This window comes from uncultured Bradyrhizobium sp., assembly GCF_936928535.1.
Lineage (GTDB): Bacteria > Pseudomonadota > Alphaproteobacteria > Rhizobiales > Xanthobacteraceae > Bradyrhizobium.
On record NZ_CAKZHY010000077.1, the window covers coordinates 1 to 50,290 of the forward strand.

47 protein-coding genes, 2 tRNA genes and 1 pseudogene are annotated in these 50,290 nt (G+C 62.3%); 24 read left to right on the plus strand and 26 right to left on the minus strand.

The features are described 5' to 3' along the window. Nucleotides 1-72: 72 nt before the first annotated feature. Nucleotides 73-1,245: a 4-hydroxybenzoate 3-monooxygenase gene (gene pobA, locus Q0687_RS11765; protein ID WP_298876403.1), complete on the minus strand. Its 1,173-nt coding sequence runs from the start codon at nucleotides 1,243-1,245 to the stop codon at nucleotides 73-75. Nucleotides 1,246-1,295: 50 nt separating this feature from the next. Between pobA and Q0687_RS11770 the strand changes: the two genes are divergently transcribed. Then, nucleotides 1,296-2,198 (plus strand): helix-turn-helix domain-containing protein, encoded by a 903-nt coding sequence (locus tag Q0687_RS11770; protein ID WP_298876406.1) that lies wholly within the window; start codon nucleotides 1,296-1,298, stop codon nucleotides 2,196-2,198. 39 nt (nucleotides 2,199-2,237) lie between these two features. Here the strand turns inward: Q0687_RS11770 and Q0687_RS11775 are convergent, their stop codons facing one another. Both Q0687_RS11775 and Q0687_RS11780 read right to left on the minus strand, forming a co-directional pair. Further along, complete coding sequence (locus tag Q0687_RS11775) at nucleotides 2,238-2,627, minus strand: SPW repeat protein (protein WP_298876409.1); 390 nt, start codon at nucleotides 2,625-2,627, stop codon at nucleotides 2,238-2,240. A gap of 94 nt (nucleotides 2,628-2,721) precedes the next feature. Further along, on the minus strand, nucleotides 2,722-3,702 hold the full coding sequence (locus Q0687_RS11780) for a GlxA family transcriptional regulator (RefSeq protein WP_298876411.1): 981 nt from the start codon (nucleotides 3,700-3,702) through the stop codon (nucleotides 2,722-2,724). A 119-nt stretch (nucleotides 3,703-3,821) separates the two neighbouring features. Here Q0687_RS11780 and Q0687_RS11785 point away from each other — a divergent pair, with 119 nt between their 5' ends. Continuing rightward, nucleotides 3,822-4,211 carry a nuclear transport factor 2 family protein gene (locus Q0687_RS11785; protein WP_298876413.1) on the plus strand — a complete coding sequence of 130 codons (390 nt, stop codon included), beginning with the start codon at nucleotides 3,822-3,824 and terminating at the stop codon, nucleotides 4,209-4,211. 64 nt (nucleotides 4,212-4,275) lie between these two features. Here the strand turns inward: Q0687_RS11785 and pcaG are convergent, their stop codons facing one another. Together pcaG and pcaH are read right to left on the minus strand one after the other, a co-directional pair. Next, nucleotides 4,276-4,902, minus strand: a complete 627-nt coding sequence (gene pcaG, locus Q0687_RS11790) for a protocatechuate 3,4-dioxygenase subunit alpha (protein WP_298876415.1) — start codon at nucleotides 4,900-4,902, stop codon at nucleotides 4,276-4,278. Nucleotides 4,903-4,906: 4 nt separating this feature from the next. Beyond that, nucleotides 4,907-5,689, minus strand: a complete 783-nt coding sequence (pcaH, locus tag Q0687_RS11795; RefSeq protein WP_298876421.1) for a protocatechuate 3,4-dioxygenase subunit beta — start codon at nucleotides 5,687-5,689, stop codon at nucleotides 4,907-4,909. Nucleotides 5,690-5,787: 98 nt separating this feature from the next. Here pcaH and Q0687_RS11800 point away from each other — a divergent pair, with 98 nt between their 5' ends. From Q0687_RS11800 to Q0687_RS11810, 3 genes are all read left to right on the plus strand, one after another. Then, nucleotides 5,788-6,720 (plus strand): LysR family transcriptional regulator, encoded by a 933-nt coding sequence (locus Q0687_RS11800; protein WP_298876534.1) that lies wholly within the window; start codon nucleotides 5,788-5,790, stop codon nucleotides 6,718-6,720. An 81-nt stretch (nucleotides 6,721-6,801) separates the two neighbouring features. Then, nucleotides 6,802-8,106 (plus strand): nicotinate phosphoribosyltransferase, encoded by a 1,305-nt coding sequence (gene pncB, locus Q0687_RS11805; RefSeq protein ID WP_298876424.1) that lies wholly within the window; start codon nucleotides 6,802-6,804, stop codon nucleotides 8,104-8,106. A 235-nt stretch (nucleotides 8,107-8,341) separates the two neighbouring features. Continuing rightward, nucleotides 8,342-9,649 (plus strand): GGDEF domain-containing protein, encoded by a 1,308-nt coding sequence (locus tag Q0687_RS11810; RefSeq protein ID WP_298876429.1) that lies wholly within the window; start codon nucleotides 8,342-8,344, stop codon nucleotides 9,647-9,649. A gap of 8 nt (nucleotides 9,650-9,657) precedes the next feature. Here the strand turns inward: Q0687_RS11810 and Q0687_RS11815 are convergent, their stop codons facing one another. Continuing rightward, entirely contained in the window at nucleotides 9,658-10,278 is a 621-nt protein-coding gene (locus Q0687_RS11815; protein WP_298876432.1) for a TetR/AcrR family transcriptional regulator, read from the minus strand. 51 nt (nucleotides 10,279-10,329) lie between these two features. On the opposite strand from Q0687_RS11815, the gene Q0687_RS11820 reads away from it, so the two are divergent. From Q0687_RS11820 to Q0687_RS11830, 3 genes are all read left to right on the plus strand, one after another. Next, nucleotides 10,330-10,587: a hypothetical protein gene (locus Q0687_RS11820; RefSeq protein WP_298876435.1), complete on the plus strand. Its 258-nt coding sequence runs from the start codon at nucleotides 10,330-10,332 to the stop codon at nucleotides 10,585-10,587. A 360-nt stretch (nucleotides 10,588-10,947) separates the two neighbouring features. Then, nucleotides 10,948-14,352, plus strand: a complete 3,405-nt coding sequence (locus Q0687_RS11825) for an acyl-[ACP]--phospholipid O-acyltransferase (RefSeq protein ID WP_298876438.1) — start codon at nucleotides 10,948-10,950, stop codon at nucleotides 14,350-14,352. 5 nt (nucleotides 14,353-14,357) lie between these two features. Beyond that, entirely contained in the window at nucleotides 14,358-15,026 is a 669-nt protein-coding gene (locus Q0687_RS11830; protein ID WP_298876441.1) for an alpha/beta fold hydrolase, read from the plus strand. A 4-nt stretch (nucleotides 15,027-15,030) separates the two neighbouring features. On the opposite strand, the gene tcuB is transcribed toward Q0687_RS11830, so the two are convergent. Continuing rightward, nucleotides 15,031-16,131, minus strand: a complete 1,101-nt coding sequence (gene tcuB, locus Q0687_RS11835) for a tricarballylate utilization 4Fe-4S protein TcuB (RefSeq protein WP_298876444.1) — start codon at nucleotides 16,129-16,131, stop codon at nucleotides 15,031-15,033. Beyond that, nucleotides 16,118-17,509: an FAD-dependent tricarballylate dehydrogenase TcuA gene (tcuA, locus tag Q0687_RS11840; protein WP_298876447.1), complete on the minus strand. Its 1,392-nt coding sequence runs from the start codon at nucleotides 17,507-17,509 to the stop codon at nucleotides 16,118-16,120. Before tcuA ends, tcuB begins: the two co-directional genes overlap by 14 nt. 150 nt (nucleotides 17,510-17,659) lie before the next feature. On the opposite strand from tcuA, the gene Q0687_RS11845 reads away from it, so the two are divergent. Further along, the gene (locus Q0687_RS11845; protein ID WP_298876450.1) at nucleotides 17,660-18,355 is read left to right on the plus strand and encodes a GntR family transcriptional regulator; all 696 of its coding nucleotides are present in this window, start codon (nucleotides 17,660-17,662) and stop codon (nucleotides 18,353-18,355) included. A 7-nt stretch (nucleotides 18,356-18,362) separates the two neighbouring features. Here Q0687_RS11845 and ybaK read toward each other — a convergent pair whose 3' ends face one another. The 8 genes from ybaK to mobB form a co-directional block, all read right to left on the minus strand. Then, nucleotides 18,363-18,836 carry a Cys-tRNA(Pro) deacylase gene (ybaK, locus tag Q0687_RS11850; protein ID WP_298876453.1) on the minus strand — a complete coding sequence of 158 codons (474 nt, stop codon included), beginning with the start codon at nucleotides 18,834-18,836 and terminating at the stop codon, nucleotides 18,363-18,365. Between the two features lie 195 nt (nucleotides 18,837-19,031). Then, nucleotides 19,032-21,800, minus strand: a complete 2,769-nt coding sequence (gene fdhF / locus Q0687_RS11855; RefSeq protein ID WP_298876456.1) for a formate dehydrogenase subunit alpha — start codon at nucleotides 21,798-21,800, stop codon at nucleotides 19,032-19,034. After that, a complete protein-coding gene (locus Q0687_RS11860; RefSeq protein ID WP_298876459.1) occupies nucleotides 21,797-23,506 on the minus strand; it encodes an NADH-ubiquinone oxidoreductase-F iron-sulfur binding region domain-containing protein in 1,710 nt (569 codons plus the stop codon). The genes fdhF and Q0687_RS11860 overlap by 4 nt, the downstream gene beginning before the upstream one ends. Before the next feature lie 249 nt (nucleotides 23,507-23,755). Beyond that, nucleotides 23,756-24,034 (minus strand): hypothetical protein, encoded by a 279-nt coding sequence (locus Q0687_RS11865; RefSeq protein ID WP_298876461.1) that lies wholly within the window; start codon nucleotides 24,032-24,034, stop codon nucleotides 23,756-23,758. Nucleotides 24,035-24,120: 86 nt separating this feature from the next. Continuing rightward, complete coding sequence (locus Q0687_RS11870; protein WP_298876463.1) at nucleotides 24,121-25,773, minus strand: OFA family MFS transporter; 1,653 nt, start codon at nucleotides 25,771-25,773, stop codon at nucleotides 24,121-24,123. A gap of 317 nt (nucleotides 25,774-26,090) precedes the next feature. Further along, nucleotides 26,091-26,354: a sulfurtransferase TusA family protein gene (locus Q0687_RS11875; RefSeq protein WP_298876466.1), complete on the minus strand. Its 264-nt coding sequence runs from the start codon at nucleotides 26,352-26,354 to the stop codon at nucleotides 26,091-26,093. Nucleotides 26,355-26,399: 45 nt separating this feature from the next. Beyond that, a complete protein-coding gene (gene glp / locus Q0687_RS11880; RefSeq protein WP_298876469.1) occupies nucleotides 26,400-27,656 on the minus strand; it encodes a gephyrin-like molybdotransferase Glp in 1,257 nt (418 codons plus the stop codon). 9 nt (nucleotides 27,657-27,665) lie between these two features. Next, entirely contained in the window at nucleotides 27,666-28,193 is a 528-nt protein-coding gene (gene mobB, locus Q0687_RS11885; RefSeq protein WP_298876472.1) for a molybdopterin-guanine dinucleotide biosynthesis protein B, read from the minus strand. 200 nt (nucleotides 28,194-28,393) lie between these two features. Here mobB and fdhD point away from each other — a divergent pair, with 200 nt between their 5' ends. The 3 genes from fdhD (at nucleotide 28,394) to Q0687_RS11900 (ending at nucleotide 30,223) form a co-directional block, all read left to right on the plus strand. Beyond that, nucleotides 28,394-29,284, plus strand: a complete 891-nt coding sequence (gene fdhD, locus Q0687_RS11890; protein WP_298876474.1) for a formate dehydrogenase accessory sulfurtransferase FdhD — start codon at nucleotides 28,394-28,396, stop codon at nucleotides 29,282-29,284. Next, on the plus strand, nucleotides 29,265-29,906 hold the full coding sequence (mobA, locus tag Q0687_RS11895) for a molybdenum cofactor guanylyltransferase MobA (protein WP_298876476.1): 642 nt from the start codon (nucleotides 29,265-29,267) through the stop codon (nucleotides 29,904-29,906). The genes fdhD and mobA overlap by 20 nt, the downstream gene beginning before the upstream one ends. A 71-nt stretch (nucleotides 29,907-29,977) precedes the next feature. Continuing rightward, the gene (locus tag Q0687_RS11900) at nucleotides 29,978-30,223 is read left to right on the plus strand and encodes a hypothetical protein (RefSeq protein WP_298876479.1); all 246 of its coding nucleotides are present in this window, start codon (nucleotides 29,978-29,980) and stop codon (nucleotides 30,221-30,223) included. Here the strand turns inward: Q0687_RS11900 and Q0687_RS11905 are convergent. Genes Q0687_RS11905 through Q0687_RS11920 form a run of 4 tightly spaced genes read right to left on the minus strand, consistent with a single transcriptional unit; the run spans nucleotide 30,190 to nucleotide 35,322 of the window. Continuing rightward, a complete protein-coding gene (locus Q0687_RS11905; protein WP_298876482.1) occupies nucleotides 30,190-31,317 on the minus strand; it encodes an FAD-dependent monooxygenase in 1,128 nt (375 codons plus the stop codon). The two genes, Q0687_RS11900 and Q0687_RS11905, sit on opposite strands and share 34 nt — an antisense overlap. Before the next feature lie 44 nt (nucleotides 31,318-31,361). Next, nucleotides 31,362-33,311, minus strand: a complete 1,950-nt coding sequence (locus Q0687_RS11910; protein ID WP_298876484.1) for a molybdopterin biosynthesis protein — start codon at nucleotides 33,309-33,311, stop codon at nucleotides 31,362-31,364. A gap of 13 nt (nucleotides 33,312-33,324) precedes the next feature. Next, entirely contained in the window at nucleotides 33,325-34,431 is a 1,107-nt protein-coding gene (locus Q0687_RS11915; RefSeq protein ID WP_298876487.1) for a molybdopterin-binding protein, read from the minus strand. 54 nt (nucleotides 34,432-34,485) lie between these two features. Beyond that, complete coding sequence (locus Q0687_RS11920) at nucleotides 34,486-35,322, minus strand: substrate-binding domain-containing protein (protein ID WP_298876490.1); 837 nt, start codon at nucleotides 35,320-35,322, stop codon at nucleotides 34,486-34,488. A gap of 151 nt (nucleotides 35,323-35,473) precedes the next feature. Between Q0687_RS11920 and Q0687_RS11925 the strand changes: the two genes are divergently transcribed. The 3 genes from Q0687_RS11925 to Q0687_RS11935 all read left to right on the plus strand — a co-directional run bounded on the left by Q0687_RS11925 (nucleotide 35,474) and on the right by Q0687_RS11935 (nucleotide 37,932). Next, nucleotides 35,474-35,710 (plus strand): hypothetical protein, encoded by a 237-nt coding sequence (locus Q0687_RS11925; protein WP_298876493.1) that lies wholly within the window; start codon nucleotides 35,474-35,476, stop codon nucleotides 35,708-35,710. A gap of 9 nt (nucleotides 35,711-35,719) precedes the next feature. Continuing rightward, on the plus strand, nucleotides 35,720-36,613 hold the full coding sequence (locus Q0687_RS11930) for a helix-turn-helix transcriptional regulator (RefSeq protein ID WP_298876496.1): 894 nt from the start codon (nucleotides 35,720-35,722) through the stop codon (nucleotides 36,611-36,613). Between the two features lie 104 nt (nucleotides 36,614-36,717). Next, nucleotides 36,718-37,932: an ABC transporter substrate-binding protein gene (locus Q0687_RS11935; RefSeq protein WP_298876499.1), complete on the plus strand. Its 1,215-nt coding sequence runs from the start codon at nucleotides 36,718-36,720 to the stop codon at nucleotides 37,930-37,932. A gap of 114 nt (nucleotides 37,933-38,046) precedes the next feature. On the opposite strand, the gene Q0687_RS11940 is transcribed toward Q0687_RS11935, so the two are convergent. Further along, nucleotides 38,047-39,012: a TAXI family TRAP transporter solute-binding subunit gene (locus Q0687_RS11940; protein ID WP_298876502.1), complete on the minus strand. Its 966-nt coding sequence runs from the start codon at nucleotides 39,010-39,012 to the stop codon at nucleotides 38,047-38,049. Nucleotides 39,013-39,118: 106 nt separating this feature from the next. Between Q0687_RS11940 and Q0687_RS11945 the strand changes: the two genes are divergently transcribed. Both Q0687_RS11945 and Q0687_RS11950 read left to right on the plus strand, forming a co-directional pair. Next, nucleotides 39,119-40,093 (plus strand): tripartite tricarboxylate transporter substrate binding protein, encoded by a 975-nt coding sequence (locus Q0687_RS11945; protein WP_298876506.1) that lies wholly within the window; start codon nucleotides 39,119-39,121, stop codon nucleotides 40,091-40,093. A gap of 333 nt (nucleotides 40,094-40,426) precedes the next feature. Then, nucleotides 40,427-40,502: transfer RNA gene (locus Q0687_RS11950), tRNA-Ile, on the plus strand. A gap of 143 nt (nucleotides 40,503-40,645) precedes the next feature. Here the strand turns inward: Q0687_RS11950 and Q0687_RS11955 are convergent. Continuing rightward, nucleotides 40,646-41,728: pseudogene (locus tag Q0687_RS11955) on the minus strand (site-specific integrase); the annotation flags it as partial. A 267-nt stretch (nucleotides 41,729-41,995) separates the two neighbouring features. On the opposite strand from Q0687_RS11955, the gene Q0687_RS11960 reads away from it, so the two are divergent. Beyond that, entirely contained in the window at nucleotides 41,996-42,292 is a 297-nt protein-coding gene (locus Q0687_RS11960) for a helix-turn-helix transcriptional regulator (RefSeq protein ID WP_298876508.1), read from the plus strand. Nucleotides 42,293-42,854: 562 nt separating this feature from the next. Here Q0687_RS11960 and Q0687_RS11965 read toward each other — a convergent pair. After that, nucleotides 42,855-43,097, minus strand: coding sequence for a hypothetical protein (locus Q0687_RS11965; protein WP_298876511.1), 243 nt, complete (start codon nucleotides 43,095-43,097; stop codon nucleotides 42,855-42,857). A gap of 384 nt (nucleotides 43,098-43,481) precedes the next feature. On the opposite strand from Q0687_RS11965, the gene Q0687_RS11970 reads away from it, so the two are divergent. Together Q0687_RS11970 and Q0687_RS11975 are read left to right on the plus strand one after the other, a co-directional pair. Continuing rightward, nucleotides 43,482-43,556 (plus strand) — tRNA-Asn (locus Q0687_RS11970). A gap of 79 nt (nucleotides 43,557-43,635) precedes the next feature. Then, nucleotides 43,636-43,923 carry a PilZ domain-containing protein gene (locus Q0687_RS11975; RefSeq protein WP_298876515.1) on the plus strand — a complete coding sequence of 96 codons (288 nt, stop codon included), beginning with the start codon at nucleotides 43,636-43,638 and terminating at the stop codon, nucleotides 43,921-43,923. Nucleotides 43,924-44,373: 450 nt separating this feature from the next. Here Q0687_RS11975 and Q0687_RS11980 read toward each other — a convergent pair whose 3' ends face one another. Continuing rightward, nucleotides 44,374-44,532: a hypothetical protein gene (locus tag Q0687_RS11980; protein WP_298876518.1), complete on the minus strand. Its 159-nt coding sequence runs from the start codon at nucleotides 44,530-44,532 to the stop codon at nucleotides 44,374-44,376. 991 nt (nucleotides 44,533-45,523) lie between these two features. Between Q0687_RS11980 and Q0687_RS11985 the strand changes: the two genes are divergently transcribed. The 3 genes from Q0687_RS11985 to Q0687_RS11995 all read left to right on the plus strand — a co-directional run bounded on the left by Q0687_RS11985 (nucleotide 45,524) and on the right by Q0687_RS11995 (nucleotide 47,484). Beyond that, nucleotides 45,524-45,697, plus strand: coding sequence for a hypothetical protein (locus Q0687_RS11985; RefSeq protein WP_298876537.1), 174 nt, complete (start codon nucleotides 45,524-45,526; stop codon nucleotides 45,695-45,697). A 466-nt stretch (nucleotides 45,698-46,163) separates the two neighbouring features. Next, nucleotides 46,164-46,946 carry an FkbM family methyltransferase gene (locus Q0687_RS11990; protein WP_298876521.1) on the plus strand — a complete coding sequence of 261 codons (783 nt, stop codon included), beginning with the start codon at nucleotides 46,164-46,166 and terminating at the stop codon, nucleotides 46,944-46,946. Nucleotides 46,947-47,301: 355 nt separating this feature from the next. Next, nucleotides 47,302-47,484, plus strand: coding sequence for a hypothetical protein (locus Q0687_RS11995; protein ID WP_298876524.1), 183 nt, complete (start codon nucleotides 47,302-47,304; stop codon nucleotides 47,482-47,484). Between the two features lie 285 nt (nucleotides 47,485-47,769). On the opposite strand, the gene Q0687_RS12000 is transcribed toward Q0687_RS11995, so the two are convergent. Both Q0687_RS12000 and Q0687_RS12005 read right to left on the minus strand, forming a co-directional pair. Continuing rightward, nucleotides 47,770-48,105: a P27 family phage terminase small subunit gene (locus Q0687_RS12000; protein WP_298876527.1), complete on the minus strand. Its 336-nt coding sequence runs from the start codon at nucleotides 48,103-48,105 to the stop codon at nucleotides 47,770-47,772. Between the two features lie 183 nt (nucleotides 48,106-48,288). After that, a complete protein-coding gene (locus Q0687_RS12005; RefSeq protein WP_298876529.1) occupies nucleotides 48,289-49,299 on the minus strand; it encodes a hypothetical protein in 1,011 nt (336 codons plus the stop codon). A gap of 271 nt (nucleotides 49,300-49,570) precedes the next feature. Here Q0687_RS12005 and Q0687_RS12010 point away from each other — a divergent pair, with 271 nt between their 5' ends. Next, the gene (locus tag Q0687_RS12010) at nucleotides 49,571-50,248 is read left to right on the plus strand and encodes a hypothetical protein (RefSeq protein WP_298876532.1); all 678 of its coding nucleotides are present in this window, start codon (nucleotides 49,571-49,573) and stop codon (nucleotides 50,246-50,248) included. The last annotated feature ends 42 nt before the right edge of the window (nucleotides 50,249-50,290 follow it).

Here is a 50,290-nt window from a genome sequence, read left to right on the forward strand (position 1 = left end):
GAACCCCTCATCCGGCGCTTCGCGCCACCTTCTCCCACAAGGGGAGAAGGAAAGAGATCGACGTTTTCCGATCTAGAACGGCAGCCCTACATAATTCTCCGCGAGCAACCGCTGTGCTGTCTCGGACGAGAGCAGATAGTCCAGCTCGGTCTGCTGGAGCCGGTCTTCATACTCGGAGCGATCGGGGAAACGGTGCAGCATCATCGTCATCCACCACGAGAAGCGTTGCGCCTTCCATATCCGCGCGAGCGCCTTGGCGGAATAGCCCTTCAGTCCGGAATCGTCACCATGCTGATAATGCGAGAGCATCGCGTGGTAGAGATAATAGATATCCGAGGCGGCGCTGTTCAGCCCACGCGCGCCGGTCGGCGGCACGATATGGGCGGCATCGCCGGCGAGGAACAGGCGACCATAACTCATCGGCTCGGCGACGAAGCTGCGCAGCGGCGCAATGCTCTTCTCGATCGATTGGCCGGTGATCAGTCGCGCGGCGACGTCATCAGGGAGGCGACGCTTCAGCTCGGCCCAGAACGCATCGTCGCTCCAATCCTCCACCTTGTCGGTTAGCGGCACCTGGACGTAATAACGGCTCAGCACCTGTGAGCGGAGCGAGCAGAGCGCGAAACCGCGTTCGTGCTTCACATAGATCAGCTCCGGCGACACCGGCTTGGTGCGCGACAGCACGCCCAGCCAGCCGAACGGATAGATCTTCTCATATTCGCGCAACACGTCCCTCGGGATCGATTTGCGGCTGACGCCGTGAAAACCGTCGGCGCCGACGATGTAGTCGCAATCGACCCGCACGGCTTGGCCGTTGACGCGATACGTCACGTAGGGCCGGTCCGAGGTCAGATCATGCGGCATCACGTCCTCGGCATTGTGCACCACCTTGCCACCGTGCCGATCGCGCGCCTCGTAGAGATCGCGGGTCAGCTCGGTCTGGCCGTAGACCAGCACCGAATTGCCGCCGGAATGCTTGTGCAGATCGATGTGGGAGAGCACGCCGTCATGAGCGATCTCGAAGCCGTTGTGGATCTCACCCTCGCGGTCCATCCGCTCGCCGCATTGCGCCTCGCGCATCAGCCTAGCGAAACCGTGCTCGAGCACGCCGGCGCGGATGCGGGCCAGCACGTGCTCGCGGCTGTATTTCTCCAGCACGATGGTGTCGATGCCCTTCAGGTGCAGGAGCTGGGACAGCAATAATCCGGACGGCCCACCGCCGATGATGCAGACCTGAACTTTCATTTTTCCGTCCTCCCGTCGGTACTTTTTTGCAGATTCCGAGGCCCGGACCGATGGAGGGTTTTGCCAATGTCTTGTACTATTCGAACATGAGGACCACAGCCCCCGCCCCGGCGATCCGGGTCTACAATCTGTTCGGCGAAGCCGGAGATTTGCCGGACGTCGTCCATTGCGAGACGATTGCGTCCCGCTCGGTGCTGCATGACTGGACCCTCGCCGTGCACCGGCACGCAAGGCTGCACCAGGTGCTGCTGATCGAGCGCGGCGGCGGCGAAGCGACGCTCGACGGACGCGTGGTGCCATTGAAACCGACGCAGATCGTCAACGTGCCGGTCGGGCACGTCCATGGCTTCCGCTTCATTCCGGGAACACAGGGGTGGGTGCTGACCATCGCCGCGGAGATCATGGACGAGGCGCTGCTCGCCACCGAGGGTCTGCGCGGCGTGCTGTCGCGATCCGCCGTGGTTCGCGGCACACCCCAGATCCGCGCGACCATGAAGCAGATCTTTGCCGAACATGCTGCACGCGATTTCGGCCGCGCTCATGTGCTGCGCGCATTATCGGCGGCCATGGTCGGCCTCGTGGCCCGTGCGCTCACCGGCGAGAGCGGCGCCGGCGGCAATGCAGAGACAGATCTGTTCCGTCGTTTCGAGGCCTTGCTCGAACAGCATCATCTGGAGCGCTGGACGGTGGCGGACTATGCGAAGGCGCTGGCGATCACACCGACCCACCTCAATCGGGTCACGCGCGCGGCGACCGGCGACACCGCCTCGCACCTGATCCTGAACCGGCTGATCCGCGAAGCCCGCCGCAACCTCGTCTACACCAACCTGCCGGTCTCGACGATCGCCTACGCGCTCGGCTTCGAGGACCCTGCCTATTTCAGCCGGGTCTATGCCGCGGCCACCGGCCTGTCCCCGCGCACCTTTCGCGCACAGCTCCATGGCGGCGAATAGCGCGCCCTCTTGCAAACCATTCAACCAAGAAGCACCCCGTTACTGATGCGCCGTCTCCCGCCCGGGCTCCGCGGGCATATCCTCCGGGTGCCTCCTTTCGTAGTGAAGGAAGAGATCCAGCAGTGCCAGAAGCACGATGGCGATCCCGAAGCCGATGCTCAGATGCATCGCCCGCGTGTGCGGGAATCCGAGCAGCCAGGGCGAGGCGATGAGCCAGACGCCCATCAGGACGTTGATCCATTCCTCCCAATCCCTGTAAGCGATGATGGCTGCCAGCGAAAGCACGACAATGATCGCGCTGGTGATCCACAGGTCGATCTTGCCCTGGCTGTTGGTCAGCTTGAACAGCCACGGTGATAAGAAGAGGACGGCGGCGAGAAACAGATTATAGACGTCAGGGGCAGTTTCGCGTTCTTGCAGCTTGCTCATGGCAAACCCTCCGCGAGGGACCTGCCGAAGAAAACATCGTCAGACGATATAGTTCCTATTCAGAAGAGTTCGTTCGGCTAGACTTTAGTCCTGATCACGAACCGAAGCGACGACGATAGTCCTGCGGCGCGGTGGCCAGCACGCGCAAAAAGCTGCGGCGCATGGTCTCCTCGGAGCCGAAGCCGCAACGCTTGGATATCCGCTTCACGGGCAAGCGTGTCTCCGAGAGCATTCGCCGCGCAGCCTCCACCCGCAGCCGCTCGATCGCGCGAAGCGGCGTCAGTCCGGTGGCCTTGGCATAATGTCGGCTGAAGCTGCGCTCGCTCATGCCGGCCTCGCGCGCCAGGCTGGACAGCGAAAGGTCGCCGGTGAGATGCTTGCAGATCCATTGATGCAGCGCGCCGAACTCGTCCTCGGCCGATTGCAGCGACAGCGCCTCGCTGAACTGCGCCTGCCCGCCCGGCCGCTTGAGAAAGACAACGAGATAACGTGCCACCGCGAGCGCAATGGTGCGACCGAGATCCTCCTCCACCAGGGCCAGTGCCAGATCGATTCCGGCGGTCACGCCTGCCGAGGTCCAGATCGCGCCATCGCGCACGAAGATCGGATCGGGCTCGACACGCACGGCGGGAAAGCGCTTCGCGAGTTCGGCGCAATATGACCAATGGGTGACCGCGCGCCGTCCGTCGAGTGCGCCCGACGCACCCAGCAGAAATGCGCCGGTGCAGACCGATGCCACGCGCCGCGCCTTCTTCACGCGTTGCCGCAGCCAGTCCAGCAGCGCCGGATCGGAGGCGGCGGCATCGACGCCCGGACCACCTGCGACAACCAATGTATCCGGCCCGCTGCTCCGCGACAGCGGCCCCGTCGCGATCTCGAGTCCTGACGATGCCGTCACGCGCGCGCGATCTTTCGCGACCACGCGGAGGATATAGGGCGGCGCTCCGCCCGCCTCCACGATCTGCTCATTGGCAGTCGCGAACACCTGGAGAGGCCCTGTCACGTCGAGGAGCTGTACCGCTGGATAGGCCAGCACCTCGATTACGCGTGCAGAACCCCGCCCAGCACGTGACATCGAACTTGGCGAGATCAGAGGGGTCTTTGGCATTTGCGCCAAAGCGTGCCCGGTTATGTTGCCGCTGTCCAGCCTCGAATGGCGAGGTTCTCCATTCGACGGCACTGCAAGGAGAGACCATGACCACCAAAACCTTCACCAAGACTGCGCCGCCGGCATGGCTGCTCGCCATGTGGAAGGAAATCGACGACAAGACCTTTGGCAAGGGTTTTGACTGTTTCGCCGAAGATGCCGTCTGCAATCTCGGCGTCGCGGACTGGCACGGCCGCGAGGCGATCCGCAACAACCTTCGGCAGTTCATCGATCGCGGTTTTACGGCGCTCCACGACGTCGTCGAGTTCTGGGATAGTCCCGAGTTGAAGGTCTTCCACGGCAAGGTCGCGATGCGCTTCGACGATCCCGGTATCGCGCCGGTGCGGCCCACGATGGTCCATTTCTTTTATATGGACGAAAACGATCGCACCAAGGTCAAGCACTGGATCGGCGCGGTGGGACCGACCGGCTTCTAGGGATCGCAACAACAGAAACGGCCCCACCTTCGGATGGGGCCGCTCCACCTTTGAACAGGATCAATCAGACGTCGAAGAACACCGTCTCGTCCGGGCCCTGCAAATTGATCGTGAAGGAATAGACGGTCTTGCCGGCGCGCTCGCTGCGCGTGGCGATCAGGGTCTTGCGACGCACCGGCGGCTCGACCAGGGTGAGCACGGGATCGGCGGTGTTGGCGGCTTCCTCGTCGGAGAAATAGAGCCGCGTGTTGAGGCCGATATTGATGCCGCGCGCGACGATCCAGACATTGACATGCGGCGCGCATTTGCGCCCTGCCCCGTCGACGATCGCGCCCGGCTTGATGGTCTCGAAGGTCACCAGCCCACTCTCGAAATCGGAGCCGCCGCGGCCCCAGCCGCGGAAATCCTGGTCCCGCGCGCCGGCGGAGCGATCGGCCGGGTGATTATAGCAGCCGGCCGCGTTGGCCTGCCAGATCTCGAGCAGCACGTCGCGCAGCGGCGAGCCGCTGCCGTCGAGCACCTTGCCTTCCAGCACGATGCGGTCGCCCTTGGTGTTCGGCGTCACCAGCACGTTGGAAAAGTTCTTCTCGAAGATATCGAAGCCCGCCATGGCCGGGATCAGGCCGATATGGACGTAGGGCCCTGCGGTCTGCGAGGCGGTTTCCTTGAGATAGTTGAGCGGCTGCGGCATGTGCTCAGTTCCCTTCGGGGCGATTTTCGAAATAGGTGGAGCGCTGGCCGCGCAGCACGATGTCGAAGCGGTAGGCGAGCGAGTCGAACGGCGTCGCGGCATTGAGGTCGAGCGGCGCGACCAGACGGTCGAGCGCGTCCTTGTCCGGGATCGTCGTCAGGATCGGGCAGATCGGGATCAGGGGATCGCCCTCGAAGTACATCTGCGTGATCAGCCGCTGCGCAAAGCCGGAGCCGAACACCGAGAAGTGGATATGGGCGGGGCGCCAGCTGTTGACGAAGTTGCGCCAGGGGTAAGGACCGGGCTTCACGGTGCGGAAATAATAGTAGCCGGTGTCGTCGGTCAGCGCACGGCCGCAGCCGCCGAAGTTCGGATCGATCGGCGCCAGATACGTGTCCTTCTTGTGCCTGTAACGGCCGCCGGCATTGGCCTGCCAGAACTCTACCAGCGTGTTGGGAACGCCGCGGCCGGTCTCATCGAGCACGCGGCCGTGAACGACGATGCGCTCGCCGACAGGATCGCCGTCCTTGGCGTAGTTGCGGATCAGATCGTTGTCGAGCGGCCCGAGATCGTTGTGGCCGAACACCGGCCCCGTGATCTCCGAAACCGAGTTCTCGATCGACAGCAGTGACTGGCGCGGCGAGCGCAGCACCGAGGATTTATAGCCGGGTGCGTAGGCCGGGGGATGGATGGTGCGGTCGCGCTGAAAGAAGCCGCCATCGCGTGGCGTGAACGGCTCGGGTCGGTTGAGGCGGGGATCCTGCAAGGCTGGCGCCTGGACATTCATCGGCGTTGTCTCTCCCTGGGGGCGCCCCGGGGACCGGGGGCGCGGCTTATTGAACGATAATGCCGTCCCCCATTCTCAAGATAAATAGATCGGTTATAATGAATTACATGAACAAAATCGATCATTTGGCCCTCGACGGTCACGCCCTCGAACTTTTCCTCGCGGTGCTGGAAGAGGGTTCGGTGACAGCAGCCGCGACACGCCTCGGCCTGACGCAATCGGCCGTCAGTCACGGCCTGAACAAGCTGCGGCGGATCGTCGGCGATCCCTTGTTCGCAAAATCCGGCCGCGGCATCGTCGCCACCGCCCATGCCCAAGCCCTGGCCGTCAAGGCGCGCGCGCTGATCGACGAAATGCGCAGCTTCGCCGGCGGCGTCACCTTCGAGCCGGCAAGCGCGCAGCTTTCGCTGACGATCGCCGCCAATGATTTCCAGCGCGACCTACTGCTGCCACGCTTCTTCGACCATGTTGCCGCGCAGGTGAAGAATCTGAACCTGCGCGTGATCCCGTCGCAATCGCCCTCACCCGCGATGCTGCGCGAAAATCGCTGCGACCTGTTGATTACCCCACTGCCGCCGTCCGGCATCGACATCGTGCAGAAGCGGCTCTTGAGCGATCACTACGTCTGCTACTTCGATCCCAAGGCGCGCGCCGCACCGTCGGACCGAAGCGCCTATCTCGCGGCGCGACACATCACCGTGGTCTATACCGACAATGAGCGGCTCGACTTCGACCGCCGGCTCGCCGCGAACGGCTTCCACCGCGACATCGCCATCTCGGTGCCGAGCTTCTCCGGCGTGCCGTCGTTCCTGCGCGGGACGCAGATGCTGGCGAGCATGCCGAGCCTGCTGGCATCCGGCGTGATGCGCGGCTTCGCGCAGACGCGGATTCCGCTGGCCTCACGCACGCGCACGCTGGCCGAGCTTCCGATGTTCATGGTCTGGCACCAGCGCTACCAGAAAGACCCGGCGCATCGCTGGGTCAGGAGCCAGCTCGAGATCGTCGCAGCCACGACCGCCGGCGGCGGCTAATTCTCTGCTGCTGCGGCGGTGAGGGCCTATCCCTCAGCAAACCCACTGGTTGCGCGCGAGCGGCCACGCTAGAATTCGGTCATGACAGTGACCGATATTGCAAGCCGAACCTACAATCACAGCTGGCGGCTGGATCCCATCATCCGCAGCCTGCTGGATACCGATTTCTATAAGCTGTTGATGTTACAAATGATTCGGGAATCCTATCCGGATCAGCAAGTCACGTTCTCGGTCATCAACCGTTCGCGCCATGTGCGGCTTGCCGAGACCATCGATGAGAGCGAGCTGCGCGCCCAGCTCGACCATGCCCGCACCATCCGCTTCACCAAGAAGGAGCTGATCTGGCTTGCCGGTAACACCTTCTATGGCAAGACCCACATGTTCTCGGCGGATTTCATCCGCTGGCTCGCCGAATTTCGCCTTCCCGAATACGAGCTGCGCAAGGTCGAGGGCCAGTACGAGCTGCACTTCCACGGCCCGTGGACCCACACCTCGATGTGGGAGATTCCGGCCCTCGCCATCCTCAACGAATTGCGCTCGCGGGCTGCGATGAAGGGCCGCGGCCGCTTCGAGCTCGACGTGCTCTATGCCCGCGCCAAGGCCAAGCTGTGGACCAAGGTGGAGCGGCTGCGCAAGCTGGAGAATTTGCGGCTGTCCGACTTCGGCACCCGCCGCCGCCACGGTTTTCTCTGGCAGCGCTGGTGCGTGGAAGCGGTGAAGGAAGGGCTGGGACCGTCCTTCATCGGTACGTCCAACGTCCTGCTGGCGATGGACAACGATCTCGAAGCGATCGGCACCAATGCACACGAGCTGCCGATGGTCGCGGCCGCGCTCGCCAAGGACGACGAGGAATTGCGCTGGGCGCCCTATCGCATCCTCGATCAGTGGCGCCAGACCTATGGCGGCAATCTCCTGATCGCCCTGCCGGACGCTTTCGGCACCAAAGCCTTCCTGCGCGATGCGCCGGAATGGGTTGCCGACTGGACCGGCTTCCGCCCCGACAGTGCGCCGCCGATCCAGGCCGGCGAGGAGATCGTCGCGTGGTGGCAGAAGAAGGGCCGCAATCCCAAGGACAAGCTACTCGTCTTCTCCGATGCGATGGACGTCGGCTCGATCGAGGAGACCTATCACCACTTCGCCGGTCGCGTGCGGCTCTCGTTCGGCTGGGGCACCAACCTCACCAACGACTTCGTCGGCTGTGCGCCGGACGGCTCGTTCAACCTCGATCCGATTTCGCTGGTCTGCAAGGTGTCGTCGGTCGACGGGCGTCCGGCCGTCAAGCTCTCCGACAATCCGGAGAAGGCGACCGGAATGCCCTCCGAGATCGAGCGCTATTTGCGCGTGTTCGGCGATGCCGGGCGCGTGCGTCAGCCGGTGCTGGTCTAGCGATCGGCCAAATCTCTCAAGCGAGTAAATCGCAAAGGCCGGATTCGGCGGGATCGGCTGCGCCGATGCCGCGAGGTTCCGGCTCCGTCGCATTTGCCATATCGGTTTCACAACGCCTTCACCCTGCGAGATGGTCTTGGGACTTTTTCGGGGTGCACTAGGCAGCGTTCTCGCGTAATCGGCGTTGTCGGCGGAACGCTCCGCTGGGGTCGTTGAGTGATTTGGGGAACGCAGGGTGTTTCGCAGAACCGCAACGTCGGCGAAGGAACGCAGCTTCCTTCACGTCATCAAGCTCGTCTCGCCATTCGTCATGGTCGTCGTGCTCCAGGCGACCATTGCCGGATTCAGTTTGGAGGTGATGTCGTCGGTTCGCGCCTATGTCGCGGGTGAGGCGGTGTGGTCGCGCTCGCAGAAGAACGCCGTCTATTTCCTCACTCTTTATCTGCATTCGGGCGAAGCCAGCCAGTTTGCGCGGTATCAGTCCTCGATCGCCGTCCCGATCGGCGACGAATATGCAAGGTGGGCCCTCGAACGCGATCCGGTCGACGTCGAGACCGCCCGTATCGGCCTTCTGCAGGGCGGCAACCATCCGGACGACGTTCCGGGCATGATCTGGTTGTTCCGTAATTTCAGCGGCATCAACTTCTTTCAGGAGGCGATCCGGGAGTGGGCTGCCACCGATCCGATGCTGCTGGAGCTTAGCATCTTCAGTGAAGTGATCCGGAACGACCTGAAGGACGGCCCTGTCCGCAGCCCCGATCGCCTGCAATTCCTGTCGTCGCGGCTTTCGGAACTGAACAGGCAGTTCACCGGACATGCCGAGCGGTTCTCGACCGCCCTCGGCGAAGGCTCTCGCACCATCAAGGTGACGCTGACCGGCGTCAATATCATCACCGCCGCAGCACTGATCCTGCTTCTGATCTGGCATACGCGGCGACTGGTGTTGCAACGGCAGGCATTCGAGGATGCCTTGCACGCGGAGAAGGAACGCCTGGCCTATCAGGCGTCGCATGACTGGCTCACGGGCCTCTCCAACCGCCGCGCCTTCGAGGCACGGCTGCAACGCGAACTCGACGACAACGCGGCGGGTCTGCTCAGTCTGATCCTGCTCGACCTCGATCAGTTCAAGAGCGTCAACGACAGCTGCGGCCACCTCGCCGGCGACCGGCTGCTGTGTCAGGTCGCGCACCTGTTGCAGCAGGATCGGCGGCCGCGCGATCTGGTCGCCCGACTCGGCGGCGATGAATTCGCTCTGATCCTGCCGCGATGTGCGCCCTATGACGCGGTCGACATCGCCGAGCGGCTGCGGCGGTCGCTCGAGCTGTTCAACTTCTCCTGGGAGGATCGCTGCTTCGCGGTGACCGGCAGCATTGGCGTCACCTGCATCACCGAACGCGACACGACGCTCGAAGAGGCGATGCGTCGGGCCGATGCCGCCTGCTATCGCGCCAAGGACAAGGGACGCAATCGGGTTCAGTTTGACAATGGGAAGGCGGATGTCGTCCTCGTCGCCGCGCGGCCACGTGAAGCGGCACGCGCGTGACGATCGCCCTATCGTGCCGGCAAGACTCCAAGACCCACAAGATGCGCGTCGAGGAACTGTGTGACCTGCTGGCGCAGCAGCTGCGGCGGCACAGCGACCATACGCTCTTCGAGGCCGAGCGAGATGATGCCGTGGACGGCCGAAAACAGCGTGCGCGACAGTAGCGCGATCTTCACGTCGTCCGCATTCGGCAGCACACGCACCAGAGGTGAATGCATCAGCGCGAAGGCGTCCATCACCATCTGAAGGATGTCATCGGGATACGGACGGTCGTCCTCCATGCGATGCTCGAACAGCGAGCGCAGCAGATTGGCGTTTTCAGTGAAGAAATCGAGATAGGTCTCGGCCAATCCATAGAGTTGGCGCACCGGATCCCCGGAGGGAACCGAGACAAGCCGCGCCGTAAGCGCCTGAACCGTCTCCCGGTTGACGGTCAGGATGACCCCGTCGAAGTCGTCGAACTCGTTATAAACACTGCCGACGGAGCAGCCGACGGCGTCCGCAACGTCCCGAACCTTCAACGATCTCAGACCTTTAGAGGCAATAATGCCGCGGGCGATCTCCAGGATCTGGAGCCGCCGGCGATTTTTTTTCTGATCTCGCAGCGATTCTTCTTGAACAATGTTCATTTTCAAGCTACTCATGTGAACAATGTTCAATTTAACCCGGAGACCTGCAAAATGCAAACCCTCGCTGTTGATATTGCCTCCTCCTTCGTCGATGACGCCGCAGCCCTGGTCAGCGGCTTCGGCCGTGCTGCCCTGCGGCTCGCAATGGCGCCGATCGATCGGATTGCAAATGCTTGCGACATCGCCGGCGTGCTCGCCGAGCGCCGCGCGACCTTCCTGATGTGGCGGACCAACCGCGCCCGCTACGGCCGCCGCGTCAGCCTGCTTGGCCGCCTCAACCCGTTTCGCCATCTGGCTCATCTCACCTGAAGGAGAGGCCGATGCGCATGCAGGTCCACTCGAATGCGAGCGCCCATCGCAACAAAGGACTTACTATGTCCGGACAATGCCGGCCGACCCGGCGAAAGTCAGGGATGCCGTTCAGCTTTTCCTTATCGGGCCCGGCGATATCCCCATAATCGCGGCATTTCCGCCCGAAGCTGCGGCCGCGACCGGATATTTGCGAACCTAACGAGACAGACTGGAGACCAACAGGATCGGAGGGACCGAGGGGGACACAACAGGCCGGCAAGCATCCTCGCCTGCATTCGCTCCCCCACACCCTTCCGGTCGTGATGTTTCACCCACAACGTAACAACCTCAGGCTGCCTTTCCAAAACAGGACTCGTCATGATCAGGGAATTGATGTCGTCACGCCGATTTGCGCCGCTGTTCTGGGCGCAATTTTTCTCGGCGCTCAATGACAACGTGCTCAAGAACGCACTCGTCATCATCCTGCTTTACAGCGCCGCAACGGGCCACGGCGATGCCCTGGTGACGGTGGCAGGTGCCGTCTTCATCTTCCCCTACTTCATCTTGTCGGGTCTCGGCGGCCAGCTCGCCGACAAATACGTCAAATCGGTTGTCGCTAGGCGATTGAAGTTTGCCGAGATCTTCGCAGCGGGCTTCGCCGCTGCCGGTTTCTTCATGCACTCGGTGCCGTTGCTGTTCACCGCGCTTGCGCTGTTCGGCATCATCGCCGCGCTGTTCGGCCCCGTGAAATACTCCATGCTGCCGGACCAGCTCGGGCTCGGCGAGCTCGCTACCGGCAACGCGCTGGTCGAAGGCGCGACCTTCATGGCGATCCTGGTCGGCACTGTCGCCGGCGGCCAATTCGTCGCGGGCTCCGCTCATATGGGTTGGGTCGCATCGGCCGTGGTCGTGCTGGCCCTGCTGTCCTGGGCCTTTGCCTCGCGCATTCCGCAGACAACGCCCTCCGCACCTGATCTGCCCGTCGATGCCAATCCCTGGACCTCGACGCTCGGCCTGCTCAAGACGCTGTATGCCGATCACCGTCTCTGGGACGGCACCGTGATCGTCTCCTGGTTCTGGCTGGTCGGCGCGATCGTGCTGTCGCTGCTGCCGGCGCTGGTCAAGGACGTTGTCGGCGGCAGCGAAGGCGTGGTGACGCTGTGCCTTGCGATCTTCGCGATCGGCATTGCCATCGGCTCGTTGTTTGCGGCCAGCCTGAGCCACGTTCGTCCGAACCTCGCGCTGGTGCCGATCGGCGCCATCATGATGGGATTTGCCGGCATCGACCTTGCCTGGGCCATCAGCGTCGCAGTTAAAGGCAACGACATCGCCGCGATCGATTTCGCGACCTCGTTTGGCGGTCTGCGCATGCTGATCGACTTCGTCGTCTTCGCGTTCGGTGGTGGCCTGTTCGTCGTTCCCTCCTTCGCAGCGGTGCAGGCCTGGTCGGAGCCGAACGAGCGCGCCCGCATCATCGCCGCCGGCAACGTGCTGCAGGCTGCCTTCATGGTATCAGGCTCGCTGTTCGTCGCGCTGCTGCAGGGAGCTGGCTTGCATGTCGGCTGGATCTTCCTCGGCCTTGGCGTCGCCAGCTTCGGCGCGGTGTGGTTCGTGCTGACCAAATGGGGCAAGGAAGGCGTGCGCGATTTCGGCGCGCTGCTGTTCCGCGCGCTGTTCCGCACCGAAGTGCGCGGGCTCGAGAACCTGCCGCCATCAGGCACGCGCATGCTGATCGCGCCCAATCACGTCAGCCTGATCGACGGCCCGCTGCTGCACGCCGTGCTGCCGATCGACGCCAGCTTCGCGGTCGACACCGGCATCTCCAAAGCCTGGTGGGCCAAGCCGTTCCTGCGCGTGGTCAAGCACTACACCATGGACCCGACCAAGCCGCTGGCGGCGCGCGACCTGATCAAGCTCGTCGCCGCGGGCGAGCCCGTTGTGATCTTCCCGGAAGGACGCATCACCGTCTCCGGCTCGCTGATGAAGGTCTATGACGGCACCGCGATGATCGCGGACAAGGCCGACGCCGTCGTCGTGCCTGTTCGCATCGAAGGCGCCCAGCGTTCGCATCTGAGCTACCTCAACTCCAGCCAGATCAAGCGCTCATGGTTTCCGCGGGTGACGGTCACGATCCTGCCGCCGGTCAAGCTGCCGGTCGCTTCGGAGCTGAAGGGCAAGGCACGCCGCAACGCCGCGGGCGCTGCGCTCCAGGACGTCATGATCGACGCGATGGTCAAGAATGCCATGCTCGATCACACGCTGTTCGAAGCGCTCGGACACGCCTATCGCGACCGCGACACCGGCAAGGTGATCATCGAGGACGCGCTCGGCACCAAGCTGACCTATCGCAAGCTGATCCTTGGCGCGCAGGTCCTGAGCCGCAAGTTAGAGGCCGGCACCATGGCCGGCGAGAATGTCGGCGTGCTACTCCCGAACTCCGCAGGCGTCGCGGTCGTCTTCATGGCGCTGCAAGGCATCGGCCGCGTTCCGGCCATGCTCAACTTCTCGGCCGGCCCGGTCAACGTTCTCGCTGCCATGAAGGCTGCGCAGGTCAGGACCGTGCTGACGTCAAAGGCGTTCATCGAGAAGGGCAAGCTCGACAAGCTGGTAGCCGCGATCTCGGCTGAGGCACGAATCGTCTATCTCGAGGATGTTCGTGCTTCCATCGGCACCGCCGACAAGATCAAGGGCCTATTGGCCGGCACCGCCCCGCGCGTTACCCGCCAGGCCAACGATCCGGCCGTCGTGCTGTTCACGTCGGGCTCGGAAGGCACGCCCAAGGGCGTGGTGCTGTCCCACCGCAACATCCTCGCCAACGCGGCGCAGGCGCTGGCGCGGGTCGATGCCAACGCCGATGACAAGGTGTTCAACGTGCTGCCGGTGTTCCACTCCTTCGGCCTGACAGGCGGAATGATGATGCCAATGCTCGCGGGCATCCCTATCTACATGTACCCCTCGCCGCTGCACTATCGCATCGTGCCCGAGCTGATCTACCAGACCGGCGCCACGATCCTGTTCGGCACCGACACGTTCCTCACCGGCTATGCCCGCTCGGCACATGTCTACGACTTCCGTACCCTGCGCCTCGTGATCGCAGGCGCGGAGGCGGTCAAGGACCGCACGCGCCAGGTGTTCATGGAACGCTACGGCATCCGCATCCTCGAGGGCTATGGCGTCACCGAGACGGCGCCGGTGCTGGCGATGAATACGCCGATGGCCAACCGCCCCGGCACCGTCGGCCGCCTCTCGCCGCTGATGGAGAGCAAGCTCGATCCGGTCCCCGGCATCGAGGAAGGTGGTCGTCTCTCGGTTCGCGGGCCGAACGTGATGCTCGGCTATCTCAGGGCCGAAAACCCCGGCGTGCTCGAAGTGCTGCCCGAAGGCTGGCACGACACCGGCGACATCGTCGCAATCGACGCCGCCGGCTTCATCACCATCAAGGGCCGTGCCAAGCGCTTTGCCAAGATCGCCGGCGAAATGGTCTCGCTGTCGGCGGTCGAAAGCATCGCGACGACGCTGTGGCCGCAGGCCGGCTCGGTCGCCGTGTCTATCCCGGACCAGCGCAAGGGCGAGCGTATCGTCCTGCTGACGACGGAGAAGAATGCCGAGCGCAGCGCGATGCAGGCCCGGGCCAAAGCAATCGGCGCTTCCGAGCTGACCGTGCCCGCCACGATCATGGTGGTCGACAAGGTGCCACTGCTCGGCACCGGCAAGACCGACTATGTCACGGCAACGACCATGGCCCGCGAACAAGCGTCCGCGCCGGAACGCGAGGTCGCCTGAAAGACATGCACGAGGTGGCCTTGAAAGGCGATGCGCGGTGCCCGGGAGTGGTTCTGCTTCACGGCATCGCGCGCACCTCGGCATCCCTGAAAAAGCTGGAGCGGGCGCTCCAGGCGGCCGGGTTTGCGACGCTCAACCTCGACTATTCCAGCCGTAGCAGGCCGATCGCGGCGCTTGCGGACGACATCCATCCGGCGATCTCGGAGTTTGCCGGGCGCGATACGCCGCTTCACTTCGTTGCGTATTCGATGGGCGGCCTCGTGGCTCGTACCTATATCGCGAAATATCGACCGACCCGGCTTGCCGGCGTGGTGATGCTTGGCACGCCGAACGGCGGCAGCGAGGTCGCCGATCTCTTGAGCGGCTCGCGTCTCTACCGCGCCTTCTACGGGCCCGCCGGGCTTGAGCTCACGACCGCGACCCGGCGGGACGCTTTGCCTGAAGTGGACTATCCCATCGGCGTGATCGCGGGAAACCGCTTCATCGATCCGGTCGCAGGCCTGTTCGTTCTCCCGAAGCCCAACGATGGACGGGTGTCGGTGCAAAGCGCGATGCTATCAGGCATGGCTGACGCCGTCGTCGTGAAGGCGTCGCATACCGGCCTTCCGCGGCATACCACCGCAATCTCCCAGACCATCGCTTTCCTGCGCGACGGTCGCTTCAGTCCGACGTGACGATTTAAGCCTCCGTTCGCCGCTCCTGCGCATAGCGCACCAGCGCCGCGAAGCGGTAGATGCCGTGCACGAATTTGCCGTAGGGCATGGTGATGAACAGCGCGAACACCGCGCCGAGATGCAGCGCCAGCAGCGGCCCCATCATGGCGGTCTCGCGCAGGACCAGCAGCAGCATGCCGGTGAGCCCGGTCAGGAACAGCATGGCGATGAAGCCGACATCCATGCCGTAACGTTGCTCGTCGACCAGCTCCGGTGCACGGCGCGACTTCGCGACGAGCAGCCCGATCGGACCGGCGATGAGGCCAATGCCACCGAGCGTACCCAACACGACAGGCAGATCCCACCACGGATACGGCGCCTCGCGGCCGAGCAGATAATGATAGAGCGTGGCGACCGAGGTCGCGGCGAAGCACAGCAGGAAGCCGTAGAACGTGAGGTGGTGAAAAAGCTTGCGCCGGTCGGTCGGCTTGTCGTCCTCGTTGTAACAGCCGACACCGCCGCCATGGAGATAACGCAGCTCGCCGGCATCGCGGATCGCCTGGAAAATCGAGCCGCCATCGACGCGGCCACCGATCGGTGTGCCGATATCGCGCCAGAACGCGCGCACGCTCATGACCAGCGCGAGGATCGCGTAGAGAAACGCGGCGCTGAACAGCGCGGCCATCGCGTTGTGTGGCATGAGCTTGTAGAACGCGCCGGGGCCGGTGTGCACGCCAAACAGCACGCCGCGGTCGTTCAGCACGGCGAAACCGAGAATGAAGGCGGCCATGCTCAGCGCGGCAACGATGCTGATGACGAGCCCGTTGCGCGCGAAGGTGCCGGACAGCGCCTGCGGCCAGGCATAGGCCGCATAGGATTCCGCGCGTGCAACCGCCAGCGTTTTGGGAACGTTGACGTTGAATTCGTGCGGCGGCGAGAACTGGCAGTCGACGTAGCAGGCGCCGCAGGAATGGCAGAGGTTGGCGAGATAGTTGAGGTCGCCGTCGGAGAACGCACGCCGCATCTCCATGGCCGGAAACACCGCACACAGGCCCTCGCAATAGCGGCAGGAATTGCAGACCGTCATCAGACGGTCGGCTTCATCAAGGATTCTAGTTCCGTGCATGTTTCGCCGCTTCCCGTCCTGCGATCCGCCCGAACACGCTGCCGATGGTCATGCCCATGCCGGCCGCATAGCCCTTGCCGAGCACATTGCCCGCCATGATCTCGCCGGCTGCGAACATGTTTGCGGACGGCTTGCCGTCAGCCATCAGCATCCGCGCGTCCTTGTTCACGCGCGTGCCGAGATAGGTGAAGGTGATGCCGGGCCGCACCGGATAGGCAAGATAGGGCGGCGTCTCGATCTTGCGCGCCCAGTGGGTCTTGGGCGGCGTGATGCCTTCGGTCACGCAATCGTCGAGGATCGTATGATCGAACGTCCCGGGCCGCACAGCGGCATTGAACTCGGTGATGGTCTTTTCCAGCGCGGCCGGATCGAGCTCCAGCTTGCCCGCGAGCTCGGCGATGGTTTGTCCGGCGATCGGCGGAAACAGCGTCGGCATGAAACTGGTGACGACGGTGGAATCAAAGATGATGTAGGCAATCTGGTCGGGCTGCGCCGCGACCACCCGCCCCCAGATCGCGTAGCGCTTCGGCCAGATGTCTTCGCCTTCGTCGTAGAAGCGCTGCGAATGCTTGTTCACGACGATGCCGAACACGACCGAGTCATGGCGCGTGATGATGCCGCCGTCGAATTTCGGCGCGCGGGCGTCGATCGCGACCGCATGACACTGGGTGGGATCGCCGACCTCCTGCACGCCCTTGGCGAGCAGCATCTTCAGGATCGAGCCGCGATTATAGGGCGTGCCGCGGATCAGGAAATTGTCGGCGGCCTCGCCCCAGTATTGCTTCAGCCATTCGATGTTGGCCTCGAAGCCACCGGCAGCCGCCACCAGCGAGGTCGCGCGGATCTCGCTCTCGCCCTTGATCGGCCGCTTCAGACGCGCGGCGAGGAACATGCCGTCCTCGATCACGAGGTCGGTGACCTCCGCATCGTATTCGACGTCGACGCCGAGCCGCTCGGCCGTCAGATACAGCGCGTTCAGCATGGCGCGGCCACCGCCGAGGAAGAAAGAGTTGGTGCGGCCGAGGCTCAGCGTGCCGCCGAGCGAGGGCTGCCAGCGCACGCCCTGCTCCACGATCCAGTTCAGGATGTCCTTGGACTCCCGGATCATGTGGCGGGCGAGCACCTCATCGGTCTGCCCGCCGGTCACGCGCAGCAGATCCTCCCAGAATTCATCTTCTGTGTAGGGCCCGGTCAGGATTTCGGTCGCGGCGTCATGGGCGCAGCGCATGTTGCGGGTGTGACGGGTGTTGCCACCACGATAGAACTTTGGCGCCCCTTCGAGCACGAGGACCGAAGCGCCGCCACGCCGTGCTGCGATCGCCGCGCACAGCGCCGCGTTGCCGCCGCCGATCACCAGCACGTCGTATTTGCTGCCCATGCGCGTCCGTCCGATGCGACGAAGTTAGAGACATTCTGCCCGCCAACAGCTCCGGTCAACCGGCTTCGCTGTTGCGTACTTTTGTATACAAAGATATACAGAAGCGGCGCAAGCAACATCTCTGCATGGGCAGGATGCGAGTTGAGGGCCATGGCCAGACGTCCGGCAAAGGCAGGCGGATCGATTGCACGCGATGGTAGTGTCGCGCTCGGCGAAGCCGTGTTCCGTTCGCTCTGCGAGGCGCTCCAGGCCGGCAGCTACCGCGCCGGCGATCGCCTGCGCGAGGAGGAGGTCGCCCAGCGGCTGAAAGTCAGCCGCACGCCGGTGCGGGAAGCGCTGGGCCGGCTCGCCGCGCGCGGCTTCGTCGAGCCCGCCGGCGGCCGCGGGCTGATCGTGCGCAACCTCGACATCTCGGAGGTGCTCGAGCTCTACGCCATGCGCGAGATCATGGAAGGCGCCGCCGCGCGCCTTGCCGCCGAGCATGCCTCTGCACCCGAGGTGGATGCGCTCAGGGATATCGAGCAGGCCTTTGTCGAAGCCTCCGAAACGGACGCCGCCGAGATGGCAAGGGAAAGGGCAAGGCTCAACCGGGCCTTCCACGAGGCGATCTGCCGCGCAGCGCGCAACCGCTATCTCGACAACGCCTCGCGCGAATTGCAGGACTGGATCGCCCTGCTCGGTCCGACCACCTTCACCGTGACGGGGCGTCCCTCGACCAGCCATAGCGAGCACCTGGCCATCATCGACGCCATCGCCGCGCGTGACGGCAACAATGCCGAGCAGCTCGCCCGTGCGCATATCCGCGAGGCGCTGCGCTGTCGTCTCAAGCTGCTGCAGAGGCAGTAGCGGATGCTCATGCCAGCACGTCGGCCACGACCGCCTTCACGGCGTCCCGCACATCGGTCGGCTTCATCCGCACCTGCAAGCCGCGCTGACCGCCATTGAGATAGACCAGCTCATGCGTGAGCGCGCTTCTCTCGATCACGGTGCGGACCGGCTTGCGCTGCCCGAATGGGCTGATGCCGCCGACCTTGTAGCCGGTGACGCGTTCGGCCTCCGGCGGCTTCATCATCTGCGCCGACTTGCCGCCCGCGGCCGCGGCGAGCTTCTTCATCGAGACTTCCTGGTTGGAGGGGACGATGACGCAAACCGGCTTGCCGTCCACCAGCGCCATTAGCGTCTTCAGCACCCGCGCGGGATCCTCGCCGAGCGCGGCCGCCGCCTGCAGGCCGATGCTCTCGGCGTCAGGATCGTAGTCGTAGGTGTGGACGGTGAAGGCAATGCGGGCAGCTTCAAGCGTACGGGTGGCCGGGGTGACTTTGGACATGCGCCATGTTTATCACCGTCATTGCGAGGAGCGAAGCGACGAAGCAATCCAGCTGTCTCCGCGGAGAGATGCTGGATTGCTTCGCTGCGCTCGCAATGACGGCTGTGGGAACAGGTGTGCCCAAACGTTCAGCATTCGCTGGACGACGGTGGTGGTGGCGTTGGCGGCGCGCAGCCGCCAAAAAACGGCGAGCCCCTACTCCGCCGCGTCCCGCATCTCCGCCCGCTCGGCCCTGGCTGCGCAGAACTTGAACTCCGGGATCTTGCCGAACGGGTCGAGCGCCGGGTTGGTGAGCAGGTTCGCCGCCGCTTCCGCGTAGCAGAACGGCATGAACACCATGTTTTCAGGCACGTCGCGATCCGACCGCACTTTAACCTCCACCGCACCGCGGCGGGTCTCGAGGCGGATGAAATCGCCGGGCACCAGCTTCTTCTTGCGCATGTCCTTCGGCGACATGAACGCGACCGCCTCGGGTTCGATCTGGTCGAGCACCTGCGCGCGCCGAGTCATCGAGCCGGTGTGCCAATGTTCGAGCACACGGCCGGTCGAGAGCACCATCGGATATTCGGCGTCGGGCAGCTCATCCGGCGGAATGACCTTGGCCGGCACGATCTTGCCGCGGCCGCTCGCGGTCGGGAAGCCCGTGGTGAAGATGATCTCGTTGCCGGGCTTGTTCGGATCATCGGCCGGATAGGTGACGGCGCCTTCGCGCACCAGCCGCTCCCAGCTGATGTTCTTGAGCGACGGCATCAGTTCCGCCATCTCGGTGTAGACCTCCCCGGGCCCGGCATAATTCCACGGCAAGCCCATGCGCTTGCCGATCTCCTGGATGATCCAGAGATCCTGCCGCGCATCGCCCGGTGGCTTGATCACCTGGCGCGCGAGCTGCACGCGGCGATCGGTGTTGGTGAAGGAGCCATCCTTCTCGGCAAACGCCGAGGCCGGCAGGATGACGTCGGCGTGGAACGCAGTCTCTGTGACGAAGAGATCCTGCACCACGAGATGATCGAGCATCGCCAGCGCCTGGCGCGCGTGCTGCAAATCGGGGTCGGACATCGCGGGGTTCTCGCCCTCGATATACATGCCCTTGATCTCGCCGGCGTGGATCGCGTTCATGATCTCGACGACCGTGAGACCACGGACCGGATCGAGCTCCTGCTGCCAGAGCTTTTCGAACGCTCCGCGCATGTCGTCGCGGCCGACCGGCTGATAGTCAGGCAGGAACATCGGGATCAAACCGGCGTCGGAGGCGCCCTGCACGTTGTTCTGGCCGCGCAGCGGATGCAGGCCCGTGCCGGGCCGGCCCACCTGGCCGGTGATCAGCGCCAGCGCAATCAGGCAGCGCGCATTGTCGGTGCCATGGACGTGCTGGCTGATGCCCATGCCCCAGAAGATGATCGACGATTTGGCGCGTGCGTAGGTGCGCGCCACCTCGCGCAGCGTCTGCGCCGGGATGCCGCAGATCGGCTCCATCTTTTCCGGCGTGAACTCCTTGATCTTCTCCTTGAGGTCCTCGAACCCCTCGGTGTAGCCGGCGATGTACTGGTCGTCGGTCAGGCCTTCTGTGATGATCGTGTTGATCATCGCGTTCAGCATGGCGACGTCGGAGCCCGGCTTGAACTGCAGGTGCTTGCTGGCGTGACGCGACAGCGTCTGCCGGCGCGGATCCATCACGAACAGCTTGGCGCCGTTCTGCTTGACCGCATTCTTGATGAAGGTCGCGGCGACCGGGTGGTTGACCGTCGGGTTGGCGCCGATCACCCAGATCACTTCCGCGTCCATCGCGGCGGAGAACGGCGCGGACACCGCGCCCGAGCTCAGGCCTTCGAACAGCGCCGCCACCGACGAGGCGTGGCACAGCCGGGTGCAGTGGTCGACATTGTTCGATCCAAAGCCGGTGCGCACCAGCTTCTGGAACAGGTAGGCCTCTTCGTTCGAGCCCTTGGCCGAGCCGAAGCCGGCGAGCGCCTTCACGCCCTTCTCGTCGCGGATCTTGACGAGGCCTTTGGCGGCGATGTCGAGCGCTTCGTCCCAGCTCGCCTCACGGAAATGCGTGAACGGATTGGCCGGATCGACCTGGTCGTTGGAATCCTTCTTCGCATTCGGCAGCCGCACCAGCGGTTTTGTCAGGCGATGCGGATGGTGGATGTAGTCGAAGCCGAAGCGGCCCTTGACGCAAAGACGGTTGTGATTGGCCGGGCCGTCGCGCCCTTCCGCATAAATCACCTTCTCGTCCTTGACCTCATAGGTGACCTGGCAGCCGACGCCGCAGAACGGGCAGAGCGAATCCACCTTCCTGTCCGCGTAGGTCACGCGGGTCTGCTTGTCGTCCAGCATCACTGATGGCATCAGCGCGCCGGTCGGGCAGGCCTGCACACATTCGCCGCAGGCAACGCAGGTCGACTCGCCCATGGGGTCGTCGAAGTCGAACACGATCTTCGAACCATGGCTCCGATATGCCATGCCGATGACGTCGTTGACCTGGACCTCGCGGCAAGCGCGCACGCAGAGGCCGCATTGGATGCAGGCGTCGAGATTGACCCGCATCGCCGGATGACTGGCGTCGGTGTCCCAGCGCTCGGCGGCGGGGAAGCGGCTCTCCGTGACGCCGGTGGTTTCGGCCCAGTGCCAGAATTTCGAATCCGGATCGTGGCTGGTCTCGCGCGCCGGCTGGTCGGCGACCAGCAGCTCCATCACCATCTTCTGTGCCGAGACAGCGCGCGCGGACTCCGTCTTCACCTTCATGCCGACCGACGGCGTCCGCTTGCAGGATGCCGCCAGCACGCGCTCGCCCTCGATCTCGACCATGCAGGCGCGGCAATTGCCGTCGGGGCGATAGTCTGGCGCGGGCGAATAGCACAGATGCGGGATCTCGCGGCCCTGGCGTTTGGCGACCTGCCAGATCGTCTCGCCGGGTTTTGCTTCGACCTGCTTGCCGTCGAGCTCGAACGTAATCTTGGTCATTCGGCCGCTTCCTTGAACTCGTCAGGGAAATATTTGATCACGGAGGACAGCGGATTCGATGCCGCCTGTCCGAGCCCGCAGATCGAGGCATCGCGCATCGCCTGGCTCAATTCTTCCAGCAATGCGCGGTTCCAGACCGGCTTCTGCATCAGCTGCGCCGCCTTCTGGGTTCCGACGCGGCACGGCGTGCACTGGCCGCAACTCTCGTCCCCAAAGAACTTCATCAGGTTCAGCGCCGCCGCGCGCACGCTGTCCTTCTGCGACAGGATCACGATCGCCGCCGAGCCGATGAAGCAGCCGTATTTCTCCAGCGTGCCGAAATCGAGCGGGATGTCGTCCATCGACGCCGGAAGGATACCGCCGGACGCGCCACCGGGAAGATACGCGTAGAACTGATGACCGTCGGCCATGCCGCCGCAATATTCATCGATCAGTTCGCGCACGGTGATGCCCGCCGGCGCGAGCTTCATGCCGGGAGTCTTGACGCGGCCGGAGACCGAGAAGCTGCGCAAGCCATGGCGCTCATGGCGGCCATTGCCCTTCCACCAATCGGCGCCCTTCTCGACGATGTCGCGCACCCACCACAGCGTCTCGATGTTGTTGATCAGCGTCGGCAGGCCGAACAGGCCGACCTGGAACGGATAAGGCGGCTTGTGCCGGGGCAGGCCGCGCTTGCCCTCGATGCTCTCGAGCAGCGAGGATTCCTCGCCGCAGATATAGGCGCCCGCGCCACGGCGCATGTGCAGCGTCGGACCGCCAGCAGGGAGCTTGGCGATCTCGCGCTCCAGGATCTCGCGCGAGGCCGGATATTCGTCGCGCAAGTAAATGTAGACGTCGGAGGCCTGCACCACATGCGCGCCGATCAGCATGCCCTCGATGAAGCGATGCGGATCGGTTTCAAGATAATAGCGATCCTTGAACGTGCCCGGCTCGCCCTCATCGCCGTTGATCGCCATCAGCCGCGGACCGGGCTCGCCCAACACAGCGCGCCATTTGCGCCCCGTCGGGAAGCCGGCGCCGCCGAGGCCGCGCAGCGAAGCATCGTCGAGCGCTTTCAGCAGATCGTCCGTCGACATCTCGCCGGAGCGCACGCGACCCAGCAGCTTGTAGCCGCCACCTGCGACATAGGCGTCGTAGTCGACATATTTCGGCAGATGCGCGTGGGTGTCGCCGGCTTTCGCGGCGGCTATGACGTTGGCGACAGTCGCATGGTCGACGAAGTTGTGGCCGACTTCGGCCGCAGGCGCCGTATCGCAGCGACCGACACAGGGCGCGCGCACGACGCGGATGCCGGGGCCCGATGCACTCTGGAGATCCTCGAGCAGCTTTTCGCCGCCGAGCATCGCGCAGGTGAGCGAATCGCAGACGCGGATCGTCAGTCGCGCGATGTCAGGCTCGCCTTCCTTCACCACGTCGAAATGCGCGTAGAAGGTCGCGGTCTCGAACACTTCGGCGAAGGCGAGCTTCATCTCGTCCGCGAGCGCGGCAAGATGCGCGGCCGAGATCTGATGATATTTGTCCTGGATCAGGTGCAGATATTCGATCAGGAGATCGCGCCGCCGCGGTCTGTCACCGAGCAATTGCTCGATCTCATGCGAGGCGGTCGGATCGACCTGCCGCCCCTTGGGCGTGGCCTTGGCGCGGCGGCGCCCCTCGCCCGGATGCTCGAATTCTCTGACCTTGTGAACGTCGTCGTTGCTGCTCATGGAAACGTCGCGTTCTCCTCAAAAGCGCGATGATCAGGAGCTGGTTCGCCATCGCGATCCGCCCTTATTTCAAGACCTGACAATCGGGAACCGCATCGCGATATCCCCGCGGATCAGGCCTCATTCCAGGCGACTCTAGCCTCTGGTATACCAGAGGCCAAGTAAATTTAGAACGTCTCTATAATCATTTAGGGGGCGGGCAGCCGCCCTGCCACGCCCCCAAACGTCAAGTGCTTGCGGAACTCCGCCTCAAGTCTTGCTCATGCAATCCTGAATGTAGAACCAGCGATCATCGCCGACGAGCCCTTTGGACTTCACCTCGGCACGACACGCCTTCAGCTTCGGCTTGTTGGCCGCCCAAGTGGCCTTCATCTCTTTCAGCTTCTGCATGGTGAGCTTGACCTTGCCCGGCGGCTTGGCGTCGGTAGCGGTCGCGGCAGGCGCCGGTGTCGCTGCGGTCTGCGCGGACGCGGTGTGAAGGCCTGCTGCCAGCAACATGGCGGCAAGGCAGATACGTGTACGAAGCATAGGAATCCCCCTAGGTCCCATTCTTGAATATTTGCCGGATGAGCACCGCGGGTGCCGGCGTCAGCATCCCGCGGTGGTGGGTTCGATCAGAGGATCTTCACCGCGCTCTCGAGCGTCTTGTACACGCCCCAGGCCAGCGGAATGCCGACGAAGAGCCAGAACAGTGCAGCCTTGGCATCCAGGCCGCCCGTGCCGATCCCGAACGAGCCCGTCTGAATCGAACCCGCGCCGGCGTTTGCCGCCTGCAGCTTCGCGACTTCGGCCTCGCTCATGTACCATTTCGAGTCGACCGGCTTGACCAGATAGTTGCAGATGATGCCGGCGATCAGCATTGCACAGAGAATGTACATGGTCGTGTTGTAGAGCTGGTCACGCGGCACGCCCGCCGCGAGCTGGAACTCGCGGATGTAGTTCACCACAACGGGTCCGATGATGCCCGCCGTGGACCATGCCGTGAGCAGACGGCCGTGGATGGCGCCGACGAACTGCGTTCCGAACATGTCGGCAAGGTAGGCCGGCACAGTCGCGAAGCCGCCGCCGTACATTGAGAGGATGACGCCGAAGCCAAGCACGAAGAGCAGCTTCGAGCCCATCGCCGCAAAGGTCGGCGCCAACGCGTAGAGCGCGATGCCGAGGATGAAGAACGTATAATAGGTGTTCTTGCGGCCCATATAGTCGGACAGCGACGCCCAGAAGAACCGGCCGCCAATGTTGAATAGCGAGAGCAGGCCGGCAAAGCCCGCCGCGATGCCGGCGATGACGGTCTTCTGGTCAGCCGAGAGCTGACTGAAGGTGAGCTCGGGATGACCGATCAGCTTGCCGGCGAAGATTTCCTGCAGCATCGGCGAAGCCATGCCGATGACGCCGATACCGGCGGACACGTTCAAGCAGAGCACCCACCAGATCAACCAGAATTGCGGCGTCTTGTGCGCGTTGTCCAGGTGGACATGATGCTCTGTGATCATCGACTTCTTTTCGCTCGGCGGCGTCCAGCCCTCAGGCTTCCAGCCAGCCGGCGTCACGCGATAGGCGAAGGCACCGATAGTCATGAAGATGAAATAGACGACGCCCATGACGACGAAGGTCTGCCACACACCGACGTCAGTCGACGACTTGAAGTAGTTGATCAGCAGATTGGCGAATGGCGCGCCGATCATGGCGCCGCCACCGAAGCCCATGATCGCCATGCCGGTCGCCATGCCGCGGCGGTCGGGGAACCATTTGATCAGTGTCGACACCGGGGAGATGTAGCCGAGGCCGAGCCCGACGCCGCCGATGACGCCGGCTCCGAGCCACATGATCCAGAGTTGATGGACGTAGATGCCGAGCGCGCCGATCAGGAGCCCGCCGCCCCAGCACAGCGCGGCAACGAAGCCGGCCTTGCGCGGACCAGCCCGCTCAAGCCAGCCGCCCCAGATCGCGGCGGAGACGCCGAGCAGGACGAAGAACAGCGTGAACATCCACCCAAGGCTTGCGACCTTCCAGTCGCAGGTGGTGGTGAACAGTTCCGACCACAGCGACATATCGGGGCAGGCCTTTGGCGCGGTCAATCCGATCGCGCGCGAAAGCGGCAGCCAGAACACCGAGAAGCCATAGGCCATGCCGATGCAGAGATGGATGCAGAGTGCCGCCGGCGGCACGAGCCAGCGGTTGAAGCCTGCCTTCGCCACTGTATGCTCGCGATCGAGAATTCCCGCGCCTGCGCCCGAAAGTTTCCCAGCGCTCTCAATTGTCGTCATCCATACCTCCCCTGCAGCCGCCCTTCTGAGCGAAACTGCCGCTACGATCCTGTTCCTCAGCCCATTGCGGCGCAGCCGTTGCCCCTGCTGCTCCGCACAATCACCCGACACGCGCCAGGACCGTCACGCGCGTCTGAAAGTTAACCCCTCGACCGGGGCTCTATGCCCGATACGGTTTGCGGGCTTCGTGCGTGGCCCGCTGCTCCGCGCATCGCGGACAAGACTCAACCTCCGCGCCCGCGCGGACAAAGTCAATTGGGGCAGAAGCCGTGATCGATGTCGATAGATAAAAGGTCGGTATCAGCGTGGTCACGCGCCTAAGAACGCAGCGCACCATTGACACTTGCTATCGAGCCATTCGCCTTTTCTATCAAGAACACGATGCGCGCCTCGTTGCGCTCGGTGATCTCCACCGTGTCGCCCGTCTCGCGGATCAGGTTGGGGATGTCAATCACCGACAAGGGGTCGGTGCAGTGGACTTCGAGCTGATCGCCCGGCTGCAATGGTTTCAGCGCCTTGCGCGTTTTTAGGGCTGGCAACGGGCATTTGAGCCCGGTGAGATCAAGTGTCGTTCTGGTCATCAGCGCAACATGGCGGGAGGGATCGATCGCGTCAACGCGAGGACCTCAGAGCAGGTCGGCGTAGGACAGGAAACCTACGCGGTCGCCCGGTTCGATGCGGGTGATATCTTCGCCGAGTTCAATGAGGCCATCGGTCTCGACCAATGACGACAGCAGGCCCGCCCCTTCGCGCGGGAATTTGATCGCCTCCAGCGCGCCATCCTGTGCACGGCGCAAGGAGGCGCGAACATATTCGCGGCGGCCCAGCTTCTTCCTGTAGGTGAACGCCGCACGCAGCGGGATCGGCAACAGCGGCTCCGACAGGCCGCCGGCGAGTGCGAGCACGGTTGGCCGCACCACGTGGACGAATGTCACAAAACTTGCGACGGGATTGCCCGGCAGCCCGATCAACGGCGTGCCGCCGATGATACCCATCGCCACAGGCCGGCCGGGCTTGATCGCCATCCGCCACAGCACGAGCGAGCCGACGCTCTCGACCGCCGCCTTGACGTGATCCTCCTCGCCGGTCGAGACGCCGCCGGTGGTGAGGATCAGATCATGATGGCCCGCAACCTGTTTCAATCCGGTGGCCAGCGAAGCACGCTCGTCGCGCAAAATGCCGAGGTCAGAGACCTCGCAGCCAAGACGGCGCAGCATCGCCATCAGCATGAAACGGTTGGAATCGAACAACTGCGAAGCCGCGCGCGGCTCGCCCGGCGAGGCGAGTTCGTCCCCGGTGGAGAACACCGCGACACGAATGCGCCTGATCACGTCGAGTTGCTGCAGGCCAAACGCGGCGGCAAGGGCAACATGCTGCGGCCGCAGCCGCTGGCCTGCCCGCAGCGCGACATGGCCAACAGGAATGTCCTCGCCTGCCGGCCGGACATTCGCACCCGACTTCAGCCCGGGTGGCAGCACGATCCTTCCGGCGTCATCGATGCGGACATCCTCCTGCATGAAGACGGTCTCGGCACCCGGCGGCATCGGCGCGCCCGTGAAGATGCGCGCAGTGTGGCCGGGCTTGATCGGCACCTGCGCAAAACCGCCGGCCTGGATGCGGCCGTCGAGCGGGAATACCTGTTCCCTGTCTTGCGGAAGATCGGCATTGCCGACGGCGTAACCGTCGACGGCCGAGTTGGTGAAGGGCGGCAACGGCAAGGGCGCAGCGAGATTGCGCGCCAGCACGCGTCCATCGGCGTCGACCAGCGCGACCGTCTCGAGATCGGCAATCGCGCTCACGCGGGCCGTGATCAGGCCAACGGCCTCGTCCACCGACATCATCGGTCCGCCGAAAGCAAAGCAATCGTCCGACAGTTGCGCCATGGTGCCTCGTCAGCGCATCGCCGCGCTTTTTGCCACCGCGTCCTCGACCGGCATCGCCGCACGGAGCATCAGGGCCGCCGCGGCCTCGATATCATCGAGATGGACGGTCGGCAGCCGGGTTTCAACCGCAATGTCGGTCGCAATTCCGGCAATCCCGGGATCATCGGGAAACAGCAGCGGCTTGCCGTTGGCGGCGCGATGCACCTCGATCTTGCGATGCGGCTCGCGCTTGAAGCCCTCGACCACGACAAGATCGACCGCGGACAGCTTGCTCAGGAGTTCCGGCAGCCGCGGCTCGGCTGCGCCGCGCAGCTCATGCATCAAGGCCCAGCGGTTGGACGAGGCCACCAGCACCTCGGCCGCGCCGGCCTCGCGATGACGCCAGGAATCCTTGCCGGGCACGTCAACGTCGAACTGATGATGCGCATGCTTGATGACGGAGACGCGCAGGCCTATCGCGTTGAAATGCGGGATCAGCCGCGTCAACAGCGTGGTCTTGCCCGCACCGCTCCAGCCTGCAAGGCCGATGACTTTCATAACCGTTCGATCTCCGCCAACGGCTCGCCCGCCGATGGAACCTCAGGCCTCTCCCCGTCATTACGAGCGCAGCGAAGCAATCCAGAATCTTTCCGCGTTGGCAGTCTGGATTGCGCTCGCAATGACGAGCGGAGGCATTCCGCCCATTCCCGGCCATGCTTATATCGGCTTGAGGCGAATGTCATGCTAACGTCGCAGCCATGATGAAGATCGACAAAGCTCCGGTGCCCCTGATAGTCCCCCATCCCGACGATCCGCGCCTGACCGAGAGCGTGACCGGGACCGACCAGACCGGCGCCAGGGTCGAGATCAGGGTGCCGATGGAGCGGCCGCTGACGCTCTATTTGAATGCGCAGGAGATCGTCACCATGATGACGATCGGCGATTATCCGGAATATCTGGCGCTCGGCTATTTGCTGAACCAGAACATGCTGAAATATAACGACGCTGTGACCGAGGTCGAATACGACGACGACCTCCAGGTGGTTGTGGTGCGCACCTCACATCACACCAATTTCGAGGCGAAGCTCAAGAAGCGGACGCAAACATCAGGCTGCGCGCAAGGCACCGCCTTCGGCGACCTGCTTGAGGCAGTCGAGAGCGTCGCACTGCCGAAGGCGGAGCTGCGCACCTCCTGGCTCTACCAGATGACGCAGACCATCAACACCATGCCATCGCTGTATCTGGAGGCCGGCGCGATCCACGGCTGCGTGCTGTGCAAGGAGGGCGAGCCGCTCTGCTACACCGAGGACGTCGGCCGCCACAACGCCGTCGACAAGATCGCGGGCTGGATGTACCGCCACGGCGTCGATCCCTCCGACAAGATCCTCTACACCACCGGGCGTCTCACCTCGGAGATGGTCATCAAGACCGTACGCATGGGCATTCCGATCCTGGTGTCGCGCTCGGGCTTCACCGCTTGGGGCGTCGATCTCGCGAGGCAGGTCGGCCTGACGCTGGTTGGCCGCACCCGCGGAAAGCGTTTCATCGCGCTCGCCGGCGAGGAGCGGATCGTCTACGACCAAAACCTCGAATACGTCGAGGAGGAATCGGCGAAGCACAAGCGCAAGGGTGAAGGTGGTGACGACTGACATTCCACCCACCCAAGGCGTGTTGCTCGCCGGCGGCCTCGCTCGCCGCATGGGCGGCGGCGACAAGCCGATGCGAACCATCGGCGGCCGCACCATCCTGGAACGCGTGATCGCGCGCCTCAACCCGCAGTGCGACGGGCTGATTCTCAATGCCAACGGCGATCCGGCGCGCTTTGCTTCGTTCGGCCTGCAGGTTATTGCTGACGACGTGCCCGGCTTTCCAGGGCCGCTCGCGGGCATCCTCGCTGCGCTCGACTGGACGGCGACGAACCGGCCGGAGATCGAATGGGTGCTCAGTGCCGCAGGTGACTGCCCGTTCCTGCCACGCGACCTCGTCGCGCGGCTGCATGAGGCGCGCGAGCGAGAGAACGCGCAGCTTGCGGTCGCCGCCTCCGGCAGCCAGTCGCATCCGGTGATCGGCCTGTGGCGCGTCGCCTTGCGCGACGAACTGCGTCACGCCCTGGTCGTCGAGGATCTCCGCAAGATCGACCGCTGGACCGCGCGCTATCCGCTCGCGACGGTGAGTTGGCCGGCCGAGCCGCTCGATCCGTTCTTCAATGCCAATACGGTCGAGGACATCGCCGAAGCCGAGCGCCTCGCCGCGCTGGATGCGGCATCGTAACGTTTAACGGGGACATCGAACCGGATCGAAACGAGCTGCGACTACTGATCGGGACGCACTCCGGATCAGCCATGGCCGACTCTTTTCTGAATGCCATACTCGCAGCCGTCGATTTCGTGTTCGATCTCTCGAAAGCGATCGACAGCACCAAACGGCTGAGCCAACTGGCCACGGGCAGCGACAAGATCGTCGAGGTCCCTGCGGATCCGAAGCCGCTGCCGCCTGCCGCGCAGCGTGCGCTCGCGGAAGCCGAGGAACGAGAGTGCGCGCGTGAGCGCGCTGCTCAAGCCGCCAGCGGCACCGACCAGGCATCGTAACCGTAGACCCAACTCGCATCGGTGCGCTGCTTCAGCCAGATATTGGCGCGCGAGGTCTCCTGTACCCTTGTCGTCCGCTCCTTGCGCGTCGCCTCGAAGCGGCGGAAGGCGTCTGCAACGCCGCCGCGGTCAACACCATCGAGGCAGCGCGACAGCACGGCGGCATCCTCGATCGCCATGGCCGCGCCTTGCGCCATGTAAGGCGTCATCGGATGGCAGGCATCGCCAAGCAGCGTCACCTTGCCGTCAGCCCAATGCTCCAGCGCATCGCGATCCATGATCGCCCATTTGTGCACGTCGGGGCACGCCGCCAGCACCTTGCCGACTTGCGGATGAAAGCCTTCGAAAGAGGCGCGCAGATCGCGCACATCACCCTTCGCCGACCAGGACTCGATGCGGAAATCCGGCTCGGGCTGGCTGGTGACGAGATAGACCTCGCTACGGTCAGGCTTGACGTAATAGATCACGATGTGACGGTCCTCGCCCCACCATTTGGTGCAGTCGTCGATCTTCTCGCCGAGCAGCGCGGCCGGATAAGTGGTGCGATAGGCGATGCGGCCGGTGAACCTCACCGGCGCGGTGTCAAAGAGGATATCGCGCACTGCCGAATGAACGCCATCCGCGCCAACCACGGCATCGGCTATAGCGCTCGTGTCATCGGCAAAGCTGAGCCGGACGCCCTCGCCTGTCTCGTCAAGTCCGACGAGCTTGTGGTTGAGCCTCACGAATTCATCGGGCATCACACTCGCCAGCGCAGCGTGAAGATCGCCACGATGGGCGAGCAGATAGGGTGCTCCGAACGTCTCCTCCGCGCTCTCGCCAAAGATCATATCGAACTTGATGTCGCCGCTCTTCCAGTCGCGATTATTCCAGGAGCGCGGATAGAATGATTGGCTGCGCATTCGCGCTTCCAGTCCCAGTGCACGCAGCACCTTCATCGCGTTGCAGCCGATCTGGATGCCGGCACCGATGCGAGCGAATTGAGAGGCCTGTTCGTAGACCATCACGTCGATGCCGACGCGCCTGAGCGCCGCGGCGGCAGCCAGCCCACCCATGCCCGCGCCGACGATCGCAACCGAAAGCGGCCTTGCCATCGCGTCCCCACCCTCTGTCTCGCGCGGCTTGGATGCCGCGTCCTTTATGCGGGCCGGAAGCCCGCTCGCTCAAGTGCCGTGCGCGCCTCGTCCGAGCCAAGCGCGTCGAGGAAGGCCTGCACCGCGGGACGCTGCTTGCGCGACGTCACCAACGCAAAGTCATAATGCTCTTCCGCGAACGGAATGAAACCGAGATTGGCCGCATGGGCGACCGGCGCAATGGTCATGCCCCAATCCGCACGGTGCTGCGCGACCGCCGCGGCAACCGCGTTGTGCGAGCGCGGCTGGTTCCAGTAGCCTTCCGGGCGCGCGCCGCCGAGCAGCCGGTCGATCAGAATACGCGTGCCGGCGCCCGGGTTGCGGTTGACCATGATGCAGGCAGGGTCGGCGACCGCGGCCGCAACGGCCTCCTCTGGACCACGCCCCTCAAAACGCTTGTCGCCCTTGCGGAAGACAATGCCTTGCATCCGTCGCCATCCCGGCACGAGTTCGAGCCCCTCGACGAGATACGGCACGTTGTAGGTCTCGCTCTTGTCGTCGAATAGGTGGATCGGCGCGAGATCGCATTCGCCGCGCTTGGCCGCCGCCAGGCCCCCGAGACTGCCGACGGCAATCGAGCGCACCGTGAGGCCCGCATGGGCGAGCGGCGCAGTCACGAGATCGAGGCCGGTGCAGTGGCTGCCGACAATGACAAGATCGGGCACGCGCACATGCGGCGTAAACAGCGTCACCTCGGCGCTCGTCCCCGCCGGCATCTGGTCGGCGAGCGCATCGATCCGCAGAAAGCCATCGGCCTGTGCGAACGAGGTGATCGCACCGGAGCCCTTGCCGGAGGGATAGGCGATCAGGCCGTCCTTGCCCTCGACCAGCGAGACCATCACGAATTCAGTACGGCCAAGCTCGGACGCAATACGCACCGGCACGGTTGCACTCACCTTGGCGTCGGAGCGCGGCGGCAGTCCGGCCATTTTGCGCAGCGCCGGCACGATCATGTCGTGGAAGGTGAACATTGCCGAGGTCGGAAAGCCCGGCAGGATCACCACCGGCTTGCCGCCGCAGACCGCAAGGCAGAGCGGCTTGCCGGGCTTCAGCGCCACGCCATGTGCGATGACGCCGGGCGGGCCGAGCCGGCCGATGATGCGATGGGAGAGATCGCCCGCACCTTTCGATGTGCCGCCTGACAGCACCAGCATGTCAGCGTCCACCAGCGCCTGTCGCATCGCCGTATCGAGCCTGACTTCGTCGTCGGGAATCTCACCGAGGAAGACCGCCTCGCCGCCATTCTCGTTGATCGCGGCCGCGACGATCGCACCATTGGTGTCGTAGATCGCGGCCGGCGCAAGCGCCTCGCCGGGCTGCACGAGTTCGTCGCCGGTGGAGATCACAGCAACCCGCGGCTTCCGCGCAACCTTCACCTCAGCGATGCCGCAGGCCGCCAGCATGCCGATCTCGCGCGAGCCGATGATCGTGCCGGCGCGCAGCAGCGCTTCGCCGCGCGCGATGTCGGAGCCGGCGTACGAGACGAACTGCCCAGGCGACACTGCGCGACGGACATCGATCGCATCGAGGCCGGACGGCTGGGTGTGCTCGACCATGACGACGGCATCGGCGCCGCGCGGCAGCGGGCCGCCGGTGGCAATCGACGTTGCGGTTCCTGTCGTCACTTGCAGCGCCGGTGCGGTGCCGCAGTGAATGGTCTCGCCGTTCAGCGCCAGCCGCACGGGCGCGCCCTCGCCAGCGGCTGAAAGATCCATCGAGCGTACGGCAAAGCCGTCGACATTGGAGCGATCGAACGGCGGCACGTCGATCGGTGCCGCGATATCTTCAGCGAGGGCCGCACCGAGCGCATCGGCAAGCTTGCGGGCCTCATTCGGGATCGGACGCGGAAACAGCGCAGCGTCGAAGCGCGCCAGCGCGTCCTCGCGCGAGAGGATTTTGAGGAACTGCTCCTGCTCGAGCGCGCTGCGATCTGGCGGTTTTGGGATCATCGTCATGCCGGAACCCATATCATTCCCGCATCAAATAAGCACCGACCGGCTCGCCTGCCGCAAATCCTTCGTCGCTGGCGGAAACAAGCAACCACGCATCGGACCGGCCGATCGCGTAGAGCGGCCATTCGCCCATGGCAAGCGGCATCCAGGTGTTATGTTCCTCCGCCAGGAGCGCGATCTCGGCAATGCCGACGCTGGAAGCGATCTTGCGCGCCAGCGGCAAGGTCACCGCGCGACGTGGCCGCCGCGCCGACATTCTGTCGATGAGCGGAAGCACCAGCGCGAGCCAAACCGCGAGTGCTTGGCCGGGCGAACCGGGCAAGGCGACGATGGGAACGTTTCCGAGCCGACCGGCGGCTGCGGTCCGTCCAGGCTGCAGCGCAAGACCGTGGGCGAGCTTCGCCCCGCGTTCAATCAATGCCGTCACCGTGGCATCGGCGCGACCGACGCCGCTGCCGCCGATGGTCAGCAGGAGATCGCAGTCGGAGACATCGAGCCCAGCCGCGATCGACGCCGCATCGCGCGAAGCGGCTTGATGCGCGCTCACATCCAACCCTGCCGCGCTTGCGAGGTCGGCGATCATCTGCAGCGTCACGGTTGCGCCCGGCACATTGACGATGCGCAGCCGCGGCCGCCTGACGCTCAGCTTGTCCACATCGGCAACGCGCGCGAGCAACAGAGCCGCCGCATCGACGAGACATCCCGTCGCCGCCGCGGGCGCGTTTTCTGCGATATCGCTGCCAGCACGGGCGACACCTTGTCCTGGAACGCCTTCCGCCAACACCTGGGCAAGCGGGCCCGACACCTCGACTGCGTCAACATCGAGCATGCAATCACATCCGGCCGGCATCGCGTCGCCGGCCTCGACCCACACTGGAAGCCCGGCCAGAGGGAGCGGCGAATAGGAGGACGCGCCGACGAGATCGACGGCGCTGAGCGCCCAGCCGTCCACTGCAGCGACGTCGCGCGATGGATGGGGCGGCAGCAATGGCATGCCCGCGGAAACACAGCCGGCCGCTTCGATCAGCGGCAATTGCTCCGCTGCGACCGGGTCAATATCGCGCAGCAGTGCAGCGAGCAAGGTATCGAGCGGCGTCAGCGAGGGCGGCAAGCGCTGGGTCATGCCTCATGATGGACCACGCATCGCGCGGTTTGGCAACCGCTGCCAGCTCGGCCGTCAGCCGCCCGACTTATTCGCGTTCGGAAAGAACACCTGTTGCCCGTCGACCTTGTAGCCGGCGATCGCCGCTTGCCCCTCTGAAGAGATCAGCCAATTGATGAAGGTCTGGCCCAGATCCTTCTTCACGTCCGGAAATTTCTCCGGGTTCACCAGCATCACGCCATATTGGTTGAGCAACCGCTTGTCGCCCTCGACGATGATGTCGAGATCACCGCGATCCCTGAGCGAGATCCAGCTGGCGCGATCTGCAAGCATATAGGCATTCGCCTTGCGCGCGGCGTCGAGCGCCGCAGTCATGCCCTGCCCGCTTTCGCGATACCAGGCACCCTTGGCGCTGGAAATATCGATGCCGGCGACGATCCAGAGCGCGAGTTCGGCCGCGTGGGTGCCGGAGCGGTCGCCGCGCGTCACGAATGGCGCACCCTTGGCCTCGATCGCCTTCAGCGCCGTCGCAATGTCCTTGCCTTTCACGCCCGCGGGATCGCTCTTCGGCCCGATCAGCACGAAATCGTTGTACATCACGTCGTAGCGCTTGGTGGCAAAACCGTCGGCGACGAATTTCTCCTCCTGCGGCCGGGCATGCATCAACACCACGTCGGCCTCACCCCGGCGCGCGCCGTCGAGCACCTCGTCGCTGCGGCGTGCGATCACCGTCACCTCGATGCCAGTCTTGTCGCGGACGACAGGCAGCAAATAATCGAGCAGACCCGATTCCTGTGTCGATGTCGTCGCGGCCAGGACAATCGCGCGCTCCTCGGCAGACGATGTCGTCGCGACGGCCCCGACGAGGCCGCAGAGCAGCGAAAATGCAACGGTCAGTCGGCGAACGGCCATGACGGGTTCCCATTGAAAACGACGCGATCATGATGAGCGATTACGCCGCACTCGTGACGGAGATGGCTGTAGCGACGGCAACATGAGGTAGAGCTCAGGCCAGGGCACCTACCGAAAGGCAAGCTCATGACATGCCAAGCGACCGCGTGAGATGAATCAGTCGGGAAATTTCGGCAATGAATCAACCGGCACGTTGATTGCAGTCATGCGCGCATCGGCGGGAAGCTCCGCACGATCAGTGCCGCTCAAGATCGTCAACCAAGACCAAAACACCTGTCAGGATGTGTTGCAAATCATCGAGATCATCGGGCATGGTTCGCGCGGACAAAAATCGAAGTGCAGAATTCCACCTGCGTTGAACGCCAAAAAGAAGCAAGAATTTGCATAGGAATGCAGGATGGAATTCCTGACGACCAGTGAAGCCGCGGACTATCTACGTCTGGGCGAGCGCAAGCTCTACGAACTCGTTACCAACGGCGCGATCCCCTGCACCAAGGTGACAGGCAAATGGCTCTTCCCGCGACACGAGCTCGACCTCTGGGTGCTGTCGGGCATGGCGCGTCCGGCCGGCATGCTGACGGCGGAGCCGCCGCCGGTGGTGGGAGGCAGCCAGGACGAACTGCTGGATTGGAGCCTTCGCGAATCCGGCTCCGGTCTGGGATCGATGGCCGAAGGCAGCGCGCGCGGGCTTGAGCGACTGCAACGTAACGAGGTGATGGCGGTCGCCGTGCATTTCCACAGCCTCGATTCCGACGGCAACGTTGCCTCCGACGCCAGCGTGGCGGCGCTGCGGGACGCGCCGGATCTGCATGATGCGCTGCTGGTCGCCTTCGTGCGCCGCGAGCAGGGTCTCGTGCTGCCCACAGGCAATCCGAAGCGGCTGCACGGGCTCTCCGACGTGCTCGCGCTCGGCGCGCGGATGGCGATGCGGCAGCAAGGCACCGGCGCGCAAATGCTTCTCGACGTACTGCTGACGCGCGCCGGCGCCTCGACGCGCGATCTGCGCCGGGTGGAGACGCCGGCGCTCACCGGGCCCGACCTCGCCGAAATGGTCCGCGCCGGACAGGCCGATTGCGGCGTCGCGACGCGCGCGGCGGCGCGCTCGGCCGGGCTCGATTTCGTGCCGCTGGTCTGGGAGAATTTTGACCTCGCGATGCGGCAACGCAGCTATTTCCGTCCCGCCATGCAGGTCCTGATCCGGTTCCTGGCCGAACGGCGGCTGCGCCAGCGCGCCGAGGAGCTGACCGGCTACGATCCCTCGCCCGCAGGCCAAATCCGCTTCGCCGCCTGAGATTGACGCCCACCCCAAAATAGTTGCAAAAGAAACCAATTCAGCCGGGCCGTACCCGACGCAGGCAACTTTCGGCCAACGTGCCGGATCAGGGGAGGACAAGCGTGAATCCAATGAAATTTGGACTGCCGGTTGCGGCTGCCTTGACGGCGGCGTTGCTATCGGGCGCCGCGACGGCGCAAGTGTCCGACGACGTCGTCAAGATCGGCGTGCTCACCGACATGAACGGCCCGGCCTCCGCGCCGACCGGCCAGGGCTCGGTGACGGCGGCGCAGATGGCGATCGACGATTTCGGCGGCACGGTGCTCGGCAAGCCGATCAGCATCGTGATCGGCGACCACCAGCTCAAGGCCGATATCGGCGCGGCGATCGCGCGGCGTTGGTACGACGTCGACCAGGTCGACCTGATCGTCGACGTGCCCGTCTCGGCCGTTGGCCTTGCGGTGCAGAACATCGCCAACGAGAAGAAGCGGCTGTTCATCACGCATTCGACCGGCACTGCCGATTTCCATGGCAAGTTCTGCTCGCCCTACGCGATGCAATGGGTGTTCGACACCCGCGCGCTCGCCGTCGGCACGGCGGACGCCGTGGTCAAGCGTGGCGGTGACAGCTGGTTCTTCATCACCGACGATTACGCCTTCGGCCACTCGCTCGAACGCGACGCCTCCAGCGTCATCACCGCCAATGGCGGCAAGGTGCTGGGCTCGGTGCGACCGCCGCTGGCAACGCCCGACCTCTCCTCCTTCGTGCTGCAGGCGCAGGCCTCCAAGGCCAAGATCATCGGCATTGCCGCCGGCCCCCCCAACAACATGAACGAGATCAAGACGGGCTCGGAGTTCGGCGTGTTCAAGGGCGGACAGCAGATGGCGGCGCTGCTGGCGCTGATCACTGATATCCACGGTCTCGGCCTGCAAGCCGCGCAGGGCCTGTTGCTGACGACCTCGTTCTATTGGGACATGGACGACAAGACCCGTGAATGGTCGAAGCGCTATTTCGCCAAGATGAACAAGATGCCGACGATGTGGCAGGCCGGCGTCTATTCATCAGTGATGCACTATCTCAACGCCATCAAGGCTGCTGGCACCGACGATCCGCTCAAGGTCGCCGCGAAAATGCGCGAGACGCCTGTCGAGGATTTCTTCGCCCGCCACGGCAAGCTTCGCGATGACAATCTGATGGTGCACGACCTCTGGCTGGTGCAGGTGAAGACGCCGGAGGAGAGCAAATATCCGTGGGACTATTACAAGATCCTCGCGACGATTCCCGGCGACAAGGCCTTCGGCCCGCCCGACCCGGCGTGTGCGATGCTGAAGAAGTGACGATCGCTTAAAGCGATCGTCATTCCGGGGCGCGCAAAGCGCGAACCCGGAATCTCGAGATTCCGGGTTCGGTGCTGCGCACCGCCCCGGAATGACCGTCGCCACAAGCGACGCTCACTTCACCACGCCAATCTCGCGATAATATTTCATCACGCCGGGATGAATGAGCCCCACGCTCGGTGCGGCGGCGACGGTGTTCATCGCCGTCGTTTCGCAGGCCTGCGCGAGCTTCTTGCAGAAGGTCGCCTCCACGCCATGCAGCGTCCTGGCGAGACGATAGGCGACGTCGTCGGGCAGGTCTTCGCGCGTCAGCACGAAGCTCCAGGAGCCGAGCGAGGCGATCGGCTCGCTCTGCTTTGGATAGGAGCCTGCCGGCACGGTCAGCGGTTTTAGAAACGCATGCTTGGCGCGGATCCGCGTGATCTGCTCCGCATCGGGCGCAATGAAGCGCGCGCCCGCCGTGCTCGAGGCGACCGCTGCAAATCCGGGCCAGCCGATGCCGGCGCCCCACAGGGCTGCGACGCGGCCATCCTCGACCATGGCAGGGCCGTCGCCGGCGCGATCGAGATAGATGGCCTTGAAGTCCTCGTCCTGCTTCAGGCCGAGGCCATCGAGCAAATAGCGCGAAAGGATCGGCAGGCCGGAGCCTTTGGCACCGAACGCGACCGGCTGGCCGACGAGGTCATGGATCGTCTTGTAGGGACTGTCCGCGCGCACCACGAACATGCCGGGGTTGGAATAGATCGCGGTCAGGATCTTCAACCGTACGGGCGCGCGGGCGATGCCGGCGAAGGCCTCGTAGGCCGGCTCGCCCGCGACCAGCGCGAGATCGAGCTCGCCCTTCTCCAGCAGCGGAATGTTCTCGTTGCTGCCCTTGGTGTTGCGCGGGGCGATGGTGAGCGAGCTATCCGCCGCATTCATCACCTCCGCAAAGGTGTTGCCGTAAAGCGGGAAGCCGCCGCCGGGCGTCGCGGTGCCCAAGCTGATCATGGTGGTGGAAATGGCGTTGCCTCCGGTTTGAGCAGCAGCGGGGCTGAGCAGCAGCGCCGCGCCGAGAAGGATACGAAAAGCAAATGTCATGGTCGGTCCGGCTGCGCCTGCGTCAACATCGACGCGAGGCGATGTAGGCAGCGGGCGGTTTTTGTGAAAGCATGCCCGCAACGACAATAAAGCAATGGGAGGCGACATGTTGCGAATTTTGCGGAGCGCTGTGTTCGGGCTGGTCTTTCTGTCGGGTCTCCTCAGCGCCGCGCCTCCCGCCGCCGCCGCCTACCCCGACCGCCCCGTGCACTGGCTGATCGGCTTTGCCGCCGGCGGCCCGGTCGACATCGTCGCGCGCATCATGGCGCAGGCGCTCTCCGACAGGCTCGGCCAGCAATTCATCGTCGAGAACCGCGCCGGCTCCGGCGGCAACATCGCGGCCGCTGCTGCAATCAATGCAGCCCCCGACGGCTACACGCTGCTGTTCGTCGCGCCCAACAATGCGATCTCGACCTCGCTCTACAAGAAGCTGCCGTTCGACTTCCTGCGCGACACCACGCCGGTCGCCAGCATCATGCAGCTCACCAACATGCTGGTCGTCGCCAACGCGATGCCGGTGAAGACGGTCCAGGAGTTCATCGACTATTGCAAGGCCAATCCCGGCAAGATCTCGTTCGCCTCGTCAGGCAACGGCACCTCGGTGCACATGTCGGCGGAGCTGTTCAAGGCGATGACCAAGTGCGACATGGTGCACGTGCCCTATCGCGGATCGGCGATCGCCTTCCCCGACATCATCTCCAACAAGGTGCAGCTGATCTTCGACAACCTTCCTTCCGCGCTCGAGCAGTCGCGCGGCGGCAACGTCCGCGCACTCGGCGTGACCTCGCCGCAGCGCTGGCCCTCCCTGCCCGACGTGCCCGCGATCGCCGAGACCGTGCCGGGCTTCGAATCGGTCGGCTTCTACGGCATCTCGGCGCCGAAGGGCACGCCAGCTGAGATCGTCGATCTCCTCAACAAGACGGTCAACGAGGCGCTGGCCGACCCCAAGGTGGCGGCGCGCCTGACCGAGAATGGCGGCATCCCAAGGCCGATGACGCCGGCCGAGTTCGGCAAGCTCGTCACGGACGAGACCGCGAAGTGGAAGAAGGTCGTGGAGTTCGCCGGGGTCTCGGTGGACTGAGCGGCAGGCCGACACGCCGTTAGTGCGCCGGCAGGAGAGACTCGGGGCCCCTCCCGCCAGAAAACATCAGAACAACCCCATTCACAGTAGAAAGTGAGGCGATTACAAAGGGTTACGCAAGCAAAAAGAGAACCACCCGAAAAACGGTTGTTCCGTCGGGCAAAACAGGCGTATAAGGGCATCATCCAAAATTCGGTATTTTAGAAAATCACCGCCAATGCCGCGCTGACATTTTCGCGTCATCCGCCCGGCATTGCACCCCCGCCCCCATCCCTGTAAACGAACCGCGCTACCGTTGCCGGCCGCGCGTTCCCGCGGGGCCGTCTCGCGGCGGGGCCTGTAGCTCAATGGTTAGAGCCGGCCGCTCATAACGGTCTGGTTGCAGGTTCGAGTCCTGCCGGGCCCACCAGTATTTTCAAGGGTTTGGCCCGGCTTCTCACGCCTTGCCTTTTCGTCGACCAACGAAACAACCAACCCTACGTTCTTGCTCGGTGCCGAGTGCGTTCCGATAGCGTTCGCAGCAACCCGCAAGTGGTCAGGATGGTGATGGCCGTAAGTTTCTCGTAGCGTCTTCTCACTCATACCAAGGAACCCAGCGGCTTCCCACATCGGCGCGGCCCGCTGCATCAACCACGTTGCCGCCGTATGCCGCAGTGTTTGCGGCGTCACGTTGCCTATGGAAACGTCCAGCTTGGCAAGATTGACAGCCGAAGCAAAGCCGGTCTTCACCGACGCAACGGGCTTGCCGTTCCACTCGACAAAATGGCTCTCAGCGATGCCCAGCCGCGACCATCGCCGTAGGTGCGCCAACAATCGGCTTGGTAACGGTACAGGTGTTTGACGTTTGGTAGTGGCGCGCTTGCCAATAGCCAGGCGGTAGAAGATACCGCTATCCAAGTCGACGAACGACTTTCCGGGCTCGCGGAAGGGAGACGCACTTGCAATCGCACCGGCCCTGGTTCCGGTGTAAAGACCAATCAGGATGAACCGGGCTACGTGGCGCAGCGGCCGTTTGTCCGTTTCGACCTTCTGTCCCTTCAAAGGTCCCACATGGACCGTCTGCGTCTCTCGATATCGCCAGCACGTCCAAAGAAGCTTCGCGGCCTCGTCTCGCGTTAGCCATCGCTCGCGCGGCAACCCCTTCTCTGGCAATACGACGCGGACAACGCCCCGATGGAATCCTTCCTTAGCGTGATGATTGATGGCGGCGCGGAGGTCTTCTAAGTCGCGACGCGACCCACCGTTGTTACCGCGCCACTTCGTGTAGGCACGACAATTCGCACCACTAACGTCAGACAGCACCTTGCCGCCCCACCATTGGTTGAGGCGCGCAATCCTTTCATCAAACTTCGCTTTGTTGGCCTGTGTCTCTCGTCGGTCCTCGTAATAGACCGAAAGCACATCTGCCACGTCGATATCCTCGATGTCTTTTAGGCGACGCGCCGGAGCATATTTCTCCGCAATGTAGGCGGCTAGGCGCTCCTGCGCTTGTCTATCCTCGCCTGCAAAGCATCCCGTGGCGATATGCTTGCGACCGTCGACAATAAGCCACGTTCCTCTCGCGACAATTTTTCCGGCTTTGTCGCGACGTTCCTTGCGCCACCACAAGCGTGGCCCTCTACCTTGACGCGGCATAGCTTCCTCATTTCCTCAATATCACGAAGCGTAGTAAAATTCTTGTTGGCGATCTTCTCGATAGCCAGTCGACCGGCGCGGGCCTCACGACGAAGGCCACTTTCGGTCATTCCTCCCAATGGAAACGCGTACGTGACGGCGTCCTTAAGCCTTAGAGGCGTGTCTGGCCCAATGTTGTCGTTGGCTGCGACTGGCAGATGGTTTTCAGTCAAAGAATCCCCCAAATTTAGCTTGCCCTTATAGCGTACATTATGTACGGTTGTCAAGATGGCTCATGAAATAAAGTCTCCGGAACGCGATTTCGCCTTACTCGCCGCCCAAGTCCGCGCAGCCCGTGCCCTCCTTGGCTGGTCCCAAGCCTATTTGGCAGAAGGAATAAAGGTGCGCCGGGCAACTATCGCTGATTTCGAAGCATGTAAGACTGAACCCCACGAAGGGACGCTCTTCGTGCTGCTGAACGAGCTATCCAACGCGGGCATCATTTTTACAGAGACCGGTGTCGCCTTCAGGAAATGGCCACCGAAGGCGTACGTACCGACCGGCATCAAGAGACGGAATAAGTGATCGCGGTTTCGCTATTGATTGGCGCGGTTTGTTGAACCCTTGGCTAGCCCATCCCGACTAACCGATACCGGGGAATTGCCGATTCCCACCCGGGGCTGGAAAGGCCGCCGCTCGCGACAGTTTTCAAGCGGGCGGCGTTTTTGCTTCCAGACAAGAGAAGGCGCCGGTACTCGCGATAGCCGGGGCCTTGTCCTAGCCAGAAAGGTAACATCCCCGACCCCGGACGCCCCAATCTTCGCCAGAGAACTTCTAATTTAGCGTTGACGACACTCGCCGCGCGAATGTGGCAGGGTGAATCTGAAGATGGCTTCGCCTCCATTTTCCAGCCGGGCCTTTTCGATCCTGCCGATTTTCGATAGTCGCCGGAGGTGCGCCCGGCAGGTACGACACCTACCCTGCCGCGATGGCGCAGGAGAACCCCCAATACTAATCTGCAAGCAATGCAGGAGGCCCATGGATTACCTAGGGATGCTGCCCCGCATCGCAAACCTGCCCGCCGTATACGCGTATCGCTGCTTGCCGTGTCGGAGGGTCGACACGATCCCTATCCCGGCCTAGCAGCTTAACCTGACCATCTGCGCACCCCCAGTGCGACCGCTTCTACTGCAGCATCGATGGTCGTAAACTGCGCTTTTTCGTTCGCGCCCTTCGGCGTGAACGACCTTGATACTTTGGTGACCAGCCACATGCTGCTACTGCAGCCAGAACATTCATAGAGCTTCAGCTCGCAGCCTTCGGCGACCGGAAAAAGCGCGATCAGCGCTCTGGCTTGGCAGCAAACGATGCATCCGGCTTCGCCGTGCACGCTAGCCCCCATCGCAATTCCGGCTAGATAAAGAAGCCTGAGTCTGGAATTGGGTGCAATGGCTTGGCGAAGAGTATTGAGTGGCGTGATTGAAGCGCCACAGCGCGATGTTGGCGTCTGCCAAAACGAAAAGGCCCCGGGAGAGGAGCCCGGGGCCTTCGTTCAACGCCGGCCGAGGGGTTAGGCTGAATTCCCGGCCGGGCGATGGTGATACTGCTCACTTCCTTTAGAATCCCGCCAAGGCTAGATTCCACTTGCCTTGGTGGTGAACAGAGTATTAGGTTTACTGTACACCGCGCGACTGCACGACCTCCAAGTTGTATGCACGGTCGAGAACCCCGCTCAGCCGGACTGGCGGGGTTCTGTTACTTTTTGCCTGCGCATTCCTCGGTAGCTCAGCGGTAGAGCATTCGACTGTTAATCGAATGGTCGCTGGTTCGAATCCAGCCCGGGGAGCCAGCGTGGAAGCACGCTAAGTAGTGCGAAATACTTTTCCGATACTCTGCCCGTATTGCTCGTCGAATATGTAGTTAGTCCTATGTCCGCCTCGTCAGCACCGAATAATCGAAAATCGCAGCGCGTTGATTTTTCGCGTGGCGTAGACGTCCAGATAGTAGCAATCGACGGAACGTGGTTTCGCGATTGCAGGATGACAGACGCATCGAACGGCGGAGCCAAGCTCAACGTAGATGGGTCAATAGTTGGACTCTCGAAAGAATTCTTCTTGCTCCTATCGACCACCGGTGCTGCCTATCGGCGGTGCGAACTCGCTTGGGTCAACGGTGATCAGATTGGTGTTCGCTTCATTTCAAGAAAACAAAACTGACTTGGAGGCGCTAACCAAGCCGGGCGGTATCCAGTGTGATGCTGCCGAATTTCGACAGCGCCTCTCGCAACCACGCCTGATACGTTCCCTCGTCTTCTTTCCCACGCTTAGTCCCCCGACGCATTTCAGACCGCGACGGATAGTTTCATGGGCAGGATCGGATTCGCCATCATCATCGCCGCACTTGCTGCGTACGCGGCAGATGCGCGTTGGAATGATAGCCATTACACCGATAGCACGTTATCGTTGCTTCGCCATCTACAGCGCACAATTGGATTATAGAGCTTTGGCGCTAGTAGACGCGACCTACGCAGAAATTTGCGGTTGCTCAGCGCAATTTTGCGATGACAGGAAGCACGCTTGTCGCGTTCACCTCTGGCGGCCCGAGTGTAGCCCAAATGAGAACGGCCACGACGAGAGCGCTATTAAACGTCCACACCGCCAAACGCATCACGGCATCGCCGCCATAGCTGATAAATCAGTAAAGCCTGGCCCGCCCGATGCAAAGTAGATCGCGGCAAGCATCACAATAGAAAACGCTACGTAGCCGAAAATAATCAAGCCGTCATAACTGCGAACAGAAGACGGCATGGTGTGTGAAATCGCCATGACCAATTCCCTATTCAGAATGGCCCTTCGTTGCGCGCGATCATCTTAGGCTTGGCTTGCGAAAGCACTATGAACCAATTCACAGCACCGGCGCACAAATTTCCGTCATTCTTAGCGGTTGTATTTCCTCAGATTGCACGTCAGATCCGGTCCGGCTGATCCGGCCATTCACACAACAAGGCGTAACCGGAAATTAGGAGACGACAGCTAGCGTCGAGTGGTCCGGGGACGGGTGGGTTTTCAAGCCCTACTCGCGGATAAGGCCCCGGCTATCGCGAGTACCGGGGCCTTTCTTTTGCGCGGCGCAAGGTGAAGGAGGCCGCCAACTGAGGCGGCCTTACTTTTCGCCCAATAGCTTCCCGGTCTTTCGATTGATAAAATGCACCTTCATGCATGCTGGGCAGGCCACGCTTTCGTAGCAGCCATCAGACTCATCGTCGTCCTTGTCGTCGATCCAATGCTGGACGTTGAATGACGTGCTTGGGCATTTGAAAACGATATTGGCCATGGGCGGAAACATGGCGATATTTGCGGGATGGCAATCTGACGCGGGTCAATATTTCCGCGCTGCAAAAGAGAATTCATCAACGCATCAGCATGTAGAGCGCTACGCCACCGATGACTGCCAGCCAGATCAGCGAGCCAAACAAGAGGGTGTTGCGGTCCATCCAACCACTTTGGTCCCGCGGGGCATGAATACCTTGACCCAAGTCATGGGGTCAGGGTTACCGAGAACAAATCAGGCCACTCCCAAATTCAACCTAGGCCACTAGGGGTTAAAACAGGCCAGCGCCCGGCAGCCCATAAGAACATATTGCGAACAAGAACAAAGTTGGTACACTTTGGGGATGCCAGCTCCCGGTCCACGCCAGCCTGATCCTGACCGTCTCGAAGCTGCGGCTGATCAGGCCATTGAGGCTTGCGGCGGGGACGCGCGCGAAGCTGTCAAAGCGTTGATCGTCGCGAACGAGTTCTTGGAGCGGCGACTAACGTGGACAAGCTCAATGAGCTTCGCGCGATTCACGCCGACCGTTTCCTTTTTGCCCAAGTTGAAGAAACGTGGATTTTAGAACTCGGCCAACGCTACAAGGATTCGGGAATCAAACTAACCGCGGCAGGATTTGGTCCAGCTAAGCGAGCTAAGACAACTGTCGGCAGGAAATGAGAAGAGCGGCCCGCAGGCCGCTCCTCCGCTACTTGAAACGCTCGCATCTTCTTGGCTTGCATGACCGTTTTAAAGATTGTGCCCGGCAGCGATGCCTTCAAGTCCGCAATCTGTTGCTGAACTCTGGCATTGCGATGTCTAGTGCGTCAGCTTGCGCTGTAGGTGTGCCGCTAATACGTTGCTGACCATTCCCTCGACATTCAATCCCGACCAGTCTCAAGAGCCTCGAGCAGAGCAAGGAAACATATTCTTTTGTACTGGGCCATTTATGTGTCTTAAGAGACAGGCGCTACGCAGCAGCGGGCGCAGATAGCAGCTCTCCTGCTTCCAAGAAAGAAGAGTCGATTTGCTACAGCGCTAGCAACTCTCCGTCTGCTTGCTGCTTGGCACGATCAAGCCCGTTCACGTCTTCAGAGCCAGCGGAACGCTTGTTAGCACGTCTCTTCGTCCGAAACGAGGTCAAATAATGAAGTTGCCGGTCATGTTTTCACGAAGCGTGGATAACGCCCACTTTTTAGCGCGCTGCTATCGTTATCGTCTTCGCACCGAAAAACTGCAAATTAAGACACTTATGAAGCTAAGACTGTCCGGGGCTTCAGTTCTCGACGTCGGCGCAAACAAAGGAATCTACTGCTATTGGTTGACGCAAGCCGTTGGTGGCACCGGGCGCGTGTTAGCAGTTGAACCGCAGCCAGAAATGTTTGCCGGTATCGAGCAACTGACACGCAGATTCGGCTGGACCAACTTACAAGCGCTGAACTTTTGTTTGTCAGACACAGAAGGAACCAGCATACTTTCGCGAGAAAGAGTCGGCGATGGAAGCGCTTCTCTGGAACAAATGCGACATCGGGGCGAAGACGAAAAACTCGTGGTGAAGACAATTCGCTTGGACGATATATCGCACGCTCTCTCGAATCTCAAATACATCAAGTGCGATGTTGAAGGACACGAGCTAAAGGTGTTCTTAGGCGGAGAGCGAACTATTCGACAGCATCGCCCTATCGTGCAGTTTGAAAGTACGGTGGGCGACGACAATACATTTCGTATTTTTGATTTCTTCCGCTCGTTGGGCTACCAAGGCGTCATGCTTCTAGGAAATGAATATCACGACTACACTACTTTGATGCGGAAGCGGCACTACAAGTTCGGTCTTGAAGGTCACCGTGACTTTTTGTTTTTTCCACCCGAGGCGTTGGCCACAACCATTCCCCCGAAGCTGGCTAAACAATTCCTGCTAGCGTCCAAGTGACGTCATTCCGTCTAAGTCGGCAATGTTGTATCGAGGTTGGAGAGGTTGCTTTGCCCCGCTCTACATGGAAACGCACCCAAGCTGCTTCCCGTCCGCTTACGCGGGAGGAAGCCGCCAAGGAGTTGATCTTGAAATATCGGGGCGAACGAGTAGACCGACGTATTATGTATGTGGCAATAGTCTGTTTTGCGTTGACGATCTTTGCATCGATTCATGCAATCGTATTTCCGTTGCACCTTGAATGGCGGGATAAAGTCTCGGTCAAGCGTGATTGAACGAGTTGCAACTGGTGCGATGTTGATATTCTGAATCACTTCGCTAGAAGACCCATGCTCAATAGTGGGTTAGGAATTCCATGCCAAAGAAGACGAAGAAAATTGCCCGCCGCACTTACACAGCGGCGGACGTGAAGGAATTGCGCGCGCACTCAAAGGCACGCACGCCAATTGTGAAGATCGCCAAACAAATGAAGCGCACCGAAGGTTCGCTTCGCCAGAAGGCAATCAAACTCGGAATTGGACTCGGTCACCAGCGTTGACGCGTCTCGGTTCGTTCTCTTGACTCGGAAACTTCTTGCCCGTTTCTGGAAAGACTTTTCCGAGTCGAACCAACCGCGAACACGCTACTCATTCCGTTTACGTGGCAATGAACATCGATTGTTCCAGACCATATTGTCATGATCGCCATACTGCTCCCATAGCGCGGCTAGCTCTTCCTGTGATTTGAACTTGAAGAACCCGCAGGGCTCGCCGCGTAGCCAAGCTTGGGCAGATACTGACAACGCTTGCCGCCTATTCAGCGTTCTTTTCCGTGGCGCCATGCGTCACCGCCGGTTGGCTGGAAGTGCGGGCGGACGGCCGGAAGCGGCTTCACCGATATCTAGGGCAAGTTCACGGAATAGACGGGCCATACCAATCCGGCTGTCGCGCTCGATGGCAACGGCCGGGTGGGCTCGGGGGCTTCCGAACCGATCTTGATACGTCATACCTTCCTTCGCAATCACCTTCCGCGCATCTTCCGCCCGGTCGTAAGCCTCACACGCTTTGGTCAGCAAAATAATGTGGTGCGGTTCAAACTCGTATTCCGCAACAGAGCCGGTGAAGAACGCTGCGGCGTCTTTGCTAAGGTGCTTGGGTGGTTTGTAAGTCTGTGTAGTCATTATTTTCCTTTCTGAAAAAAATTGATTTGAACGGGGTCACCGTCCGTAAAAGTTTTCCCATGGGCCGAGTACGCCTCTTAAAGTGGTAGGGATGACGCGCCCCCTACCCCTTGCCAGGCGAGCCAATCTGGGGGGAATTCTCGCAGAAAAGACTTCACCTGGCAAAGCGGCTAGCAAAAACAGTCAATGACCTTTGCCAAGGAGTTTATTCGCATTTGCGTCTAGGCCTCGCTGATATGCGCGATCCATCATTTCTTGGAAGGTAGGAGTGCCGGTCGGAAAGAGTTCGCGTCCCTTCACACGGAGCACTTCCCCCTGATTCCAGTCAGGATCAGTTGCGCAAGTACCGTCCCACAGCGACCACACCGTCCCTTCAAATTCTGCACCCGAAGGACGAAGAGGGGCGGTCTCCTTATCCTTTATCGCAAACTCGAACAACCGATGCTCAGACTTCTTGAATTGATACTCGGCATCATACTTCAACGTAAAATTTATTAGGTCGTGGCTAGTTTGATCTGCCCAATAGAACCGGGCAGGCGTGTAAGAACGTAAAGCAAAATCCTCATCCCCACGGGGGCAAACTGACGGCAGCCACTTTCCATCCCTACGGGTAAATATGACGAGGCCACCTGAAGTCTGAAACACACCAATTGCCGAGCGATACGAGCCAAAGGCAGTCACGAACAACAGTTCGCGCTTATCAATGTTTTGGTACTCGACATTGAGCGAGTAATCGGGAGAGACAAACATTCCCGTCATTTCGATGGTAGGAATCCTGTCTTTGCCGCGAAGATAGTGATCGAAAAGCCCAGCGCGATGCATGCTGTATAAAGCGAAGAACGATATCGGATATTTTTTTGTCGGGTTTCTCCAAACCGTGCCCCTTCCGGTCAGAGCCGTTAAGCTTGGGTTCTCCGTTTCTATGTAATTTGCATCCGTCCAAGCAATATCGGCCTGAACATCTCCAACGTCTTTATCGTAGGGAGCGACGATAGTTTCAAAGGCCTGCCGCATGTCAGCATGAGATTCATAGGCCTGCCGCATGTCGGCATGCACGTCCTGGTCACCAACACTAAATTGAAACGCAATAACGGCGCCAGCGGCGGCAATGAGCCCGCCGATTGCCAGTTTTAACAATTCTTTTGCAGTATCCCGACTGACCACCAAATCGTAGAGTGAGCGCAAGAACTTCATGTGACGTTCTCCAATCAAATTTATACCTTCTAGCGAAGATAGTGGTCAACAATGAGTTCTATCGCGAGATGGTGACCGTCGCTACCGAGCACCGGCAAGCCCTCAGACGCACCACGCGTCAGCGCATTTAAACAGCATGACCACCGCCCCGCGTTATCGCGGCAGGTTTCTGACATTCCATGACAGAGACCGACTACCGGCGCGCTTACCCCTTTGCGGATCGGCCCGAGATTATTAGCGTTGCGATGGCGAATCGGAGCAAGCGCCCATAATGAAACGTCATTTGGTCTATCCGATCCATTTCGACACGCGAAGCCGCGTCTTAGAGGACGAACAATCCACTTGGACCGAAGAGGCCAAGGTACTGCATCGCGAAAATCGACGACGGGTAGTCGAAGGAATCGAACAACAATTTGGTAGCCGCGATCTTGAACAGAAGGTTGTTGATTTTCGCGAGTGCAGGACCTTGCCGTTCTCAATCGTGTCGTATCACAACAGATACTACCAGCAGTCGCGGGACGCCTTCGTGGCTGGCACTTATTATCCTGCCGCAACAGGTGCGTGCGCCCTCGGTGAGAGAATTCTCAACCATCTAGTGATTGATCTTCGCGAGGAGTTCAGAGACACACCTGACTACAAGCGGGTCTATCGCAAACAATCGTTCGACAATTGGTCGCTAGCGATCGAAGTCCTATCCAATTGGTCTGCGCTCCGGGGCGACACGCCGCAGACATTTCGGCAGCTGAACGCCCTCAGAAACATATTGATTCATTTTGATGCAACCATCTTCGACAACGAACGTGCGTTAGCGCTGGAGGCGCTTAGTTTGATTGGAAGACTGGTCAGTGCCCAATTTGGCTTCTTCGGTAACGAGCACTGGTGGGCGATTCCGGGCACTCGCGGCGCGCAGTTCATCAGCAAGGATGCCGAGAAGGACGTAAGCGCTTAGCCGCGACCCTATTGAAGCTGGCTTGACGTTTTGCGGAACCGC

What these genes read in the sequence shown, in the direction of transcription:
- Q0687_RS11820 (WP_298876435.1), top strand. Translation starts at nt 10,330, where the DNA reads ATGCAAACCCTCGCTGTTGATATTGCCTCCTCCTTCGTCGATGACGCC.
- Q0687_RS11925 (WP_298876493.1), top strand. Translation starts at nt 35,474, where the DNA reads ATGAATCAGTCGGGAAATTTCGGCAATGAATCAACCGGCACGTTGATT.
- tcuB (WP_298876444.1), bottom strand. Translation starts at nt 16,131, where the DNA reads ATGCACGGAACTAGAATCCTTGATGAAGCCGACCGTCTGATGACGGTC.
- tcuA (WP_298876447.1), bottom strand. Translation starts at nt 17,509, where the DNA reads ATGGGCAGCAAATACGACGTGCTGGTGATCGGCGGCGGCAACGCGGCG.
- ybaK (WP_298876453.1), bottom strand. Translation starts at nt 18,836, where the DNA reads ATGTCCAAAGTCACCCCGGCCACCCGTACGCTTGAAGCTGCCCGCATT.
- Q0687_RS11900 (WP_298876479.1), top strand. Translation starts at nt 29,978, where the DNA reads ATGGCCGACTCTTTTCTGAATGCCATACTCGCAGCCGTCGATTTCGTG.
- Q0687_RS11940 (WP_298876502.1), bottom strand. Translation starts at nt 39,012, where the DNA reads ATGACATTTGCTTTTCGTATCCTTCTCGGCGCGGCGCTGCTGCTCAGC.
- Q0687_RS11800 (WP_298876534.1), top strand. Translation starts at nt 5,788, where the DNA reads ATGAATTACATGAACAAAATCGATCATTTGGCCCTCGACGGTCACGCC.
- Q0687_RS11870 (WP_298876463.1), bottom strand. Translation starts at nt 25,773, where the DNA reads ATGACGACAATTGAGAGCGCTGGGAAACTTTCGGGCGCAGGCGCGGGA.
- Q0687_RS11960 (WP_298876508.1), top strand. Translation starts at nt 41,996, where the DNA reads ATGGCTCATGAAATAAAGTCTCCGGAACGCGATTTCGCCTTACTCGCC.
- Q0687_RS12005 (WP_298876529.1), bottom strand. Translation starts at nt 49,299, where the DNA reads ATGAAGTTCTTGCGCTCACTCTACGATTTGGTGGTCAGTCGGGATACT.
- Q0687_RS11920 (WP_298876490.1), bottom strand. Translation starts at nt 35,322, where the DNA reads ATGGCCGTTCGCCGACTGACCGTTGCATTTTCGCTGCTCTGCGGCCTC.
- pncB (WP_298876424.1), top strand. Translation starts at nt 6,802, where the DNA reads ATGACAGTGACCGATATTGCAAGCCGAACCTACAATCACAGCTGGCGG.
- Q0687_RS11780 (WP_298876411.1), bottom strand. Translation starts at nt 3,702, where the DNA reads ATGTCACGTGCTGGGCGGGGTTCTGCACGCGTAATCGAGGTGCTGGCC.
- Q0687_RS11830 (WP_298876441.1), top strand. Translation starts at nt 14,358, where the DNA reads ATGCACGAGGTGGCCTTGAAAGGCGATGCGCGGTGCCCGGGAGTGGTT.
- Q0687_RS11785 (WP_298876413.1), top strand. Translation starts at nt 3,822, where the DNA reads ATGACCACCAAAACCTTCACCAAGACTGCGCCGCCGGCATGGCTGCTC.
- pcaH (WP_298876421.1), bottom strand. Translation starts at nt 5,689, where the DNA reads ATGAATGTCCAGGCGCCAGCCTTGCAGGATCCCCGCCTCAACCGACCC.
- Q0687_RS11930 (WP_298876496.1), top strand. Translation starts at nt 35,720, where the DNA reads ATGGAATTCCTGACGACCAGTGAAGCCGCGGACTATCTACGTCTGGGC.
- Q0687_RS11915 (WP_298876487.1), bottom strand. Translation starts at nt 34,431, where the DNA reads ATGACCCAGCGCTTGCCGCCCTCGCTGACGCCGCTCGATACCTTGCTC.
- Q0687_RS11975 (WP_298876515.1), top strand. Translation starts at nt 43,636, where the DNA reads ATGTCCGCCTCGTCAGCACCGAATAATCGAAAATCGCAGCGCGTTGAT.
- Q0687_RS12010 (WP_298876532.1), top strand. Translation starts at nt 49,571, where the DNA reads ATGAAACGTCATTTGGTCTATCCGATCCATTTCGACACGCGAAGCCGC.
- Q0687_RS11770 (WP_298876406.1), top strand. Translation starts at nt 1,296, where the DNA reads ATGGAGGGTTTTGCCAATGTCTTGTACTATTCGAACATGAGGACCACA.
- mobB (WP_298876472.1), bottom strand. Translation starts at nt 28,193, where the DNA reads ATGAAAGTCATCGGCCTTGCAGGCTGGAGCGGTGCGGGCAAGACCACG.
- Q0687_RS11865 (WP_298876461.1), bottom strand. Translation starts at nt 24,034, where the DNA reads ATGCTTCGTACACGTATCTGCCTTGCCGCCATGTTGCTGGCAGCAGGC.
- Q0687_RS11980 (WP_298876518.1), bottom strand. Translation starts at nt 44,532, where the DNA reads ATGGCGATTTCACACACCATGCCGTCTTCTGTTCGCAGTTATGACGGC.
- pcaG (WP_298876415.1), bottom strand. Translation starts at nt 4,902, where the DNA reads ATGCCGCAGCCGCTCAACTATCTCAAGGAAACCGCCTCGCAGACCGCA.
- Q0687_RS11945 (WP_298876506.1), top strand. Translation starts at nt 39,119, where the DNA reads ATGTTGCGAATTTTGCGGAGCGCTGTGTTCGGGCTGGTCTTTCTGTCG.
- fdhF (WP_298876456.1), bottom strand. Translation starts at nt 21,800, where the DNA reads ATGACCAAGATTACGTTCGAGCTCGACGGCAAGCAGGTCGAAGCAAAA.
- Q0687_RS11775 (WP_298876409.1), bottom strand. Translation starts at nt 2,627, where the DNA reads ATGAGCAAGCTGCAAGAACGCGAAACTGCCCCTGACGTCTATAATCTG.
- glp (WP_298876469.1), bottom strand. Translation starts at nt 27,656, where the DNA reads ATGGCGCAACTGTCGGACGATTGCTTTGCTTTCGGCGGACCGATGATG.
- Q0687_RS11860 (WP_298876459.1), bottom strand. Translation starts at nt 23,506, where the DNA reads ATGAGCAGCAACGACGACGTTCACAAGGTCAGAGAATTCGAGCATCCG.
- Q0687_RS11875 (WP_298876466.1), bottom strand. Translation starts at nt 26,354, where the DNA reads ATGACCAGAACGACACTTGATCTCACCGGGCTCAAATGCCCGTTGCCA.
- pobA (WP_298876403.1), bottom strand. Translation starts at nt 1,245, where the DNA reads ATGAAAGTTCAGGTCTGCATCATCGGCGGTGGGCCGTCCGGATTATTG.
- Q0687_RS12000 (WP_298876527.1), bottom strand. Translation starts at nt 48,105, where the DNA reads ATGACTACACAGACTTACAAACCACCCAAGCACCTTAGCAAAGACGCC.
- Q0687_RS11910 (WP_298876484.1), bottom strand. Translation starts at nt 33,311, where the DNA reads ATGACGATGATCCCAAAACCGCCAGATCGCAGCGCGCTCGAGCAGGAG.
- Q0687_RS11995 (WP_298876524.1), top strand. Translation starts at nt 47,302, where the DNA reads ATGCCAAAGAAGACGAAGAAAATTGCCCGCCGCACTTACACAGCGGCG.
- Q0687_RS11825 (WP_298876438.1), top strand. Translation starts at nt 10,948, where the DNA reads ATGATCAGGGAATTGATGTCGTCACGCCGATTTGCGCCGCTGTTCTGG.
- Q0687_RS11990 (WP_298876521.1), top strand. Translation starts at nt 46,164, where the DNA reads ATGAAGTTGCCGGTCATGTTTTCACGAAGCGTGGATAACGCCCACTTT.
- Q0687_RS11905 (WP_298876482.1), bottom strand. Translation starts at nt 31,317, where the DNA reads ATGGCAAGGCCGCTTTCGGTTGCGATCGTCGGCGCGGGCATGGGTGGG.
- Q0687_RS11845 (WP_298876450.1), top strand. Translation starts at nt 17,660, where the DNA reads ATGGCCAGACGTCCGGCAAAGGCAGGCGGATCGATTGCACGCGATGGT.
- fdhD (WP_298876474.1), top strand. Translation starts at nt 28,394, where the DNA reads ATGATGAAGATCGACAAAGCTCCGGTGCCCCTGATAGTCCCCCATCCC.
- Q0687_RS11815 (WP_298876432.1), bottom strand. Translation starts at nt 10,278, where the DNA reads ATGAACATTGTTCAAGAAGAATCGCTGCGAGATCAGAAAAAAAATCGC.